A 56,412-nucleotide genomic window follows, 5' to 3' on the forward strand; every position below is an offset into this window, starting at 1 on the left:
CCTAATCTTAATGTTGACATAATTTATCATTTTTAGTTCATCTAAAATTAATTAAAAAATGTATTTAGAAAACATTCAAAAGGTAAAAAAAAGTTAAAATTCTACTTTGTCGATATAATTAGTATTTTACTTCTAAATAAAGCTCAAAACAAAATACCAGAAAGCAAGTGTAATGAAGGAAATTGGAATTCCGAAACCAATCATCATACTGCTTAATTTTGGTTTTAATCCGTAAGTTGAGGCTAGGATTGCGCCTGTAATCATAGGAGCCATAGCGGTTTCCATTATGGTAATTTTTATTGCTTCAGAATGCTGATTAAAAATAAAAACATAAAGCACGAAAATTATAAAAGGAATTAAAAGCAATTTAAAAAAAAGTCCTAGTCGCAAAAATTTCCAATGTTGGCTTTTTCTATCAAAAGTCAATTGCAAACCAACAGAGAGTAAAGCTAAAGGTGTAACCAGACTTCCAATTTTCAATAAAACAAATTGAAAATTCTCATTTAAATTGTAATCAAAAACATTCATTAAACAAGCCAAAACGAACATTAGAAATGGCGGAAACAAAATGATCTTTTTGAAAATCCCTAAAGCATTTGGGTTTCCTTTAGAATAAAAAGCTGCAGTAAAAACCCCTAAAGTAGAAACCACAACAAAAGTTCCTGGCTGATCAACTAAAACGGCAGTTTCTAAACCTTTCTTTCCAAACAAAGCTTCAATAATTGGATAACCCAAAAAAGAACTATTACTTAATCCTGCTGTCAAAATCAGACATCCAATCAATTTGTTCGACCAACCATTTCTTCTTCCTAAAAAATGAAAAAAGATAAAAGCCAGAATATAAGTAATCCACCCCGCTCCTATTGGAAACAATAATTCACTGCTCCATTTTATCTTCGGAATGTGATACAAAGTAATCGCAGGAAGGCAAAAATAAATGACAATTTTATTGAGCGTCTTATAAATATGAGTAGGAAATTGTTTTACTCGCTGTAAAATTAATCCGAGTGAAAGAAAGAGAAATATTAGAAGGAAGTTGTTCATTAATTGGCTTTTAGTCCTTAGTAATTAGTCCTTAGTGATTAGTAACTAGTTCTTAGTAATTAATCTTTAATTTTTAGTGATATGATTTAGGATCTAAAATTAATGCTTAAAATGCTTTTGTTGTACATTTCAAACTACAAGTAATACTTTTTTTTACTAATTATTATATAAAAGTAACAATTACGACATATTAAAACCTAAAGACTAATCACTAAGAACTTTTCACTAATTACTAATCACTTAAAAAATAGTTAAATTAGTATTTTGTGTTACAAAAAGACGTAAATTTGTAACATATTTTATTACAGTATGATTTCAGGTAAATTTGCCATAACAATTCACATTCTTACTCTGCTGCATAAATTCCCAAATGATTATTTGTCATCGGAGTTTATTGCGGGAAGTATTAATTTAAATCCTGTTTTGGTTCGAAAAGAAATTGCCAACTTAAAAGCTCATCATATCGTAGAAAGCAAAGAAGGAAAAAATGGCGGTACAAAATTGGCAGTAAACGCTGCTGAACTGACTTTAAAACAAATATTCGAAATGACCTTTGAAACCATTGGTTTAGGTTTTGCTAAAAATCAACCGAATCCTGATTGCCCTGTTGGGAAAAACATCAATCAGCATTTGGAAAATTTATACAGCGAAATGAATCAGAAAGTCAGCTTACAGCTGGAAGGTATTTCATTGGAAGATTTTTCGAATCAATTTTAAAACTATTTTTTTAACCAAAACTGTAACATTTTTTATTACTAAATAAATTTATATATATTATGAAAATTGCACTTATTGGAGCTACAGGATTTGTTGGCTCAGCACTTTTAAATGAATTAGCAGACAGAAAACACGAAATCACTGCTATTGCAAGAACTCCAAAAGACACAGCAAACGCAACTTGGGTTGCTGCAGATATTTTTAATGTTGACGCACTGGCAGAAATCTTAAAAGGTCACGATGCTGTTGTGAATGCTTATAATCCAGGATGGACAAACCCAAACATTTATGATGACTTTTTAGCTGGTTCAAAAGCGATTCAGGAAGCGGTTAAAAAATCAGGTGTTAAACGTTTTATTACTATTGGTGGGGCAGGAAGTTTATATGTTGCGCCAGATTTACAAGCAGTTGACACTCCAGATTTTCCAAAAGAAATTTTCCCTGGCGCAAACGCCGCAAGACATTATTTAAACATCATTAAAGAAGAAAAAGATTTAGACTGGGCATTTTTTAGTCCTGCCTTCGAAATGCACGCTGGAACTAAAACTGGCAGAACTGGAAAATATCGTTTAGGATTAGAAAATCCAGTTTTCAATGACGAACAAAGAAGTATTTTATCTGTAGAAGATCTAGCGGTTGTAATTGCTGATGAAGTAGAAACTCCAAAACATCATCAAGTTAGATTTACTGCGGGCTACTAATTTTTTTTGCCACGAATTCACGAATTTTCTTTTTAAAATCTTTACCTAATATTATTCGAATTAATTCGAATAAATAATCTCAAAGATTTTAAAAAGAAAATTCGTGAATTCGTGGCAAACTTTTTTTTACTCCTTTTGATAATAACAAATTCGTGTAAATTAGTGATGAACTAACTTTTTGAAACTGTTTTTGTTTTCAGTACTTTTACATTTCTAAAAAGTGCGTTTTGTCAAATTCTAATAAACAAACTGGCAGTATATCTGAAAAAGCTGGAATTTCACCTCCCGAAATCACCAATATTTCGGCTATAAATCAAATTAAAAACAAACGCAGACAACAGCCAACTTCTCAGGAATTAATTAATGGTATTTTAGAAGGAAATAGAACTTCTTTAAGTCGTGCTATTACTTTAATAGAAAGTACAAATCCTGATCATTTTGAAAAAGCTGGCGAAGTTGTTCAAGGTTGTTTAACTCATGCCAATAAATCGATTCGAATTGGTATTACAGGAGTTCCTGGTGTTGGAAAAAGTACTTTTATCGAAGCTTTTGGAAAACATCTTACACAATTAGGAAAAAAAGTAGCTGTTTTAGCAGTTGATCCTAGCAGTTCGCTTTCACACGGAAGTATTCTAGGTGATAAAACCCGAATGGAAGAATTGGTTAAAGATGAAAATGCTTTTATTCGTCCAAGCGCTTCTGGAGAAACTTTGGGCGGTGTGGCTCGAAAAACCCGAGAAACAATTATTCTTTGTGAAGCTGCAGGTTTTGATACTATTATTATCGAAACAGTTGGTGTTGGCCAAAGCGAAACTGCGGTTCATAGCATGGTCGATTTCTTTTTACTTTTAAAAATTTCTGGCGCAGGCGACGAACTTCAAGGCATCAAACGTGGCATTATGGAAATGGCAGATGCTATTGTCATTAATAAATCGGATGGCGATAATATAAAAAAAGCCAATCAGGCAAAATTGGAATTTAATCGCGCTTTGCATTTATTTCCTCCAAAAAAATCAAACTGGCAACCCAAAGTGACTACTTGCAGTTCGCTAACAAAAGACGGCATTCCTGATGTTTGGAATACGATTTCTGAATATTTCGAATTAACCAAAGAAACAGGGTTTTTCGACGAAAAAAGAAACGAACAAAACCATTTCTGGATGATGGAAACCATCAATGAACAATTGAAACAAAATTTCTATAATCAGCCTGAAATTATCTCGCTTCTTGAAGAAAGCAAAAAAGCAGTGCAAAACAATGAAATTTCATCGTTTGCAGCTGCTTCTAGTTTATTAAAATTGTATTTTAATAAAGGTGCAAAGGCTCAAAGTGACAAAGGTTCAAAGTAGAAAAAAGTAGCTTTGCTCCTTTTAACTTCTCAACAATCTCGATACACAATCTTGTCATTTCGACGAAGGAGAAATCTTCGCGAGTAGCTCCACAAAGCATATCAATCTTTGTAGATATAGCAACGGAGATTTCTCCTTCGTCGAAATGACAAATCTGTGATTTTTTTGTTCTGTTTGTCAGTTCACGCAGAGTCGAGAACCAACAAAGCATTTCAATTCCATTAAAAAAAGAAAAGGTTCAAAGTAAAAAACCTTTGAACCTTTGTAACTGTTGCCTTTGAACCTATTTTTTAGGCCTAAGCTTATACTTACTTTCTTTATACAAATTCCCTGCTGTAATTACATGCGCCAAAGCATCTTTTGCTAATTCTTCATTTAATTTAACTGGAACTAAAGTTGTATCGTTTTTGATTTCAAATTGCAATGGTTTCAAATTTGGCTGCATGATTACAACTTGATTTTCAACTCTAAACGCATTGATATCATTAAACTGCATGATCGATCTTCCTTCTACTTTCTTATCTAGTTTATTTAAATTTCGACCTACCATTGGAGTTTCAAATGGAAGTCCTAAATAACTTAATAATGTTGGCGGAATATCAATCTGACTTGCCAGTCTGTCATAAACTGCTCCTTTTGGAACTCCAGGTCCCATAATAAATGCTGGAATGTGGAATTTATTAATCGGAACTAAATTTTTACCGTATGTTCTCGTATTATGGTCAGCAATTACAATAAAAATTGTGTTTTTGAAATAAGCTTCTTTTTTCGCCATTTCAAAGAATTTTCCAATAGAGAAATCAGCATATTTCATGGCATTATTTACCGTTGCAAGTTTTTTATCGTAAGGTTTTATTCTTCCCGCTGGATATTCAAAAGGCTCATGATTTGAAGTTGAGAACATTAAAGAGAAAAATGGTTTATCTCCTTTTGATTTGAAATACTGATTGGCTTTGGTAACCAAATCTTCATCAGAATAGCCCCAAGTTCCTTTGAAAGCATATTTATTTCCATCAGAATCAAAATCTTCTTGATCGACAATATCACTGAAGCCATTTCCGTTGAAAAACGAAGCCATATTATCAAAATTTGCCATTCCGCCATAAATGAAACTAGTCTCGTAACCTTTTTGCTTTAACGCCTCCGCTAAAGTAAAAAAGCCTTGCTGCGAATTTCCAAGTTTTACAACACTTTCTGATGGCGAAGGCAAAAATCCAGTTACAACTGCTTCAATTCCGCGAACACTTCTTGTTCCTGTGCAATATAAATTGGTGAATAATGTTCCCTCTTTCGATAATTTATCGAATTCTGGAGTTAATGGCTTTCCTCCTAAAATTCCAACATATTCAGCCCCTAAACTTTCCTGTAGAAAAATAACCAAATTGTATGGCTTTTGCCTAACAGAATCGGGCTGTTGTACGTGTAAGAACGGAATTTCAGCATCGGTAAAATCATTTGGACCTGCCGCCATGTATTTCTTTACACGAGCAATCGCTTCTGCTTCGTCCATTTTACCATACATTTTGGTGTTTCCTTCATTTTTAATTGAATATGCAGCAAAAGCAACCGTATAAAATGAATTTAATCCCAATGTATTTGTTAACTGATCTGTAGAAAAAACAGCATTACTGGCATTTATCGGGCGTTTTGAAGTCAGACTTGAACGCGCTCCAAAAAACAATAAAAAAGCAACTAATGGAAATACCATAAGTTTGAATTTATAATCTGTACTTGCAGTATGGAATAATTGTTTTCCTTTTTTGAAAGCAAAATAAATCACAACTCCTAGAATAAGGAACGTTACAATTATAGAAGTCAGATAACTTTTTAAAAGCATTCCAACCACTTCTTTTGGATAAATAAGATAATCTAAGAAAATCTTGTTTGGACGAGTATCGTATTGTTTTACAAAATCTGGCGAAGCTAATTCTACAAAAAGAATTAAAAACAGAAACAGAAAACTATAGATTACCAGAAACTTATTGGTAAACTTTATCGCTTTATTTGGCAAAAAAGTAATCAGCAACGCTGGAAGAAATGACAAATAACAAAGCAATATTAAATCCATTCGAAGACCGATTGGAAAAATATACCAGAAATCTGGTGTCTGCTCTACTCTTTCTTTAAAAAGAAAAAACAAAAAGATTCGGCTTAAAGTGGTAATCAATAATCCGATTAATATAAAACTGAAAATAGGTTTTAAAAAACGTAAATTTTTCATTAAAAATAGTATAAGAACGTAAGATTAGAAAAACAAATTACTCTTCGTAACGATTGATTTCTCTGTCATAAAATTCATTTGCTTTCTCAATTAAACTTTCCATTTCGGCGTTTAATTCTGCTTCGTCAAGATCTTCTGGTTCTTCTAAAAACTCAACTTCATCATCTTTTAAATTGATAATAAATCTCGGGTAATCAAGGTGAATGATAAAAATATCGTCTGGAAAATCAGTATTGTCTCCAAGTAAAAATTTAGGTAATTCCATATCTATTTATTTTTTTTAATGGTTATTTTTTTTAGCCACCGATTATACAGATTAAAAGGATTTCTCCTGACTTTAAGTTTTATAATCTTCAGCTTATTTTTTATTCAAATTTAGTTATTTGAAACTGAATTGGTAATCAATCTCTTTGTTAGGTAATGAAAACGAATATACAAACAAATTGCCGCTGCGGTTAAACCTGCCAAAAGTCCGATCCAAACTCCTTGTGCTTTCAATTCGGTGTGTTCTCCTAAGTAATAGGAAATAGGAAAACCAATAACCCAATACGCTACAAAGGTAATGTACATTGGCACTTTTACATCCTGCAATCCGCGTAAAGCGCCTAAAACTACCACCTGAATTCCGTCAGAAATCTGGAAAACTGCTGCAATTAAAAGCAATTTTGATGCAATACCAATTACTTCTTCATTATCTAAAATCTGTCCTGTATTTTCCATGTTCAAGAAAATATGAGGCAAATAATTATGGAAAATGATAAAGAAAATTGCAAAAATCGTTTCTAAAATTATAGCAAGTAAGAAAATAGAACGTGCAACAACAATCAGTTTTTTATAATCCATCAAACCTCTTTGGTTACTTACACGCACCATCGATGTTACGCTTAATCCCATTGCAAACATAAAAGTCATCGATGCCAAACTCAAAGCAATTTGGTTTGCCGCCTGACTTGTTTTTCCAATGTTTCCGCAAAGCCAGATTGAAGCTGTAAACAAAACCACTTCAAAAAGCATTTGCATTGCAGAAGGAAATCCGATGCTGATTATCTTTTTTATGGTTGCCTTTTTTATTTCATTAAAACTGAACCCTTTAAAAAAGCGTTTTAAATCATCTCTTCGCGAAAGCATAATATGCATGAACATTACCAAAAATATTCTCGATATTACGGTTCCTAAAGCTGCGCCGATAATTCCCATTTTTGGAAAAAACCAAATTCCGTAAATTAAAACATAGTTTATTCCAACGTGAAGAACGTTTGCCATTACCATCGCATACATTGAATATTTGGTTAATGACATTCCATCTGCAAATTGTTTATATCCTTGATACATCACTAACGGAATCAATGAAAAAGCAACCCAGCCTAAATAAGGTTTTGCAAGCACAATAACATCTTCTGGCTGTTTTAACAATTCCATAATTGGTTTCGCAAACATAATTACGGTAAAAAGCATCAATCCTAAAATTGTACAAAGAAATAATCCGTGATGAAAAGCCGAACGAATTTTAGTGTCATTTTTTTCAGCATCTCCTTCGGCAACAATTGGCGTAATGGCTGTAGAAAATCCAATTCCTAAAGACATTGCAATAAAAATCATACTGTTACCAAGTGAAACTGCCGCCAATTCTGTACTTCCAATTTTACCAACCATTATATTATCGACAATACCAATTAAAGTATGTCCGACCATACCCAAAATTACGGGATATGCCAGTCTTAAATTATACGAAAACTCTTTGGTGTACTGCTTTAAATTCACTTGTATTCAATTTTAGTCGGCAAAGATAGTCAGAAGCTTCGAATTCTATCCAATTAATAAAAATATATACCAATTTTAAGGCAAAAATAAGACGAACTCAATATTATATAACGATTTTTAAAAATTGTATAACAAACTCAAAATGCCTTCCATATAATTTTACGTTATAGAAATTTCAAAAATATAAGCCATGAAAAAATTACAGATGTTATGCCTAGCTGCTTTCACATTTTTATTTGCCAACACCACATTTGCTCAAGAAACAGAAGCAACAAATTACGATCAAGGTTTTAGATTAGGTTTTGGCTTAAATGGGGGATTGCCAACCGACAATGATTACGACTGGTCTCTTGGGGGAGATGTTCGTTTACAGTATGATCTTTCCAAAAAAACATCTTTGACCTTAACAACAGGATTTACAAATTTATTTATGGGAAAAGACGATCTTGGAAATGACATAAAAGATCTTGGATTCATTCCAGCAAAAGCGGGTTTTAAGGCTTTTGTTTTAAAAGATCAATTTTATGTTTTAGGAGAACTTGGTGCTGGTTTTGCAGTAACAAATGGTTACGACAAAACAACTTTTTTATGGGCTCCAGGTATTGGATATGCCAACAAGTACATCGACTTAAGTGTTCGTTATGAAGATTATCATGATTTTAGAACCAATCAAGTAGCGCTGCGTGTTGCTTATGGTTTTAAACTATAAAAAATAGGTTTAATTTATTATTTTGTTTTTGGTAAAAACCCGACAGTCTCAGGAATCTGTCGGGTTTTTTATTTTATATCGAGTTTAAAACTGAACGCAAAAGATTTTAAATCTTGTCATATATTTTTTTCATTTTTTGTCTTATTAAATATACTAATTTTACGAATCCCGATAAATTATCAGGAACGTTATTCATTGCAATATTCTACAAGAAAAAACTTCATGGAAAAATTCACATTAGAAATATTATTTCAAATTATCGGAATCGGTTCTGCATCAGGATTATTTTTCAATAATAATTCGCTTTACGTAATTGGTGACAATAGCGGATTTCTTTACGAATATAATATTGAAAACAAACAATTAAACCAACATGCTTTAATTGACAATCCGACGCAAAATATTCCGAAAAATCTAAAACCTGATTTTGAATCTCTAACGCATCATAATGACACACTTTATGTCTTTGGTTCCGGCTCAACCGAAAATCGAAATAAAATGATTGAATTCGATATTAAATCGAAAACGGTTTTACAAAAGAATAATTTAGTCGATTTATATGCTGTAATGCAGAATTTCGGAGAAATAAAACCAGAAGATTTTAATCTGGAAGGCGCTATTTTCGATGGAGAAAACTGGTATTTATTTAATAGAGGAAATGGTATTTCTAACAAAAACACCATTTTTACCATTCACGCTAAAAATCTCGGAGAAGAATTTGCTCTTATTTCTGTCAATTACAAATTACCAAAAATAAAAGGCGTTCGTTCCAGTTTTACCGATGCCGTTTTGGTCGATGATAAAATCTACTTTCTTTCAACCGCAGAAGACACAAAATCAACTTACGATGATGGAGAAATTCTAGGAAGTTTCATCGGCAGAATCGATGTAAAAACCATGAAAATTGATTTCACTCAAAAAATTACTTCAACCAACAAATTTGAAGGTTTGACTCTTTATAAAAAAGAAAACAATAAAATCGAGTTTTTGCTTTGCGAAGACAATGACACAGAAGTTTTAGAAACTAAGATTTATAAATTGACTTTGCCGGTTAAATAAAACTATTCGATTACAATATTATCGTAGAGGCGCACCGCAGTGCGTCTACACAAAGATTGTCGATACAGATTTATTTACGTGACGTTAGACGCACTGCAGTGCGTCTCTACAATAAAAACTTTAAAGCTTTGTAACTTTGTAACTTTGAACCTAAAAAAATATTTTAATATTTTTTTTACCCCTCTCCCAACCTTTTTATCTTTTTATCTCTCTATACAAGAAAGACAACAATTGTGATAAACGAAACTCAAATAGCAAACTGTAAAAAAATGCACCGTGACGCCCAGCGTCAAGTGTACGAATACATGGCGCCAAAGTTGTACCGCCTTTGCAAAAGATATTTAAAAAAGGAGGAGGAAATTGAAGAAGCTTTGGCTGATTCTTTCTTTACTATTTTCACCAAACTCGATCAGTTAAAAGAAGCGTATGCTTTTGAAGCTTGGGCTAGAAGAATAACTGTAAATCATTGTTTGGCGACAATTAGAAAAGCAACCAACTTTAATATGTATCTAGACGATGTAAAGCTGATTTCTCAGCCTTCTGTCGACGAACTAAATACATTGGAAGAAGAAGATTTACTTAATTTATTAAACCACATTCCAGACGGCTGTAAAACTGTTTTTAACCTTTTTGTTATTGAAGGTTTCTCTCATAAAGAAATAGCCGAAATGCTGAAGATTTCTGAAGGCACCTCAAAATCACAATTGAATGCCGCTAAAACCAAACTGAAAGAACTGGTTAATAAACTGTATTATCAAAAAGCAAAATAGTCATGGACAATCAAGATAAATTATTCGATAAAATAAAAGAAGCTTCGCAAAAAGCCGAGTTTCAAGACTTTCCTGCAATGGAAAAAGTCTGGTCGCGCGTTGAAGAAAAACTGGACAAAAAAGAAGATAAAAAAACAATCGTTTTATGGAAAAAAATTGCGGTTGCTGCTTCTCTTCTATTACTAATTTCACTAGGATATCAATTTTTACATTCAGATAAAGAAATTGCAACAGAAACAACAAAAGTAGTTTTTGACGAAAAAGTAAAAGAAAAACCTCAAAAACCAACTTCAAATGAAATTATAACTCCGCCTTCTGATTCTGAAATTGTTTCCAACGAAGAGGCTGTTAAAATTTTAGAAAATCAAACTAAAAATAAAGAACGAGTTGCTATTCAAGAACCAGCTGTTTCAAACACAGAACCTCTTTTGGACCTGCCAGCTGCAAATATTGCTTCTGAAGCTATAGTTTCTGCAAATGAACCTTTAAAAGCTGAAGAGCAAAATGAAGAAGCTGACAATTATATTGCTTCTAAAAAAGATGCTCTAGCAGAAAAAAGTTATTCTGATACAAAAGAAAGACAATCTGCAAAAGTTGCTTACGCTGCTGCACCTGCTCAAAAAGCTAAGAAAAGCACTCCTTTGATCGTTCTTAACGGAAATGCCATGGCGCATAGCGATGATGCAAAAAGAGATAAAATGATACAGGCTGAAATACCAAATTTAGATCCTGAGAATGTTGATTCGCTAATGATTTTAGATGAACCTTTATATATCATTGATGGCATTTATTATTCTGAAAATGATTTATTTGGCAAAAATCCAACAAGTCCATACGCGCCTTTAGATCGTCAAGAAATAAAAACGATAACTATTTTACAAGACCTTGAAGCCACCGAAAAATATGGCGAAAGAGGAAAAAAAGGAGTTGTAATTATAACTACAAAAAACGGAAAACCTACTCCGAAAAAATAATCTCAAGCTTTGTCAAAGTCTGCAGCTTTGACAAAGCAAAATCAAAACATTAATTCTAAAACTTATTATCATGAAAAGTCTAAAACTTATTTCATCAGCTATTGCTATGCTTATATGTTTCGTAACCATGGCACAAGAAAGAACAATTACTGGAACAGTTACTGATGAATCTCAAACACCTCTTCCAGGCGTTCAAATCATTATTAAAGGCACTAAAAAGTATTCCCAAACTGATTTTGATGGAAAATATTCTATTCAAGCTCAAAAAGGAGATGCTCTTGTTTTTAGCTACGTCGGTTTGGATACTCAAACCTTTTATATACAATCGTCAAATATTATCAATGTTGTACTAAAAAGTAGTCATGCTGAATTACAAGAAGTTGTAGTTGTGGGGTACGGAACAAGCGACGTTGAATATGAAGATCGAAGTTATGCTCGAGCTGAAAGAAGAAAAGAAAAAAAAGAAGCTAAACAGGCGCTGCAAGGAAAAGTTGCAGGAGTTCAAGTTCAAAATAATATTGGATATGCTGCAAGTCCAAGCCCTACGATTGCAATTCGCGGTACTGCATCAATTTCTCCTAAAAACGAACCAATGTATATTGTTGATGGAGTTAAGATGAAAGCCAATCAAATGTCAAAAATTAATCCGAATGATATTGATAATGTTTCGGTTTTAAAAGATCAAGCTGCGACTTCAATTTATGGCAATAAAGCATCTAATGGCGTTGTAGTAATTTCAACCAAAAATGAAATCTATAAAAACCTTTCAGAAAAAGAATTGGATAAAAAATTAAATATTATGCCAATTCCGACTGAACCAACTCAGGAAGATTACGATTCTTTTGTCGAAAATGCTTTTGAAAGTCCAAAAACAGCACCGCTTTCTACTTTTTCCATAGATGTCGATAATGCTTCTTATACCAATATCAGACGATTTTTAAACAACGGACAGCAAGTTCCAAAAGACGCCGTTCGTGTTGAAGAAATGGTTAATTTCTTTAAATATACTTATCCGCAGCCAAAAAACGAGCATCCGTTTTCAATCAATACTGAAGTAAGCGATTCTCCTTGGAATTCAAAAAACAAAATCTTGAAAATTGGTTTACAAGGAAAAAATATTCCAACTGAAGATTTACCTGCTTCAAACCTTGTTTTCTTAATTGATGTTTCTGGATCTATGGATGACATGAACAAATTGCCTTTACTAAAACAATCGCTGAAAATTTTGGTTGACGAATTAAGATCAAAAGATAAAGTGGCAATTGTGGTTTACGCTGGCGCAGCAGGATTGGTTTTACCTCCAACTTCTGGCAATGAGAAAAAAACAATTATTAATGCATTAGACAATTTGCAAGCCGGAGGAAGTACAGCTGGCGGAGCAGGAATTGAACTGGCCTATAAAATTGCTGCTGAAAATTTCATTAAAAGCGGAAACAATAGAGTAATCTTGGCTACTGACGGAGATTTCAACGTTGGAAGTTCTTCTAATTCTGATATGGAAAAACTAATTGAAGAAAAAAGAAAAACAGGCGTTTTCTTGACTTGTTTAGGTTATGGAATGGGAAATTACAAAGACAGCAAAATGGAAATCTTGGCCGATAAAGGAAACGGAAATTATGCGTATATCGATAATATTCAAGAAGCAAATCGATTTTTAGGAAAAGAATTCAAAGGTTCGATGTTTGCTATCGCGAAAGATGTAAAAATCCAAATCGAATTTAATCCGAAGCAAGTTCAGTCTTATCGATTAATTGGTTATGAAAACAGAAAATTGCGTCCAGAAGATTTTAAAAATGATGCCATTGATGCTGGAGAATTAGGAAGTAATCATACCGTTACGGCTTTATACGAAATTATTCCAACTGGCATAAAAAGCGATTATTTAGCCGAACAACCAGATGATTTAAAATACACTAAAACAGAAACTAGCTCAAATAATTATAGCAACGAATTGGCAACAATTAAATTCCGTTACAAAAAACCTGATGGCGATAAAAGTATCGAAATGGTTCAGATAATCGAAAATAAATCGGTTGGTTTAGAAAAAGCGAGTGATGATATGAAATTTAGTTCTGCCGTAGCTTGGTTCGGATTGAAATTAAGAGATTCAAAATTAATCGCTGACAAATCTTCTAAAGAAATTATAAAATTAGCGAAGCAAGGAAATTCAAACGATGCTGAAGGTTACAAAGCTGAGTTTATCCGTTTGGTTGAAACTTCTAAACACTATAATTAATAAATATTGTATTACATTTGCGGCTTTATTTTTAAAACTTATTTTACACACGTATGAATCCTATTTTAAGCCAAAATCTATTTTTAGTAAAAGAACACGTTGGAATGTTCAAAGCCGCAAACAATTACGACATCTACGATCCAGAAACCAACCAAATCATAATGAACTGCCGAGAAAACAATCTTGGTTTTTTCACAAAAGTTTTCCGTTTTACAGATTACAAAAGAGCAACTCCGTTTAATGTTGAAATTACAACTGCTTCAGGCGAAAAGTTAATTACTGTAAGAAGAGGTGTTGCCATCTTTAGATCGACTGTTGAAGTTTTGGACGAAAAAGATCGTTTGGTTGGGACTTTCAAACAAAAATTCTTTTCGATTGGAGGAAAGTTTGACATCTTGGACAAAAATGAAAAACCAGTTGCAACACTTCAAGGAAAATGGACAGGCTGGGATTTTAAATTCTCTCACGAAAACAAACAATTGGCTCAAGTAAGCAAAAAATGGGCAGGTTTAGGAAAAGAGTTTTTTACAAGTGCAGACAATTATGTACTTCAAATTGAAGATACTGTTGCAGCTGATAGTCCGTTGAGACAGTTAATCTTAGGAGCCGTAATGTGTATTGACATGGTTCTGAAAGAATAATCGAAAGCTGTTAAACTTAGATTAAGAATACTTTTTAAAGCATCATTTTAGTTTTCAAAAGCTTATTTTTGTAAGACTTAAAATGATGCTTTCTACATTTCTAAAAACACAATCATGACCGACTTAAAAAATAAAAATGCCTTTATTACAGGCGCAGGAAAAGGAATTGGAAAAGCTGTGGCAATTGCCTTGGCTAAAGAAGGTGTAAACCTGATTTTGGTTTCAAGAACTCAAAAAGACGTAGAACAATTAGCTGACGAAGCTTCCAATTTAGGTGTGAAAGCTTTGGCTTTAACAGCAGATGTTTCTGACATAAATTCTATTAATAAAGCTGTAGAAAAAGCTTTGGCTGAATTTAAACACATCGATATTTTAATCAATAGCGCCGGAATTGCTTCTTTTGGAAAATTCTTAGAATTAGAACCAGAAGCTTGGGAAAGAATTATTCAAGTGAATTTAATGGGAACGTATTTCACAACTCGTGCGATTATCCCAAATATGATCGAAAGACAAACTGGAGATATTATTAATATTTCGTCAACTGCTGGATTAAACGGAAATGCTTTGACAAGTGCTTACAGCGCATCTAAATTTGCTGTTTTAGGTTTAACCGATTCTTTGATGCAGGAAATGAGAAAACACAATATTCGTGTTACAGCTTTAACGCCAAGTACAGTTGCAACTGATATGGCAAAAGACTTAAACCTGACTGACGGAAACCCAGAAAAAGTAATGCAGTCTGAAGATATGGCAGACTTAATTATCGCACAGTTAAAATTAAACCGAAGAGTATTTATTAAAAATAGCAGTATTTGGTCTACTAACCCATAAAACTAAATCCCAAATTTTTAAAATTCCAAATTCCAAATATCGTATGAATTGGAATTTGGAATTTTCATATTGAAATTTTAAAAAAATATATGATGGAACAATATTTAAGACAATTAGTCGAAATAGAATTTCAGGATAAAAAAGAAATCTTCAGCGGATTTTTAATTGATTATTCTGATGAATGGATTTTACTTCGAAATAATCCTGTAGATTTTGTTTTGGATGGTTTTGTTATTCTTAGAAATAAAAATATTGAAGCTGTAAATCGAGATCATGATTTGGCTTTTACAGAAAAAGTAATTCGTTTAAAAGGCTTAAAAATTAATTCTGATGATATTATCCCGATTAAAGATTTAGCTTCAATTATAAGTTATGTTTCTAAGAAGTACGGAATTTTCCAGATCTCCAAAAAATCATCTAAATCTGCTTATCTAGGAAAATTAATAAAATTGAATAACGAAGAATTGACAATTGATTTTCTAGACACGCGCGGTCAATTTGGAGGAGAATTAGCTTTTAATCCAGAAAAAATTAGAGTTATAGAATTTGATACGGATTATATTAATTCTTTGAAATTGATTGTTCAGGATAATGAATAATTCTAAAAAACAGAAAAAGCCCTTTTTTGCTCAAAAAGGGCTTTTTTATTCGTTATGTATAAACTTTGTCAAAGTTTGAAACTTTGACAAAGTTCTTAAATCATTAATTAAACTTCCGCCAATTTATTCAAAAACTCCAAACGAACACTTCCGTCTTCATCGATTTTTGTTAGGTTAATTTCTTGCAAAGTATTTACCAATTCAGGATTCCAAGGTGTTTTTACTTTTACGTAGTTTTCAGTAAATCCGTGAATGTAACCTTCTTTATTTTCTCCTTCAAAAAGAACTGTTCTGTTTGTTCCTAATTGACTTTCATAAAAAGCACGGCGTTTTTTAACCGATAAACCACGAAGCATTTTACTTCTTTTTGCTCTTACATTCGAAGGAACAACGCCTTCCATATCAACCGCTTCTGTATTGTCTCTTTCTGAATACGTAAAAACGTGTAAATAAGAAATGTCTAGATCATTTAAAAAATGATATGTTTCTAAGAAATGTTCATCTGTTTCTCCAGGGAACCCAACAATTACGTCAACACCAATACAAGCATGAGGCATTACTTCGCGAATTTTATTGACACGATCAATATAAACTTCACGCAAATAACGACGCTTCATTAATTTCAAAATATCGTTGCTTCCAGATTGTAGCGGAATATGAAAATGCGGTACAAAAGTGCGGCTTTTAGAAACGAATTCTATAGTTTCATTTTTCAATAAATTTGGTTCAATCGAAGAAATTCTTAAACGTTCAATTCCTTCCACTTTGTCTAAAGCCTGAACTAAATCTAAAAAAGTATGTTCGTGTTTTTTGTTTCCAAACTCCCCTTTTCCATAATCTCCGATATTTACACCAGTTAAAACAATCTCACGAATATTTTGAGCTGAAATTTCTTTGGCATTTTTCAATACATTTTCTAAAGCATCACTTCTAGAAATTCCTCTTGCTAAAGGAATTGTGCAATAGGTACATTTATAATCGCATCCGTCTTGAACTTTCAAAAATGCTCTTGTACGATCTCCAATAGAATAACTTCCAACATAAAAATCGGCTTCAGCAATTTCACATGAGTGAACTTCGCCCATATCGTTTTTGCTCAAATCATGAATATAGTCCGTGATTTTGAATTTTTCTGTAGCTCCCAAAACCAAATCAACTCCATCAACCGCAGCTAATTCTTCTGGTTTCAATTGTGCATAACAGCCAACAGCAGCAACAAAAGCTTTTTCGTTCAGCTTCATTGCTTTTCTTACTACTTGCTTAAACTGCTTATCTGCATTTTCTGTTACAGAGCAAGTATTAATGACATAAATATCTGCTATTTCTTCAAAATCGACACGGTCAAAACCTTCGTCATTAAAATTTCTGGCAATTGTAGAAGTCTCTGAAAAATTCAGTTTACAACCCAGCGTATAAAAGGCAACTTTTTTTCTATTTTCCATAATCTGTCTTAAATTAATGAAATCGTTGTCAAAAAATTTAAGGCTGCAAATTTACAAACAATATTTCTCAAAAGAAAGCAATTAAGACACTTCGAATCAATAATTTGCGCCAATGTTAATTTAGGAACATTTTATTTAAAATTTTTTCATTTTATTTTTTGAAAAAATCGAGACCATTAAAACAGATTTTTTTAACATTTCGATAAGAATAAAATGACAAAATAATCGATTAAGCGCAAATTTTACCGATTAAGTGCACTTTTTTCGGTTTTAAATTCAAAATTTCTTACATTTACTTTTGTTATGAAACAGGTCAAAAATAAATTCATATTTGAGAATTTTAATACGTTTTAATTAATTTAATAATAATTCGAGCATAACAATTTTGAATTCTACTCGTTATGTTGTTGTTTTGTGTTACAAAATGAAATGGGAAAGCCGAAAACCAAAGAGAGTAGGCAAAATTAAAATACAAATACCACGCTTTATGAAAGCATTTTTACCCACAATCTGCTTGATGTTCTTAACCCTATTTAGTTCGCAAGCGCAAACTAATGCCCCTGCTGCAGCAAATCCATTTCCTACTATTAGTACATTAACGACTTGGGCAAGCTTCAACTCTCAGCAGCAATTTGATGTTGCTATTCGTGCAGTTGGGTTTAAGTTTGAAGTTAAAGAGCCAGGAGAAGGTTCTACAGCTTATACTTACATTCGTAAAGTAACTGTTAACGAAGTAAACTATACGGATAGAATCGTTTACAGAATTACTAATAATAATTCCGCAAGTATTATTTCTTTAGTGACTGCTTCTACTGACTTGGTTAGTTTATACACACCACAATTGGCAAGCTTTAAAAACAACAACTGTAAAACAGAAATGTCTAAAGACAAAAACACAACTTGCAGCTGTTACGAAAGTGCAAACTTCGCTATCGATCTTTGTGATGAGCGTGTAAAATTAACAATGGGTGACGGAAATAAATATTTCGTTTCTGTAGCTAAAAAATAATAGCATAACTCTGATTTGTTTCCAAATCTTTACTGACTTTTAAGTATGTAAAGATTTGGAATACATTTCTTAGTTTGAGTTTGGATTTTTAAGTTCGTACCAAACTTCTAATTCTTCTTGATGATTGAAGGAATTTATAAAACGAAAACCTAATTTCTCTAGAATTTTTCTTGAATTTTCGTTTCCTGCATCAGCATAAGCATACAATTTTTCAACTTTCATTTTATTAAAGGCATAATCTATAAAAGCTTTTCCTGCTTCTGTAGCATAACCTTTTCCCCAATGCTTTTCGATAAAACGGTATCCTAACTCATAAAAGTTTTTATGATCGTTAATTTCGTCTGTTATATACTTTATTCCAGACCATCCAATAAACTCATTGGTTTCTTTTAAAACAACAGCCCATCTTCCTGTTCCGAAATCTTTATATTGTTTTTGAACAAACTTGATATATTCAATACTTTCTTCAATATGTTTTACGGGTCTGTTGCCAACAAACAAATGCACATTCGGATTTGAATCCAATTCAAACATTCCTTCTGCATCAGAAAGTTCTAATTCTCTTAAAAGCAAACGCTCTGTTTCAATTGGATTTTTCATATTTTTTAGTTTAAAATATAACGTGTCACTACCTCAGCAACTCCATCGTCATTATTTGAAGCTACAATTAAATCGGCTTTATCACGCAATTCAGGTGTCACGTTATCAACCCAAACGCCCAAACCTGCATATTCTATCATTGTCAAGTCATTTCCTGCGTTTCCAACAGCGATAATCTCACTTTGATGAATTCCTAACTTATCTGCCAAAAACTTCAAACTAGCAGCTTTATCTATTCCTTGCTGCGCAGCTTCTAAGAAAAATGGTTTAGACATAGAAACACTTAAATGTGGCATCGCTTCTTTTAAATCTTCTTCTAAAGGCTTCAAATACGACGGATCTTGCAATAAAATACATTTAACGGCTGGTCTGTCTACATAATCTTTAAAGCTTGCAACTTTATGATGCGCCATCCCAGTAATTTCTTTTTCTACTTCGATATACTCAGAATCTGTTTCACTGATTATTTCATCATCCAAATACGTAATAATATGCGTATTCATTTTAATGCTATAATCATATAAAGCATGAATCTGCTGAACGGTTAATTTCTGTTCAAACAAAATCAAATCATCTTTTACTTGACTGATTATCGCTCCATTAAACGAAATCATATACGAATCGTTTTTATCTAATTCCAATTCTTTAGCATAAGCAGTCATTGCCGAAGTTGGTCTTCCTGAAGCCAGAACTACATAAACGCCTTTTGCCTGAGCTTCTAATATTACTTTTTTATTTAAATCTGAAATTCGGTGATCGTCTGTCAACAAGGTATCATCCATGTCGAGCACTAACATTTTGTATTGCATATTTTTTTTTAGTTTCCAGTCTCAGTCTCAGTTTTCAGTATCTAACTGTAAACTGAGACTGCAAACTGCGACTTATTAAAGGCTCATTCTAAATTCTTCTATAACTGGATTTGCTTTTGCAAAATCTGTTTCTTGTATAAATACTTCAACCGCCAAATCTGTTTGGCCAAAGCCTCCTAAACGTGCTGATTGAATATTATCTTTTTTAACTGTTTCAACTCCCGCTTCTTCCAATCTTTCTTGCAAAGCAATCGCTAATACTTCACTTCCTGAAAACACCTTCATTAACCCCATGATATTTTATTTTTTATTAGTTTTCAGTCGCAGTCACAGTTTTCAGATTGCAAACTGCGACAGAAAACTTTGACTTATAAAATCTCGTTTTTCAGTTACTGAGACTGAAAACTAAGACTGCGACTTATAATATTTTTTTTAATTGTTCTTGAAAATCTTCATTTTCGTTTACTCCAATATGTTCTTGATTTTTCAGCGGATAAAAATAGGCATTTGATTTCAATAACTTCTTCAATCGAATTGAATTATCAATTGGAATTAACTGATCTTTAGTTCCATGAAAAATATAAATTGGACTTTTAATTTTTGGAAGATAGAGATTTGTTTCTAAACTAAACTTCTTCATAAAGTCAGGAAAAAATGGCACTCTAGAACTGGACAATTCTAGAAAATTGTAATACGGAGCCTGAAGAATCAAAGCTTTCGGATTATTTTCTAAAGCTAATTTAGTCGCAAAACCAGAACCTATTGAATATCCTGCAATAATAATTTTATTCTGAGAATATTTCTCAGCTACTTTCTTATATGCAATAGAAATATCTTTACTTAATTGTTCTTCATTCTCAATTTCACCTTCACTTTTTCCAAAACTCCTATAGTCTAAAATGAAAATATCGTAACCTAATGAAGTATATATTTTTGCAATTTTCCCCCAAGTTTCAAGCGTTCCAGCATTTCCATGAAGATAAAAAACAAGACCTTTTGAGTTTTCAGCCTTAAACAATAATCCGTTCAAAACAGTTCCATCAAAAGAAGGAATATTTACTTCTTCAAACTTTTGCTTATAATCAAACTTAAAATCTTTTGGCAGTTTTGAACCATGAAAAACCAGTCCAATTTGATTAAAGTACACATAAGAAACAATCAAAACATATAGGATAAGAAAAAAGCACAAAAGCACTATTCCTAAAAATTTAACTGTTTTTAAAATCTCCATATTTTTAATTTAGTTTTCAGTCTCGGTTGCAGTTTTTCAGAAATACAACTGTAAACTGCGACCAAAAACTGGGACTCTTTCACGAAAAAATCCCGCTTTTCAGTAACTGCGACTGAAAACCGGGACTATAAACTTATATAAAACTATTCTTCTTCTTCAATATCATCTTCATCCTCATCAAGCTCTTCTCCTTCTTCATCCATATCAAACAAATACGGCTCAAGCATGATTTTATCTGCCAAAATTTCAATACGCTCTGTCAGAGTTTCAGAAAAAATAATTCGTTGCACTTTGGCAATACTATTAGAAATACGTGTAATTTTTGGATCATGACGTAATTTCAAAATCGGATCTGCATCATCCAAAATAAACATTTTAAGACGATTTACATTGTAACCAGCCGTACTAAACATATCATTTAATTTTGTTGGTGTTCCAATTAAAATGTCAATTCCGGTAGAAACGTAGTTTTTATCATAATCCATATCGCCTTTATCGTGCACGCCATAAACTTCAAGATTAGTATATTTCCCTAATTTCTCAAAAAGCTCGACCATTGCAACCATTTTCTCTTTGTCTTCAACAATAATCAAAGCTCGTGGCGATTCTTCCGTTTTTCCTTCCAATTGCTGAATCACATTCATAACAATTGTCGTTGTTTTTCCACTTCCTTTTGGCGAAATAATTACACAGTCAGCACCACTTTTTATGGTCGAAAAAGTCTCCAGTTGCAAAGCATTTGCTTCTGTAAAACCGTTTTCAATTAGGGCGTCTTGTAATTTCTCGTTTATTTTTTTTAGTTTCATTTTTTTAAGCTTTAAGCTTTAAGCTTTACGCTATAAGCAAAAATTATTTTATTTTTCCAGCTTTAAGCTTTAGGCAATACGCCATAGGCAAAAAACTTCGTTATCATAGCTTAAAGCTTACTGCTTATAGCCTACCGCGCGAAGCACCTATTTGCTTGCGAACATTTTTACATCACTTTCAGAGATTTCGCTTCCTCCCAAAATAATCAATCTTTCGACTACATTTCGAAGTTCACGAATATTTCCTGTCCAATCGTATTCTTGTAATAATTTTATGGCTTGCGCCGAAAATGACTTAGCTGCATTTCCTTGTTCTGAAGCTATTTTTTCTGTAAAATGCAAAATCAAAGCAGGAATATCATCACGTCTTTCATTCAATGGCGGAACTTTAATCAAAATAACAGCCAAACGATGGTATAAATCTTCACGGAAACGGCCTTCAGCGATTTCTGTTTTTAAATCTTTATTCGTCGCCGCAACTACACGAACATCAACTTTAATATCTTTATCAGCACCGACTCTCGTAATCATACTTTCTTGAAGCGCTCTTAGAACTTTGGCTTGCGCCGAAAGACTCATATCTCCAATTTCATCCAAGAAAATAGTTCCTTTGTCTGCAGCTTCAAACTTTCCAGCGCGATCTTTCACTGCCGATGTAAAAGCACCTTTTACGTGTCCGAACAATTCGCTTTCAATCAATTCGCTTGGAATAGCCGCACAGTTTACTTCGATTAACGGAAAACTAGAACGCTCGCTTTTTTCATGTAATTGATGCGCCACTAGTTCTTTTCCTGTTCCGTTTGGCCCTGTAATCAAAACTCTTGCTTCTGTTGGAGCAACTTTATCAATCATCACTTTGATATGATTAATCGACTCACTGTCACCAATCATTTCATAGTTTTTACTGACTTTTTTCTTCAGGATTTTATTTTCAACTACTAATTGTTTTTTGTCCAAAGCATTACGAACCGTATTCAATAAACGGTTCAAATCTGGTGGTTTTGAAATATAATCAAAAGCTCCTAAACGCATGGTTTGAATTGCTGTTTCCATGTCTCCATGTCCAGAAATCATTACCATCGGAATTTCTGGTTTTATCTTTTTTACTTCTTCTAAAACCTCAACACCGTCCATTTTTGGCATTTTGATATCGCACAAAACCAAATCATAGTCGTTGTTTTTTATTTTTTCAAGTCCAGCAACACCATCTTCAGCTTCATCAACCTGATACGAATCATTTTCTTCTGATAATATTTTCACCAAAACTCTTCTGATCGCTGCTTCGTCTTCGACAATTAGTATTTTACTCATTCTTTTTAAAGATACTAAGATACTAAGATGCTAAGATTCTGAGTTTTTTTAGCTAAAATCTTAGCATCTCAGAAACTTAGAATCTTAGAATCTCAAGTTAATATTTTAGCCACTTATACAATTCTTTCCAAGTCGGTTTTTTGCCGTACATTAAAATACCTACGCGGTAAATTTTGGCAGCGAACCATACAACAAGGAAAAATGTAGCAAACAATAATGATACCGAAATTGCGATTTGCCACCACGGCACGCCAAACGGAATACGCATTAACATTACAATTGGCGAAGTTAACGGAATCATTGAAAAAATAACCGCAACACTTCCGTGCGGATCGTTTACAACTGTAAAAAATCCGATATAAACACTCAAAATCAGAGGCATTAAAATTGGAAGCAGAAATTGCTGAGAATCGGTTTGATTGTCAACTGCGGCTCCAATTGCTGCATAAAATGAGCTATATAAAAAATATCCTCCGATAAAATAAATCACAAATCCGATTATGATGCTTGCAATTGGCAAATTCCATAATTCGGCAATATACATTTGCGCCGATCCAGAAAGTTCATGTTGAGCAGTTTGCATTAATTCTGGTGAAATTCTGGCTGTTGGTCCAACGTTCACGCCAAAAAATGCCGAAGCAGCAAACATTAATCCCAAACCAATTATTGCCCAAATCATAAATTGTAAAATTCCTGCTAATGAAGTTCCGACAATTTTACCAATCATTAACTGAAAAGGTTTTACAGATGAAATAATGATTTCGATAATTCTATTTGTTTTTTCTTCGATTACACTTCGCATTACCATATTTCCGTAAATGATAATAAACATCATAATCAAGTAACCAAACGCACCGCCAATCGCAATTTTAATTTCGTTTAAACCTTTCAGACTTTCTTCTCCAGAAGCTTTAACCAAATGAATGTTCACATCTGATTGTGCTTTCTGAATCGCCAAAGTGTCCAGTTTTGCTTCTTCCAGATTTAGTTTTGTAATTTTATTTCCAATGACATCCTGAGTACTTTCAATAAAAGAAATACTCGGACTATTATTAGAAATAAATTCAATTTTACTTTCTAAGTCTTTTATATTTTTTGTTTTCGGAATAACGATTAATCCGTTGAAATTTTCTTTTGTAATGCTATCTTTTAAAGCCTTTACATCAATTTCAGATAAATTTAAATATTTGAATTCGGCTCCTTTTTTATTTTCTTTTAAAAAATCAGAAGCAAAAAGTCCAGTTTCGTCATGAATCGCAATTCTTTTTGTTTCTGCTTTCATCGAACTTAAATATCCAATAAAAACAGCAATCGCCACAAATAAAAGCGGACTCAAAAAAGTCATGACAACAAAAGATTTATTGCGGACTTTGGCAATAAATTCTCTTTTTATAATCAACGAGATGATGCTCATTTATAATTTTAGATTTTAGATTGTTGATTTTAGATTCCCGATTTCGATTTTAGTTTTCACTCTAAAATCTAAAATCTGAAATCTAAACTTTATTTTCCGTTACCGTTTGGATAAAAATATCGTTTATACTCGGTATTTTTTCAACGAAGTGTGTTACTTGTCCACGTTGTGTTAAAACATGTAATAATTCATTTGGCGCTGCATTTCCAATCTGAATATTTAATTTTAAATCATCATTTAGCGATTTAAAATTAGCAGGCGAAACCGTGAACTTTTGAGTGATATCATACATCAAACCTTCAACATTATTGGTCAAAATTCCAACTTCAAAACTATTTGTTCTAAACTGACGTTTCACATCTGCAACTTTTCCTTCGATCAATTTATTTGATTTGTGAATTAAAGCAATGTTTTCGCAAAGCTCTTCTACACTTTCCATTCGATGCGTCGAAAAAATAATAGTAGAACCTTGTTCTTTTAATGCCAGAATTTCATCTTTAATAACATTAGCATTTACAGGGTCAAATCCTGAAAAAGGTTCATCTAAAATTAGCAATTTTGGTTTATGCAAAACACAAACCACAAACTGAATTTTCTGTGCCATTCCTTTAGAAAGTTCCTGAATTTTCTTGTTCCACCAGCCTTGAATTCCCAATCGGTCAAACCAATAGTCTAGTTGTTTTTTGGCTTCAGCTTTAGAAAGTCCTTTCATTTGAGCCAGATACAAACATTGCTCTCCTACTTTCATCGAACTGTACAAACCTCTTTCTTCAGGAAGGTATCCAATAGTTTGCACATGCTTTGGTTGCAATCTTTCTCCATCCAAAATTACTTCGCCACTATCTGGCAATGTAATTTGGTTTATGATTCTGATAAGGGAAGTTTTTCCGGCTCCATTCGGACCTAAAAGTCCATATATACTGCCTTTTGGCACATTTAATGAAACTTCGTTAAGTGCTACATAATCGCCGTATTTTTTTACGACTTTATGTACTTCAAGTAAGTTACTCATGCTATTTTTAAGGATTTACTGCGTCACTTTGCCTATTACGGTTCAGCGACTGTAAAAGTAAATAATTCGAAGCGAAATTGTGTCATAATACGCAAAAAACCCATTCTAATTTATACTAGAATGGGTTTTTATTATTTTATAACCTTTTAAAAAAGTTCAAATTATGAAAACATATCTTTTACTTTTTCAAAGAATGATTTCTCTGATTTCTCTGGACTTGGAACAAAATGTTCATCGTTTAAAGCATTTTCAAAGAATTGTTTTTGTTCTTTATTTAATGTTTTTGGAGTCCAAACGTTTACATGAACCAGTAAATCTCCGTTTCCGTAACCATTTAAACTTGGAATTCCTTTTCCTTTTAATCTTAAGATTTTTCCCGACTGAATTCCTTCTTCTAATTTAATACGAACTTTTCCGTTGATTGCTTCAATATCTTTTGAAACTCCCAAAACTGCTTCAGGGAAACTGATATATAAATCGAAATGAATATTTTCACCTTCACGCTTCAAGAATTCATGCTCAACTTCTTCAATCGCTACAATTAAATCTCCTGGAATACTATTTCCTGGAGCGTCGTTACCTTTGTTAGCAACTTTTAACTGCATTCCGTCAACAACTCCTGCAGGAATTTTGATTGATACTGTTTCGTCTTCTTGAACCATTCCCTGAGCATCTGCCTCAGAAGGTCTTTTATCTAAAATCTGACCAGAACCACCACAAGTAGGACAAGTTGACGCAGATTGCATTCTTCCTAAAATGGTATTGGTTACACGCATTACTTGTCCTTGACCATTACAAGTCGTACAAGTTTTATACGTTACGCCTTTTGCCTGAACTTTACGTTTTACTTTTACTTTCTTCTCAACTCCATTTGCAATTTCTTCTAAAGTCAATTTAACTTTAATTCGAAGATTGCTTCCTTTAGCACGACGAGGACCTCCGCCTCCGCCTCCGAAACCGCCAAATCCGCCACCAAAAATATCACCAAACTGGCTAAAAATGTCATCCATGTTCATACCGCCATGACCACCGCCAAATCCGCCAGAACCATCAAATGCTTGATGACCGTATTGATCGTATTTCGCTTTTTTCTGCGGATCACTTAAAACTTCGTAAGCTTCTGCCGCCAATTTGAAGTTTTCTTCTGCCTCTTTGTCGCCTGGGTTTTTATCAGGGTGGTATTTAAGCGCACTTTTTCTGTAAGCTTTTTTTATTTCGGCAGCATCAGCATTTTTTGAAATGCCTAGTATTTCGTAAAAATCTTTTTTCATAATTAGGTTTAAATTCCAAAATCTAAAATTCTAAAATCCAAAATTGGAGCCAGAATTTTTATTTGCTTTTTAGTTTCCAACTACAACTTTAGGGAAACGAATGATTTTGTCTCCTAATTTGTATCCTTTTTCAATAACATCAACAATTTTCCCTTTTAATTTGTCAGACGGAGCTGGAATTTGGGTAATTGCTTCAGCAACATCAGCATTGAAAGCATCTCCTGCTTGAATTTCAACTTGCTCTAAACCTTTAGAAACTAAAGTGCTTTTCAATTTTTCATGAATCAACTCAACACCTTTTTTCAAATTTTCATCATCAGACTTGTTGATTTCTACTGTCGCTCTGTCAAAATCATCTAAAACTGGAAGCATCGCCAATAAAACTTCTTGGTTTGCCGTTTTAAATAATTCAAGACGCTCTTTTGAAGTTCTTTTTTTGTAATTTTCAAATTCAGCAAATAATCTCAAAAACTTATCTTTTTCGTGAGCCAAGTCTTTAGCTAATTGCTCCTCAACACTTAATTCTTCAACAATTAACTGCTCTCCGTTGGCATTGTTCTCTAACGTTACATCGTCTAATTCCTGATCGAATTCTGTATTTTCCGTAGTCATATTACTTTTATTTTTAAAAATATTCTTAAACTTCATTTTTATTTCTTTCTGTTAGATTGCAAAAGTACTGCCAAATCTTTTAAAATGTCAAATTGTCACTTTATTAATTATGAGACTTTTAAAAAACGAAATAGGCTCATTAAAATTTAATACAATTTTAAGACTATTACGTTATAGTTTATTTTATCTTTGATAGCGTAAAAACATAAATTATTACACCAAAAATTGAATTTAAGGGTTGGCTTCGGCCTCAAAATAATTATTAATTCAAATTTACCTTATATTAAAAAAAGCTTCGCCTATAGAGACGAAGCTTTTTTTTATGCTTTCTTCATCTTTGGATTAATGACAAAACCTTAATATAAGGAAAAAAAATTAACGCAAAGAACGCAAAGTTTTTTTCATTCTTAAGCTTTTATAGAAAAGACAAAGTTCGCAAAGCATTTATAAAATATAGCTTTGCGAACTTTGCGCTTTGTGATAAAAAATATTTTATTGCACGGGCGGAGGGATTCGAACCCCCATCAACGGTTTTGGAGACCGCTATTCTACCCTTGAACTACGCCCGTAACTTAAGGTCGGCAAATTAAGAGTTTTTTTTCTTCTCCAGCAACTATTTCGGGCAGAGATTTTAAAAGAAAATCCTTTAAATCTGCGGAATCTAAAGCAAAAACTTTTATCCCAGATAGTTAGCTTGGCAAAGTATTTTTAATATTTCACGCAGATTTATAAAGATTAAAGCAGATTTACTTTTTTTAATCAAGTTAGATCTGCTCCAATCTGCAGAATCTGCGTGAAATAAAAATTTAATTATGCCTGTAAAGCCTTCTTCAACCCTTCGAAATCAACAGAAACTTGTTCTCCTGTCACTAAATTTTTAAGCGCATAAGAATTTGACGTGATTTCTTGATCTCCAACCAATACTGCAAACGGAATTAAACGTTTGTCTGCATATTGAAATTGTTTTCCAACTTTCACATTGTCAGGATACAATTCTACTTTTATATTTTCTTTTCTTAATTTCTGAATTGCCTGAGAAGCATACAAAGCTTCTTTATCTCCAAAATTCAAAAACAATGCTTTAGAAGTCGCCGCAACTGTTTCTGGAAATAATTGTAATTCTTCTAAAACTAGATAAATTCTATCCAATCCAAAAGATATTCCGACACCACTCATATTTTTTAAACCAAAAATCCCCGTCAAATCGTCGTATCTTCCGCCACCTCCGATTGAACCCATAGCAACTGTTTTTGGAGCTGCAACTTCAAAAATTGCTCCTGTATAATAATTTAAACCGCGAGCTAAAGTCACATCTAAATCTAAAATCGCAGTAGAAAGTCCTAATTCAGCAACATTATCACATATAAATTTAAGCTCTTCAACACCTTTCATTCCTTCCTCAGAAGATGACAATAATTCTGAAAGCTGTGCAATTTTGTCTGCAAAAGTTCCTGAAAAACTGAAAAGTGGCTGTACTTTTACTAAAGCATCTTCAGCAATTCCTTTTTCGATCATTTCATTTTTAACGCCGTCTTCTCCAATTTTATCCAATTTATCAAGAGCAACCGTAAAATCAATTAATTTATCTGAAGCGCCAATTACTTCTGCAATTCCAGATAAAATTTTTCTGTTATTAATTTTAATCGTTACGCCTTCCAAACCTAAAGCTGTAAAAACAGTATCGTATAATTGAACTAATTCTACTTCTTGCCATAAAGATTTTGAACCAACAACGTCGGCATCGCATTGAAAAAATTCTCTAAAACGCCCTTTTTGCGGATTATCAGCTCTCCAAACTGGTTGGATTTGATATCTTTTAAAAGGAAATTCAATTTCGCTTTGGTGCTGTACCACATATCTTGCAAACGGAACTGTCAAATCGTAACGCAAAGCTTTTTCAGAAATTTTTCCTGTGAATTTATTTAATTCAATTCTTTGCTCTAAAGTAATTTTCTCAGCAGAATTTAATTGTAATTCTTCAATTGATTCTGGCAATTCAATTTTACTTTTATTGTAGAAAAAGTTTCCAGAATTTAAAATTTTAAAAATCAGACGATCTCCTTCTTCTCCATATTTCCCCATTAAGGTGTCTGAATTTTCAAACGAAGGCGTTTCGATTGGCTGAAAACCAAATTTCTCGAAATTAGCTTTTATAGTCTGAATAATATATTGACGTTTTGACACCTCTGCTGGTGAAAAATCTCTTGTCCCTTTTGGTATACTTGGTTTTGAAGCCATCTTTTTTATTTTAGATTGTTGATTTTAGATTTTAGATTGTTTCAATCTTTATCTAAAAACCTTATGATGTTAATTTATTTCTAGATTTTTTAGATTGTCAGTTCTTTAGACTTTCGACTTTAAAACTTTCCAACCTTCGCCTTATTAAGTCTGCAAATATCTTACTTTTTAAAATAAATAATAACACTTCGAAAACAAACTTGTAACAAAAAACGTATTTTCGTGACAAATTGGTCATGATGCTAAAATTATTTAAAGAAAATATCCGAATTGCATTTGGTTCTATCAAAACACAATTGCTGCGTACTATTCTTACCGTTTTAATTATTGCCATCGGTATTACCGCTTTGGTTGGAATTTTGACTGTTGTTACAGCACTTGAAAATACCGTTTCAACCAATTTTGCTTCGATGGGAGCTAATACTTTCAATATTAATCAATACGAAAATAACCTTAAAAATCGTGGCGGAAACGAACGCGAAATCATAAACCCAATTATTTCTTATCCAGAAGCGGTTGCTTTTAAAAATAAATATAAATATCCTTTTACGGAGACTTCACTTTCTTTTACAGCAACCTCAAAAGCCGAAGTAAAATATTTAGACACCAAAACTGATCCAGAAATTACAGTACTTGGAGTTGACGAACATTTTATTTCGAATTCTGGTTTAGAAACTACTTTAGGTCGTTCATTCAATCAATTCGATATTGAAAACAATACTTATTCTTGTATCGTAGGTTCTGATTTCGAAAAGGGCCTATTAAAAGACCTAAACCCTATTGATAAAATAATTTCAATTCGAGGCGCTCGATTTAAAGTTATTGGTGTCTTAAAAGAAAAAGGATCAACTTTTGGAAACAGCCAGGATTTGCGCGTTTTAATTCCAATTCAAGTAGCGCGTTCCTTATTTACGGCACCAAACATTAATTATACGATAAGCGTAATGGTTTCCAAGAAAGAAGTTTTAGACGAAGCCATAGACAATGCGACAAGCACAATGCGAAGAGTTCGTAAATTAAGTCCTGTCCGCGATAATAATTTTGGAATTGGCCGAAGCGATGATTTGATTAACCGAATTCTAAGCATAACTCAATATCTAGGAATAGCAGCATGGACTATATCTGTCATCACAATTTTAGGATCTTCAATCGCCTTAATGAATATTATGGTTGTTTCGGTTACAGAACGTACTCGCGAAATTGGTGTTCGTAAAGCTTTGGGAGCAAAAAGATCAACTGTTGCTTTTCAGTTTTTTATAGAAACTTTATTGATCGGACAAATTGGAGGTTTGGTTGGAATCCTTTTAGGAATCCTCCTTGGTTTTGCCATTGCAACGGCCATGAGTTTTGTTTTTGTGATTCCGTGGATGGCTATTTTTGCCGCTTTTGGAACAAGTTTTTGTGTTGCGCTAGTTTCTGGTTTATATCCCGCAATTAAAGCCTCAAAATTAGATCCTATTGAAGCTTTGCGTTATGAATAATTTTTAGTCGCAGTTTTCAGTTAATATATCTGAAAACTGAGACCGAGACTAAAAACTTAAATATTCCCTTTTATCATACGATCGTTATCGTAAATATCTTTTCGAAGTTCAACATTTTTGAAATTCATATTTTCTAATAAATCGATCATTTCCTTTCCAAGATATTGATTGATTTCAAAATATAATTTCCCACTTTTCTGAAGTCCGTTTTTCGATAGAGAAGCAATTTTTCTATAAAAAATCAATGGATCAGTATCTTCTACAAAAAGCGCTAAATGCGGTTCGTAATCCAAAACATTCTTTTTGATTTCTACTTTTTCTAAATTTCGAACGTACGGCGGATTTGAAACTATAATATCAAACTGACACGTAAATTCTTCTGTTTCCAAAATATTCAGAAACATAAAAGTAACGTCGACATTATTTTTTAAAGCGTTTCTTTTTGCGGTTTCAATTGCTTTTTTAGAAACATCAATTCCAAAAACTTCTGCGTTCGGAAGATTCTTTGCCAGAGAAATAGCAATACAGCCAGTTCCCGTACCAATATCTAGAATTCTTATTTTTTTGTTTTTAGCAGGACTTGTATTTTCGTTAATAATCCATTCGACCAATTCTTCTGTTTCAGGCCTCGGAATCAAAACATTTTCATTTACTTCAAAATCCAAACCATAAAAATTAGTTTTCCCAAGTAAATATTGAATCGGAACTTCTTTTTTAAGCTGTTTTAACAACTCATCCCATATCACAAAATCATTCTCATCAAAAACCAATTCATGATTTAACGCTAAATCAATCTGGCGAAGTTTATGTTTATCCTCAAGAATCAAATAAAAAAAGCTCTCTGCTTCGTACGCATCGTAAAAAGGAGATAATTCTTTAATAAACTGAGTACGATATTGTTTAATTTTCATTTTTATTTTTTGAGCATTTATATCAGCCAAAAACTGACATTCATCTTTCAATAAGTCTTGCTGTTTTAAATTTGTTACATTAAAATTACAAAACTTTCAGCATCCATATAGGGCAAGAACAATGCCCTGTATTTCCCATTGGCGCGTCCAAATATTCAAAACCAGATTTTTTGTACAACTTTTGTGCGGCATGCATAAAAGGCATTGTTTCGATATAACATTTTTCAAAACCAAAAAATCTTGCTTGTTCTAAACATTTGTCCATCATTTTTGATCCAATTCCTAAACCTCTTGTTTTTGGCAGAAAATACATTTTCTGCAATTCACATATTTTAGGATCTCCATTTTCTAAAGGCGCAATTCCAGCACAGCCCACAATTTCTCCGTCACTTTCAACAACAAAATATGCCGATTGGGGTTTGGCATATTCTTCAAACATCAAATCCAAGTAAGGATCTTCATATGCTGTTCCTACTTTTGGAATTTCCATTTCATCAAAAACCGATCTTATCAAACTTGCAACTGCTTGATTATCTTCTTTTTTAATTGCTCTTATAAGCCAATTTACCATTTTTTTTATTCTAAATCATTATAAATACAAAAGTAAATATACTTTTTTGATAGTATTATAACTATCTGGATTGTTTCACAACTTAATGTTTTCGAGTTAGTGATAATCTTAAAATTAACTACTTTTGCACTGTGAATATACATGAAAAATACATAAAACGCTGTATCGAATTGGCACAAAATGGGCTAGGAACAACATATCCGAACCCAATGGTCGGAAGCGTAATTGTTTACGATGGTCAAATTATTGGCGAAGGTTGGCATAAAAAAGCTGGCGAGCCGCATGCAGAAGTAAATGCTGTTCGTTCTGTAAAAGATAAATCGCTGTTGAAAAAAGCAACTATCTATGTGAGTTTAGAACCTTGCAGCCATTTTGGCAAAACACCTCCTTGTTGCGATTTGATTATTGCAAATGAAATTCCGAATGTTGTTGTCGGAACGGTTGATCCGAATGAAAAAGTAGCTGGAAAAGGAATTTTAAAATTAATTGAAGCTGGCGCAAATGTTACAGTTGGAGTCTTAGAAGAGGAGTGCAATGAACTAAATAAGCGTTTTTTTACTTTTCATCAGAAAAAAAGACCTTATATCATTTTAAAATGGGCCGAAAGTCAAGACGGATTTTTAGCTCCTGAAAAAGCAATTGATCAAGATAGAAAACCAATTTGGATTACGAATCAATATTCAAGACAATTGGTTCACAAATGGCGAACTGAAGAACAGGCTATTTTAGTTGGAACACAGACTGTTGTTGATGATAATCCAAAATTAAATGCTCGAGATTGGAACGGTAACAATCCCGTACGAGTTGTTATCGATCAAAATAATAGAATCGATGAAAACAGTTTTATTTTTGATGATTCTGTGAAAACTTTTATTTTTTCTAAAGATTCAAAACCATCAAACGAAAACACTCAATTTGAAGTAATTGATTTTAGCAAAAATATCATTTCTCAGATATTGGATGTTTTATATCAAAATCAAATTCAATCTATAATAATTGAAGGCGGAAGACAAACGCTCCAATCTTTTATTGATGAAAATCTTTGGGATGAAGCTAGAATTTTTGTTGGAAAAACGAATTTTCTAAATGGAACAAAAGCTCCAATTATTACAAGAAAAAACAGCACAAAAACTAACATATTAAGCGACGAACTGATACAAATTAGAAATCATGATTAATGCGATAATTTTTGACTTTGGAGATATTTTTATCAATTTAGATAAACCTGCCACAATTTCTGGTTTGCAAAAACTTGGAATGAAAGAATGGAACGCTGAATTTGACCAACTAAATCTTTCTTTTGAAGTTGGAGCTATTTCACCAGAAGATTTTATAGGAGGTTTTCAAAAACAATTACCAAATGCTTCTAAAGAAGATATTTTGAGAGCTTGGAATGCAGTTTTAGCAGATTTCCCTTTTTATCGTTTAGAGTTTCTTCTGGAATTATCAAAAAAATATCGCTTGTTTTTATTGAGCAACACCGATTCTATCCATATCAATACATTTGAAGAAAAAAGCGGTGTTTCTTTCTACAAAGATTTTTATGACTGTTTTGAAAAAGTTTATTTTTCATTTGATATCGGAATGAGAAAGCCTGATCCGAAAATCTATCAATTTGTTTTAGATCAAAATAATCTAGTTGCTGAAAACACTTTATTTGTTGATGATAAAACAGAGAACACAGACAGCGCTTCAGCTTTAGGAATTAAAGTTTGGAATCTTCAAGTTGGAAAAGAAGATGTTGTAGATTTATTCGACAAAGGATTATTATAAAGCATTTTAATTCTTTTAAAAAATATTCAGCCACAGATTAAAGGATTTTCACAGATTTATTATGTGAGCAAAAGAAAAATCCTTTTTAATTCTTTTAATCTGTGGCTAAAAAAATATAAACCTTTACAATTGGAAATTAACGATACTTATCAAACTATTGCATCTGCATCTGAAGAAATACTGTTCAAAGAAAAAGGCAGTAAATTCTTTGGTTATGCATTTCCGATAGATCATGAAGATGAAGTAAAACCTATTATCGAGGACCTTAAAAAGCAACATCCTCACGCGGTACATTATTGTTATGCTTACCAAATTGGTGTTGGAAATAAAATCTCGTATCGCGCCAACGATGACGGTGAGCCAAGCAACACGGCTGGAGCGCCAATTTATGGACAAATACAATCTTTTGGGCTAACTAACGTTTTAGTTGTAGTCGTTCGTATTTTTGGCGGAGTAAAATTAGGCGTTGGCGGATTAATTTCTGCATATCGAACAACTGCACAACAGACTTTGGAAGTTTGTGAAATCGTTGAAAAGACAATTGATGTCGAATTTTTAATTTCTTTTGATTACAAAAACATGAATAAAGTAATGCGAGTTATCAAAGAAAAGAAATTAGAAATCGTTTCTCAAGAAATGGAAATGGATGAAATTTCAGGATTGCCAATTGGTAAAATTGTGACAAAAACGAGAAAAAAAAATGCCGAAACAGTGTTCAGCATTTTTGATTTAATGTTCGAAATTGATATTAAATTAGTATAAATTAACATCAAAATCTCGCTCATTTTAACAATTATTCAAGCGATTTAAATATTTCCAAAATATAGTCTGGAGGAGCTGTTGGACGACCCGTTTTTAACGCAACAAATACTAAAATAAACGTCGCAGTTGTTAATAACTCATTCGCCTCATTGTAGATTGCGCAGTCAAATTCGATCTTAACTGAAGAGTGACTTTTAAAAGTCGTATGAATTGTTAAAAGTTCATCATATCTCGCCGATTTTTTGTAATTTATGTTCATGTTGACAATCGGGAGGCCAATACCGCTTTCTTCCATGCTTTTATACGAAACCCCTTTATTTCTAAGCCATTCCACGCGTCCAATTTCAAAATAAGGTACATAATTTCCGTGATAAACGACTCCCATTTGGTCGGTTTCTGAGTAACGAACTCGTACTTGAGTCTGATGATTTTTCATTTATAAAATATTAAAAAAATTCGAATTTAAAAAGTCGCATTACAACTTTTTTTTATAAAATTAGATACCAAAATATTTTTTTTTACAGAAATTTGTTCACATATTTGTTATCCCGAAATACGGAATAAAATTGCTCCTCTTTTATTAGGAGAATCTTTACAACAATAATAAAAATTTATCTGAATCTATGACTAAAACTGCTCAATCGGTATGGGAAAACTGTTTGTCCTTTATAAAGGATAATATTCAAGACCAAGCATATAAAACTTGGTTTGAACCAATCAAATCAGTTGAGCTAACCGATAACGCATTATACATTCAGGTTCCAAGTAAATTTTTCTACGAGTGGCTCGAAGAGCACTACGTAAAATTGTTGAAAGTTGCGCTTACCAAAGAACTGGGAAAAAACGCAAAGTTACTCTATAAAATTAAAATGGAGAACACTTATGGAAATAAACAGCCGTTTACCGAGCAGCTGCCAAGTTCCAACAGAGTGCCAATGAAACCGCAAGAGGTTGACGCTCCGTTTAAAAACTTAAATCCTGAACTAAAAAATCCATTTGTAATTCCTGGAATTAGAAATTTAAAAATTGAGTCTCAGTTAAATCCGAACTACAGTTTTGATAATTTCCTTGAAGGAGATTCAAACCGTTTGGCTCGTTCTGCAGGTATGGCTGTTGCCAACAAGCCTGGAGGAACTTCATTTAATCCTTTATTGATTTTTGGAGGAGTTGGTTTAGGAAAAACACACTTAGCACATGCTATAGGCGTAGAAGTAAAAGATAAGTATCCGGAAAAGACCGTTTTATATATTTCTGCTGAGATTTTTACACAACAATATATTGACTCTGTAAAAAAGAATAATCGTAATGATTTTATTCACTTTTACCAATTAATTGATGTTTTAATTATTGACGACGTTCAGTTCTTATCTGGAAAATCAGGAACACAGGATGTATTCTTCCATATTTTTAACTATTTACACCAAAACGGAAAACAAGTAATCTTAACTTCAGATAAAGCTCCTGTTGACATGCAGGATATCGAACAAAGATTATTGTCTCGTTTTAAATGGGGATTATCTGCAGAATTACATCAGCCTGATTACGAAACTCGTATTTCGATCTTAAAAAACATTTTATATCGTGATGGTGTTGAGATGCCAGAAGATATTTTAGAATATGTTGCTCGAAACATTAAATCAAATGTTAGAGAATTGGAAGGCGCTATTATTTCCTTAATCGCTCAATCTTCTTTCAACAAAAAAGAAGTTACGATTGAATTAGCGAAAAGCGTTGTAGAGAAATTTGTTAAAAACGTAAAGAGAGAAATCTCAATCGATTATATTCAAAAAATCGTTTCAGATTATTTCCAATTGGATATTGAAACACTTCAATCTAAGACTAGAAAGAGGCACGTTGTACAAGCAAGACAGCTCGCTATGTTCTTTGCAAAAAAATTCACCAAAGCTTCTCTCGCTAATATTGGTTCACAAATTGGAGATCGCGATCACGCAACTGTTCTTCACGCTTGTAAAACAGTCGATAATTTAGTTTCTACAGACAAACAATTTAAAAAGTTTGTTGAAGATATCAATAAAAAACTAACGCTATAACGCGAATCATGCCAGTAAAAGTTTTAATGGTTTGTTTAGGGAACATCTGTAGATCTCCCTTAGCAGAAGGAATTTTAGCTTCTAAATTACCTCAAGATAAATTCTTTGTCGATTCGGCTGGCACAGGTTCTTGGCATATCGGGCATTGCCCAGACAAACGTTCAATTGAAGTAGCTAAAAAAAACGGAATTAACATCAGTGCTCAAAAAGGGAGACAAATTCAAGTTTCTGATTTTGATGAATTTGATTATATCTATGTAATGGATAATTCAAATTTTCGTGATGTTGTTCATTTAGCAAAAACTCCCGAGCATAAAAACAAAGTTCGTTTGATTTTAAACGAATTATTTCCAGATGAAAATGTTGATGTTCCAGATCCATATTACGGTTCAACAAATGGTTTTGACAACGTTTACAAAATGCTGGACGAAGTAACAGATCTTATTGCAGATCAATTACTTAAAAAACACTCCTAATTCGATTCAATTATTTCTAAAAAAGAGATAATTGAATTTTTTAATTTTAAAGAAAAACAAACACATGAAACTTCTCGGAAAATTATATTTAATTCCAACTACAATGGGCGAAAGCGATCCGATGGATGTTTTACCACAAACCGTTAGAAGAACGATAGAAGTTATCGACCATTATATTGTTGAAAACGACAAAACAGCGAGAAAATCTATAAAAGCAGTTTATCCTGAAAAGAAACAATCTGAACTTGTTCTTTTTACTTTAAATAAAAGAACAGAAACTAGCGAACATAATGATTTCATAAAACCTTTATTAGAAGGAAAAAATATGGGATTAATGAGTGAAGCTGGCTGTCCTGGAGTTGCAGATCCAGGTGCCGCAATTGTAAAGTTGGCTCATGAAAAAGGAATTCAAGTTGTACCTTTAGTTGGACCTTCTTCTATCCTATTGGCAATGATGGCTTCTGGAATGAATGGTCAGAGTTTTACTTTTAATGGATATTTACCAATTGATAAAGACGAGAAAAAATCGGCAATTCGTCATTTCGAGAAATTGTCTTATGATAAAAACCAATCGCAACTATTCATTGAAACTCCATACAGAAACAACAAACTGATTGAAGATCTTTTGCAGATTTTAAGTCCTGCAACTCATCTTTGTATTGCGGCAGATATTACTTTGCCAACAGAATTTATCAAAACAATGAAAATTTCGGATTGGAAAAAGTTAAAAGTTGACTTAGATAAACGTCCTGCGATTTTTATTATTCATAAAATGTAAATTAATAAATCTTCATTTATGAAAAGAATCTCAGCTCTGCTATTTCTTTGTTTAACACACTGTATTTCTTCACCAGACAACAAAGCATTAAAAGACAAAAAGACAGAAGAGAATATTATTAAAGATAGCAATTATGTATCTGAGACAAATACACCTACCAAAGTCAATAAAATTAAAACAAAAGAAGATAACAAAATATATAATATTGACTCAATAGATGTAAAACCTGACTTTGAAAAAGGAATTGAAAAACTTCAAAAATTCATTAGATACAATTATAAATATCCCGAAGAAGAACTTCAGGTAAAAGGCATCGTTGATGTAAACTTTATAGTTGAAAAGGACGGCGATTTAAGTGACATAAAAATCACTAAAGATGCAGACTTTGGAACTGGAAACGAAGCAATTCGAGTTCTTAAAAAATGTCCAAAATGGATTCCTGGAATGCATAATAATAGACTTGTAAGAGTTCGTTACTATTTAACGATACCAATAGACGCATATCATGAGTAAACTCCCAAACGTAACCACAAGCATTTTCACAGTAATGTCTAAAATGGCTGCTGAATACAATGCTATAAATCTTTCTCAAGGATTTCCAAATTTTCCAGTTGATGAAAGATTAACAGATATTGTTTCGAGATTAGCGAAAGAAAACGTTCACCAATATACACCAATGGCAGGTTATCCGCCGTTGATGAACAAAATTGCAACGTTAACCCAGAATTCTTATAACAGAACAATAAATTCTGACACAGAACTTTTGGTTACGGCTGGAGCAACTCAGGGAATTTTTACCACAATTTTAGCTTTAGTAAAAGATAATGACGAAGTAATTATTCTCGATCCGAGTTATGATTCTTACGAGTCTCCAGTTTTACTCTGTAAAGCAAAACCTGTTCGAGTGGCACTGAATGACGATTATACTCCAAATTGGGAAAGAATTGAAAAAGCTTGTTCTGCAAAAACCAGAATGATGATTATCAATAATCCACATAATCCAACAGGGAAAATTTTAACTCAAAATGATTTTGTTCAATTAAAAAATCTTCTTGAAAAATATCCAGATATTATCATTTTATCTGACGAAGTTTACGAATACATTACTTTCGAAGAAAAACATATTTCAGCACACACTAAAGATTTTCTTTTAGATCGTTGCGTTATGGTTTCTTCTTTTGGAAAATCATTTCATATAACAGGATGGAAAATTGGTTATACCATTGCGCCAGAACATTTAATGAAAGAAATTAAAAAAGTGCATCAGTTTTTGGTTTTTAGTGTAAACAGCATTTCCCAATTTGCCATAAGCGAATATCTTGATGTTGTCGATGTAAATTTACTTGGGAAATTCTATCAGGAAAAACGAGATTATTTTCAGAAACTGCTTCAAAATAGCCGTTTCGAATTGAAACCTTGTGAAGGAACTTATTTTCAGGTTGCTTCTTATGCAAACATTTCAGACAAAGACGATGTGACTTTTTGTAAAAACCTTATTATCGATCACGGAGTTGCGGCAATACCAATTTCAACTTTTTATTCAGATCATAAAGATCAAAAGTTAATTCGTTTTTGTTTCGCAAAGGATAACTTCACATTAGAATCTGCAGCAAAAAAATTATCTGAAATATAATTTTTTTCAAAATTTTATAACATTATTATGCATGCATCCTATTTTATTTAACTAATATTGCAAAAAAAGAAAAAAGTATGAGCTACACAGATAAGATGTTACGTGATGATGCTTTACAAGGCAAAGTCATTGTCGTTACAGGCGGCGGAAGCGGTTTAGGTAAAGCTATGACCAAATATTTTCTCGAATTAGGAGCTCAAGTAGCGATAACTTCTAGAGATCTAGAAAAGTTAAAAACTACAGCTGCCGAACTGGAAAGCCAAACTGGAGGTAAATGTCTTCCTCTTCAATGTGATGTTCGTCATTACGAAGAAGTAGAAAACATGCTTCAGGAAACTTTAAAAGTTTTCGGAAAAGTAGATGTTCTTTTAAATAATGCTGCAGGAAATTTTATTTCGCCAACCGAAAGATTATCAGCAAATGCATTTGATACTGTGATAGATATCGTGCTTAAAGGTTCTAAAAACTGTACGTTGGCTTTTGGAAAACACTGGATCGATACAAAACAAACTTCTGCTACGATTTTAAATATTGTTACAACTTACGCTTGGACTGGATCTGCCTATGTTGTTCCTAGTGCTACAGCAAAAGCAGGAGTTTTGGCAATGACTAGAAGTCTTGCTGTAGAATGGGCAAAATACGGAATTCGCTCTAACGCAATTGCTCCAGGACCATTTCCAACAAAAGGAGCTTGGGACAGATTATTGCCTGGAGATTTAGCCGAAAAATTTGATATGGCGAAAAAAGTGCCATTGAAAAGAGTTGGAGATCACCAAGAATTAGCCAATTTGGCAGCGTATTTAGTTTCTGATTTTTCATCTTATATCAACGGAGATGTAATCACGATTGATGGTGGTGAATGGCTAAAAGGCGCTGGACAGTTCAATTTATTAGAAGCAATTCCAGAAGAACTTTGGGATCAGCTTGAAATGATGATAAAAGCAAAAAAGAATAAATAATTACAAGTGCTTACTAAATTCAGAATATTTTTTTTAAACTATACTGATTGCACGAAATCCCGAAGGTTTACTTTCGGGATTTTTTTTATGTTTTTCACCATATAAGCAATATAATTTCAGTTAAGTAACATTTTGTTTAAACATTTTCTAGCTTAATTTTACTTACGTTACTTATATGTTTAAAATCATAATATTTTAATACAATTCAGTTAAATTATTATTTTTGCCAAACAAATATCAAACAAAAATTTTATGCTCATTATAGGAATTGCAGGAGGAACAGGAAGTGGAAAAACAACAGTAGTACACCAAATCATGAACGAATTGCCACATACAGAAGTTGGGGTAATTTCTCAAGATTCTTATTATAAAGAAACTACCAATTTGTCTTTTGACGAAAGAGCATTAATCAATTTTGATCACCCGAGAGCGATTGATTTTGAATTATTGGTAAAGCATTTAAAAGCACTAAAAGCAGGTGAAACAATTGACCAACCTGTTTATTCTTTTATTCAGCATAACAGAACAGACGACACTGTTTCGACACATCCTAGAAAAGTAATGATTGTGGAAGGAATTTTAATCTTGACCAATCCAGAATTGAGAGATATGTTTGATATTAAAGTTTTTGTTCATGCAGATTCTGACGAAAGATTAATTCGTCGTTTAAAAAGAGATATTTCAGAACGAGGACGTGATATTGATGAAGTTTTAAACCGTTACCAAACGACTTTAAAGCCTATGCATGAGCAATTTATAGAGCCTTCTAAAGCTTTTGCAGACATTATCATCCCGAATGACAAATACAATACGGTAGCAATTGATGTAGTTCGCGCTGTAATTAATCAGAGAATTTCATAATTTTTATCGTAAATTTAAACCATAATAATTAGGAGCTGATTCCCGCTATTCGTTGCAAACGGAGTTCACTGAACTCCAATGAAAATAAAAATTAAGTGAAGTAATCTTTCTGCCTCCCGATAGTTATCGGGACCGGCACAAAAGGATTTTCACTACTATCGGGGCTAGAGACAACATTCAAATTCAAAAGAAATATTCGTTTAAGATGAAATTTAAAAATCCATACAAAGACAAAAAATGGTTCAAATACCTAGGAAACAAATACGTTTGGGTTTTGCTGTTTTTTATAGTTTGGATGTTATTTCTAGACAATTACTCCTATTTTGATCATCGTTTTTTAGATGAGCAAATTCATGAACTTCAGGATAATAAAAAGTATTATCAGGAAGAAATCAGAAAAGATCAAGAGCAGATCAAACAGCTCAAAAATCCGGAACAAATTGAGAAATATGCACGCGAGAAATATTTCATGAAGAAAGACAGCGAAGATATTTATATCATACAATTTGAAGGAGACACCATTCAAGAAAAAGAATAATCAAACAAAACACAATGGCCACTAACCTATTCGACGATTTTAATCCGATTTCATCCAAACAATGGAAACAAAAAATTCAGTTTGAATTAGATGGAGCCGATTACAATCAGACTGTTATTTGGAATTCTCCGGAGGATATTCAGGTAAAACCTTTTTATCATAGCGATGAATTTACAAAAGCAGCAAATGTAAATACTCAAGCCTCAGATTTTAAAATCTGCCAAAATATCTTTGTTTTCGATGTAGAAAAATCTATCGAACGTGCTTTGAATACTTTAGAAAGAGGTGCAGAAAGTCTTCGTTTTACAATTGAAAATGATAAAGTTGACGTTCAAAAACTATTGGAAAATCTTCCTTTAGAAAACAAAAACGTTTACTTTAATTTCAATTTTATCTCAATCGATTTCGTTAAAAAATTAGACACGATTTCGATTCAGAAAAAAGCCATTTTCTATTGTAATTTTGATCCAATTGGTCAATTGGCAAAAGATGGAAATTGGTTTGCAACTTCAGAGAAAAATAACTTTGAAACTTTAGATATACTTTTTAAAAACACAACAAATTTAAATCTGCTAAGTGTAGATCTGGGGTTATATCAAAATTCTGGAGCAAATATTACACAGCAGATTGCTTATAGTTTAGCACATGCAAACGAATATTTGAATCGTTTTTCTATCGAAAGAAAATCAATTGTTTTTCAGATTTCAGTTGGGACCAATTATTTCTTCGAAATTGCTAAACTTAGAGCGCTCCGAATGCTTTTTGATTTAATAGCTAAAGAATATAATTCAGAAATAAAATGCCATTTTTTGGTAACTCCTACAAAACGAAACAAAACTATTTACGATTACAACGTGAATATGCTTCGTACAACAACCGAATGCATGTCGGCAATTTTAGGAGGTGCAGATGCGATTGCTAATTTACCTTACGACGCTTTATATCACAAAGACAATGAATTTGGCGATCGTATTGCGAGAAATCAGCTTTTGATTTTAAAACATGAAAGCTATTTTGACAAAGTAAATAATCCAGCCGACGGAAGTTATTATATCGAAAGTTTGACCATGCAATTGGCTGAAAAAAGCTTGACTTTGTTTAAAGACATCGAAGCCAATGGAGGTTTCTTGAAACTTTTAAACGACGGAACAATCAAAAAGAAAATTCAAGAAAGTGCGAACAAAGAGCAGGAATTATTCGATTCTAAAAAAGAAATTCTTTTAGGAACTAATAAATATCCCAACAAAGAAGACCGAATGAAACATGATTTAGAACTGTTTCCTTTTGTAAAAATCAAACCAAGAAAAACATTAATTACGCCAATTATTGAAAAAAGATTGGCTGAGAAAATGGAGCAAGAAAGATTGGAGCTTGAATAATAATCTCAACCGTAATTAATTACAAATTCAAAAAACAAGTGTCTCAATGATTAGAAAAGACCTTAAACATATAAAGCTAGAAGTTAAAAGTCAGGAACCAAAAGTTAATTCTAGTTCTGACAACTTTACGACTGCCGAAGGAATCGAAATCAAAAAAAACTATTCGGAGAAAGATATCGAAGATTTAGAATTTCTTGATTTTGGAGCTGGTTTTGCACCCAATTTACGTGGCCCGTATGCAACGATGTATGTACGCCGTCCGTGGACTATTCGTCAATATGCAGGATTTTCGACAGCGGAAGAAAGTAATGCCTTTTACAGAAAAAATTTAGCTGCAGGACAAAAGGGACTTTCCATTGCTTTTGACTTACCAACGCATCGCGGTTACGATTCAGATCACGAAAGAGTCGTTGGTGATGTTGGAAAAGCAGGTGTTGCAATTGATTCTGTTGAAGACATGAAAGTGCTTTTCGATCAGATTCCGTTGGACGAAATGTCGGTTTCTATGACCATGAATGGAGCAGTATTACCCATTATGGCTTTTTACATTGTTGCTGCAGAAGAACAAGGCGTTAGTCCAGAAAAACTGGCAGGAACAATTCAAAACGATATTTTGAAAGAGTTTATGGTTAGAAATACTTATATCTATCCTCCCACTCCTTCGATGAAAATTATCGCCGATATTTTTGAATTTACGAGCAAGAAAATGCCAAAATTCAATTCGATATCCATATCTGGCTACCACATGCAAGAAGCTGGTGCGACAGCTGATATTGAATTAGCTTACACTTTAGCCGATGGTTTAGAATATATCAGAACCGGATTATCAACAGGAATGACGATTGACGATTTTGCTCCAAGATTATCTTTCTTTTGGGCAATCGGTATGAATCATTTTATGGAAATTGCCAAAATGAGAGCTGGACGAATGATTTGGGCGAAATTATTACAGCAATTCAATCCGAAAAGTGATAAATCTTTGGCTTTAAGAACACATTGCCAAACAAGCGGATGGAGTTTAACCGAGCAAGATCCGTTTAACAATGTGGCGAGAACTTGTATAGAAGCTGCTGCAGCGGTTTTTGGTGGAACTCAATCTTTACACACCAATGCTTTAGATGAAGCAATTGCACTTCCAACAGATTTCTCGGCTAGAATTGCTCGAAATACTCAAATATTTCTTCAAGAAGAAACCAAAATTACCAAAACCGTAGATCCATGGGCTGGAAGTTATTATGTTGAAAGTCTGACAAACGATATTGTTGAAAAAACCTGGAAACTAATTGAAGAAGTAGAAGAACTTGGCGGAATGACAAAAGCAATTGAAGCTGGAATTCCGAAACTTCGAATTGAAGAAGCGGCCGCGAGAAAACAAGCAAGAATTGACAGTGGACAAGATATTATTGTTGGCGTTAATCAATTTCGTTTAGAAAAAGAAGATCCATTAGATATCCTAGATGTAGACAATCAATTGGTTCGTAAACAGCAGATTGAACGTCTAGAAGAAATAAAACGAACAAGAGATTCTGAAAAAGTAAATAAGTCACTAGAAAAATTAATCCATTGTGCACAAACGGGACAAGGCAACTTACTAGAAATTGCAATTGAAGCTGCGAGAAATAGAGCAACGTTAGGTGAAATCAGTAATGCGTTGGAAACTGTCTTTGGTCGTTTTAAAGCACAAATCAAATCTTTTAGCGGAGTGTACAGTGCAGCAATAAAAAATGACGAAAATTTTGAACGAGCAAAACAACTAGCTGATGTTTTTGCTAAACAAGAAGGAAGACGTCCTAGAATTATGATTGCAAAAATGGGACAAGACGGTCACGATCGAGGTGCAAAAGTAGTTGCAACAGGTTATGCCGATGTAGGTTTTGATGTTGATATTGGTCCATTATTTCAAACTCCTGCAGAAGCAGCAAAACAAGCTGTAGAAAATGACGTTCATATTTTGGGAGTTTCATCTCTTGCTGCTGGTCATAAAACATTAGTTCCTCAAGTTATAGAAGAACTAAAAAAACATGGACGCGAAGATATAATGGTAATTGTAGGCGGTGTTATTCCGTCTCAGGACTATCAATTCTTATTTGATGCGGGCGCATCAGCAGTTTTCGGTCCAGGAACTAAAATAAGCGAAGCGGCTATAAAAATTTTAGAAGCTTTAATAGATTAAAGTTAGCAGTCGCAGTCGCAGTTTTCAGTTATTAGAGATACGGAAAATAAATAAAGTTCTTGAGATAGCATTTTAGCTCATAAAGAACATACACAATAGAAAAAGAGGTTGTTTCACAATTGTGAAACAACCTCTTTTAATTTAGTCGTTTACTGTTGCGTTACTATCTGCTTCTATAAAAGAAAGATCGTAACCTGCAAAATCTCTCATGTAGCTTTTTAAAGAAGTCCCGAAAGCATCTCTAAAATGTCTGCTTCCTTTGTTTTTGAAAAAATTCTTTACAGAACCTGCGCCACCTAAATGCGCTGCAGCTAAAATTCCAGATTCGGTAATTTCAATACCACTGATGATTTTACCTTGATACTTTTCGATTTCGTAACGTAAAATCCATTTGTTTTTGGCTAACAAAGCTATAAAAGCTTTTTCTTGTAGAGCGGGATCTTTTAAAAAGGCTTTATTATCATTAATTCCGATTGCTCTTAAAGCTTTAGAACCAAATTGATATTTACCCATATAACCAAGGGAATTTACTAATCTGTATTGCCCTTGCGATTCTTTAAAAGCTACTGCTTCTTTAAATCCTATAAGATGATTTCCTGTGAATGGGACGTTGGTGTTCGGATAATCATTCTTTTCTTTTGATGGAAAAATGTATTCTGATCCATCTGTTTTTTCAATTAAAAACCAAGGTTTGGTTTCGTGATTTGAGGGAATAAATCCCAAACTTAAAAATGTAATAATAACGACTAAACTCGCATAAAAATACCATTTCTTTATCATAAATTGTTTTTCTTCAAGACACTGTCACTCTCTTGAAATTTCTACGGTGCAAAGATAAGACAATTTCGAAATATGCTTAAAACCAGCATTTTAACATTTTTAAAGAAATATTAGGATTCGCTTTCATCCCAGATATAGTAATGGATTCCGAAAGATTTTGGTAATGATTTTTTAACCTTAAAAACCGAAAATTGAGGTCTAAAAAAAATCAATTTTATATAAATTTTAAGCAAATTCATTAAAAATGAAAGAAATGGATTACATTTAATTTGTCTTTTTTGTGTCAATTTTAAAAATGAGTTTTCGAATTTTATAAAATTTACTGTCGAAAATTGTTTAAATTTTCATTAGTCCCAACTTAAAAATTGATCAAAATATTAATTTAATAATTTTCAAAGCAAAATTAATTTTGAATAAAATTAGAAATAAAAAAACCGAAGCAAAATTTACTTCGGTTTATAATATTTTTTTTAGAAACTAAATTATCTTGTCACACCTTGACTTGCAATCCAGTCTGAATATTTTTTTGCATTTACATTATGCTCCGCCAATGTTGCAGCAAATTCGTGATATCCGAAACGATCAACACTTGCACAGAAATAGATATAATCATTCTTTTCTGGGTTTAAAACAGCTTCTAAAGCCGTAATATCAGGCATTGCAATTGGTCCAGGAGGAAGTCCTTTATTTACGTAAGTATTATATGGAGATCTCATTACCAAATCATTATAAAAAACTCTTTTAATAACTTGATCAAAATCGTTATCTCTCAATTTTAAAGCATAAATAACTGTTGGATCTGCTTGTAAAGGCATTTCTAAACGTAAACGATTTAAATAAACACCCGCAATACGAGGTCTTTCATCTTTTTTAACTGATTCTTTATGAACAATTGACGCTAAAATTGTAGCTTGAACAGGAGTTAAACCTTGTGCTTTTGCTTTTTCAATTCTTTCAGCTGTCCAGAAATTGTGATATTCTTTAATCATTTTATCACGGAACTTCTCAGCCGATGTATTCCAGTAAATTTCGTAAGTATTTGGAATAAACATCGCAAAAACGTTTTCTTCATTAAATCCGTTTGCTGCTAAGAAAGTCGAATCTTTAATGGCTTTCAATAAAGATAAACTGTCAGCTTCAATTTCTTTACCAATTCTTCCTGCAAAATTTTCTAAACGCTCTTGATTGTTAAAAACTAACTTAACTGGAATATTAGAACGCATCGCTCGAACTAAATCAATATTATTCATGTCTTTCTTTAAAAGAAAACGACCCGATTTTACATTTTGCGGATAATCTCTTTTTTCTGCAACCATTTCAAAGTTGTCAAAGTTCTTTATATAAGGTGCCAAAATTTTCTTTACATCGGCATAACTGGCGTCTGTAGGCACGTAAACATATACTTCTTTCTCTTCAAATTTAGTATTAGAACTAAAAATTTTATTTACTAGAATAAAACCATATATCAATAAAACTGAAATTATGGCTACGGCACTTATTGTGATTATTTTTTTTAGACTCAAAGCTTAAATTTTAAATTTGTTTATTAATTAACTGAAAAATTGCTTCATCTTGATAGTGGTTATGATACAAAATCCAGTCTTTTTTTATTCCGATTTTCTTAAAACCAAATTTAGTAAAAAGTGCGACACTGGCTACATTTTGTACGCCAATATTTGCATACAATTGATGGAGATTTAAATTGTAAAAAGAATATTTTATTAAAAGCTCTAAAGCCTCAGAACCAATGTTTTTCCCTTGATTTTCTTCTTTCTGAATTACAATACCAATCCCTGCTCTATTATTTCTAGGATCAAAATCGAACAAATCAATCAATCCAATAGCAGGAAAATCATCATCTTGACAGATTGCCAAACGAAGCTGTTTTGCTTCATAAATATCTTGATGAGCATTTTCTAAATATTGTTTAATCAAAAAACGGCTATAAGGAGTTTGCGTATTGCTAACTTCCCAGATATTCTCATCATTCTCGATAGAATAAATGAACTCTAAATCTTGAGGTTCAAGCGCACGCAAATAAATAGAATCGCCTTTTAATGTTATCATTTTACAATTTTAGATTTTTGATTGTAGATTTTAGATTTAAATCTCAATTGTGCCTTTGAATACAAATTTTGCAGGTCCTGTCAAGAAAACATTTGTATAACCATCATTATCTTTATCAAAAGAAACGACCAGTTTTCCTCCTTCAACATTTAAATTAATTGAAGTTTTATCTGTTTCTCCAATAGCATTCATAGCAATTGCAACGGCTGTAGCTCCAGTTCCGCAAGCAAGAGTTTCGTCTTCAACACCTCTTTCGTAGGTTCTCAAAGAAAAAGTATCATTATCTACTTTTTTAACAAAATTGATATTGCTTCCTTTTTCTCCATATAATTCTCCGTAACGAATTGCAGCTCCGTTTTCTTTTACATTATAATGTTCCAAATCGTCTACAATTTGAACATGGTGAGGCGAACCTGTATTTAGGAAAGTATAAGAATCTTTTTTCTGAATTTCATTCACATCAATCATTTGTAAAGAAACAATTGAATCAGCATTAACAGAAGCGTGATGTAATCCGTCAGTAGCTATAAAAGTCGTTTTATCATCAATTACTCCCAATTGATTAGCGAAAGCAACAAGACAACGACCGCCATTTCCGCACATTGAACTTTGGTTTCCGTCAGAGTTGTAATAAACCATTCTAAAATCGGTTTCGGTATCATTCTCTAAAAGAATCAATCCATCAGCTCCAATTCCGAAACGTCTGTCACACAGACGTTCAATAAGTTTAACATCGTCTTTTGGAAAGAAATTGGAACGGTTATCAATCATTACAAAATCATTTCCTGTGCCTTGATATTTATAAAATTCTATTTGCATTTTTTAGTTGTTAGAAATACAAAAGTACAAACTATTAATTAATGAAATGTTAATCATTGTTAAAGAGAGTTAAACCACTTTTACAAATAATTTTTTGAAGTAATTTTACGTTAAATAAAAACATGAACTTAAATTCTAATAACTTAATTACAAATTTTAATATGAAAAAATTTTCAGCCTTATTTCTAGTGTCATTATTAAGTGGTGCTATTACTCTTGGTGCTTACAAGTTATTATTTGAAAGCAACAATTCTTTTTTTGGAAAAGGAAATTCTGTTGTAACTCTTGCCCCTAACTCTTATGGAAAAAATGTTGGTTTAGGTGCTGAAACATTAGATTTTACCGAAGCCGCAGACAAAACAATTCATACCGTTGTTCACGTAAAAAATGTTTCGAGAAGAACTGTAAGCAACCCAATGCTAGAATTTTTCTACGGATATGGCGGACAACAACAGCAAGAACAAGTAGGAACTGGTTCTGGTGTAATTATTTCTGAAGACGGATACATTGTGACTAACAATCACGTAATTAAAGATGCTACGGAAATTGAAATTACTTTAAACAATAAAAAATCATACAAAGCGAAGTTAATTGGTACAGATTCAAAAATGGATATTGCCCTATTGAAAATTAGTGCCGATGAAAAACTTCCTTACACTGCTTTTGCAAACTCTGACAATGTAAAAGTTGGAGAATGGGTATTAGCTGTTGGAAATCCATATAATTTAACTTCAACTGTAACTGCAGGAATTGTTTCGGCGAAAGCCAGAAATTTAGACCAAAGCGGAATACAATCTTTCATTCAAACTGATGCTGCAGTAAATCCAGGCAATAGCGGTGGAGCGTTAGTAAATGCGAGAGGCGAATTAATTGGAATTAATACTATGATTTCTTCAATGACTGGCTCTTACGTTGGATATTCTTTTGCTGTTCCTTCTAATATTGCCCGCAAAATTATTGAGGATATTATGGAATACGGAAATGTTCAAAGAGGTATTCTTGGAGTTGAAGGAGGCGAATTGAATGCAACTGCTTCTAAAGAATTAGGAGTAACAGAAACACAAGGATTCTATATTAATAGAGTTTCTAAAAATTCTGGTGCAGAAAAAGCTGGTTTAACAAAAGGAGATATTATCGTAAAACTTGATGAGCAAAATATTTCAACTTATGCTGATTTATCTGGCTATATCAATACGAAACGTCCAAACGATATTGTGAAAGTGACTTATATTAAAGATGGAAAAACCAAAACTGTTCCTGTAACTTTAAGTAAAAATGAGTTTTACAGCGCTGAAATTAAAGGAATCGAATTAGAAAACATTGACGCTGCTGATAAGAAAAAATTCAGAATTGATTATGGTGTTAAAATCAAAAACATCACAAACGAGAATTTAATGCAATATCAAAACGAATTACTAGGAAACATCATTTTGAGCATTGATAATGTAAAAGCAACAAATGTTGAAACTGTTTCAAAACTGTTGAGCAAAAAAGACGAAGGACAAAGCGTTCGAATTGAAATGATCAACAGAAACGGAGAGATTTTCAGAATTATAATTTAAGTCGCAGTATTCAGTCTCAGTTTGCAGTATTAAAAAACTGAAAACTGAGACTGCGACTGAAAACTAAAAAAAGCTATCTTAAGAAATTTAAGGTGGCTTTTTTATTTTTAAAAATAAATGCTAAAATAGTTTACGAAATCGATTGAAATAGATACTTTTGCGCAAAATTTTAAAATAGTGAGCATTTTATTTTTTCAATTATGAATAACAAATCATTATACCAAAAAGAGGTATCATTACAAGTCGACCGAAGAAAAGCCGGTGTCGAATTAATTAAAATCATAAGCGATTTATGGTATGACAAATCGATAGAAATGGTTTTATTTAAAAATCAGCTATTAGATAAAAACGTCAGCGATATTATCAATCTTCACCAATATGCGGGTGAATTTGTTGGAAAACCAATTACGATATTCGATTCTGTCGAAATCGCCAGAGTTGTTTTATCACTGGATCTTCCTCCAGCAAAAATTGATCTTGGGAAACTAACTTTTGAATATCGTTTAGAAGACGAAAAATATCCTGACGCAAGGTATTTTGTTATTGAGAAATTGAAAAAAGCGAAATCATCTGTAGAAATTCAGCCTAAAGATGTTGTGCTTTACGGTTTCGGTAGAATCGGACGCATATTAGCACGAGAGCTAATGTCTAAAACTGGAAAGGGAAATCAACTGCGTTTGAGAGCAATTGTAACCCGTGATAAACATGATGTAACAAGTTTAGAGAAACGAGCTTCTCTATTGCGTTATGATTCTATTCATGGAGATTTTCATGGATCTGTTGTTGTCGATTCAAAAAATAACGCATTGATTATTAATGGGACAACCGTTCACATAATTACTGCCAATTCACCAGAAGAAATTGATTATACAGAATATGAAATACACGATGCATTAGTTATTGATAACACTGGCGCATTTATTACAGAAGAAGCTTTGAAACGACATTTAAAATCAAATGGTGTTAGCAAAGTACTATTAACAGCTCCAGGAAAAGGTGTTCCAAATATTGTTCACGGTGTAAATCATAATGATTTTGATCCAGATCAAATTGATATTTTTTCTGCGGCCTCTTGTACAACCAATGCTATAACTCCAGTTTTAAAAGTTATAGAAGAGACATTTGGTATTGTAAAAGGACATTTAGAAACTATTCATGCCTATACAAACGATCAGAATCTCGTGGATAATATGCATAAAAAATATCGCCGTGGCAGAGCCGCTGCTTTAAATATGGTAATTACAGAAACTGGCGCAGGAAATGCAGTTTCAAAAGCATTGCCATCATTAGAAGGAAAATTAACTTCTAATGCGATTAGAGTTCCTGTCCCAAATGGATCACTAGTAGTTTTGAGTTTAGAAGTAAAAAAAGCAACATCAATTGCAGGAATTAATAAGGTAATGAAGAAGTATGCTCTTGAAGGAGAGCTGGTAGAGCAAATAAAATATTCATTAAACAACGAACTAGTTTCTTCTGATATTGTTGGAACTTCAGCACCATCAATTTATGATAGCAATGCTACAATTGTTTCAAAAGATGGAAAAAATATCGTGCTGTACATTTGGTATGATAATGAATTCGGATATAGTCATCAAGTAATTCGCTTAGCAAAATATATTGCCAAAGTGAGACGTTATACTTATTATTAATTCAACCAAACTAACTTTCTTTTTAAAACCATCAAGTTCATCTTGGTGGTTTTTTCATTTATTAAATAGGTAAAACCGTCGTACTTTTTACTTCTGAAATTACAAAAACTGTATTGATTAGTGAAACTTCGGGCAAAACGGATAATTTTTTTTGATGGAAATGATGATAGCTTTCCATGTCTGGAATTATAATCTTAAGCATATAATCAAAATTTCCTGAAACATAATTACACTCTACAACTTCAGGCAAATTTAAAATCGACTGATTAAATCCTTCAGAAGTATCATAAGTCTGTTTTGTTAAGGTTACCTGACAATAAACCGTAAGATTATTTCCGAGTTTTTTCTTGTCTAAAATAGTAACATACTTTTCTATAATACCATCTTTTTCAAGACGTTTCACTCGATCATGAACGGGAGTTAAAGACAAATTTATTTTGTTTGCAATGTCTTTTAAAGTGTAATGCGCATCTTCTTGTAAAAGACGTAGGATTTTTTTGTCAATTTCATCTAAAGCCATAACGAAAACGTTTTATTAAAATCTATAGAATTCAGTCTTTTTTTCTTTTTGAAGAATAAAATTCATTTCAAAACAGAATATTTTTCTGTAAAATTAAAAAATAAAATAATATTTTCTTATTTATTAACCCTCAAACCATAATTTATTCTCTATCTGTAGATTTGTAAAACAATTTCAATAAAAACAAAAAAATATAACAAATGATAATAGGTGTTCCAAAAGAAATAAAAAATAATGAGAACAGAGTTGCTTTAACTCCTGCAGGTGTTTCAGAAATGAAAAAACACGGACATACAGTTTATGTTCAATCTACTGCTGGTTTAGGAAGCGGTTTTGCTGATGAAGAATATGCACAAGCTGGTGCGATTATTTTACCAACTATTGAAGAAGTTTACGCTATCGCTGAGATGATCATCAAAGTAAAAGAACCAATTGCTTCTGAATATCCATTGATCAAAAAAGATCAATTATTATTTACTTATTTCCACTTTGCTTCTTCTGAAGAATTAACGCATGCAATGTTAGAAAAAGGAGCTGTTTGTTTAGCTTACGAAACTGTAGAAAAAACAGACAGAAGTTTACCATTATTAGTTCCAATGTCTGAAGTTGCAGGTCGTATGGCAATCCAACAAGGAGCAAAATACCTTGAAAAACCATTAAAAGGAAGAGGAATTCTTTTAGGAGGTGTTCCTGGTGTTCCACCAGCAAAAGTATTGGTTTTAGGTGGAGGAATTGTAGGAACTCAAGCTGCAAAAATGGCTGCAGGTTTAGGAGCTCAGGTTACTATTATGGACTTAAGCTTACCACGTTTACGTCAATTAGACGACATTATGCCAGCTAACGTAAATACAGAAATGTCTAATCATTACAACATCACAAGAGCAATTAAAGATGCTGACTTAATTGTTGGAGCGGTTTTAATTCCAGGAGCAAAAGCGCCTCACTTAATTACTCGTGATATGCTTAAATTAATGCGTCCAGGAACTGTTGTTGTTGACGTAGCTGTAGACCAAGGTGGATGTATCGAAACTTGTACTCCTACAACTCACGAAAACCCAACTTTCATTATTGACGATATTGTTCACTATTGTGTAGCTAATATGCCAGGTGCTGTTCCTTACACTTCTACTTTAGCTTTAACAAATGCAACTTTACCATACGCTGTACAATTAGCAAATAAAGGATGGGAAAAAGCTTGTACAGAAAATGAAGAATTAAATAAAGGATTAAACGTAGCAAATGGAAAAATCCTTTATAAAGGAGTTGCTGAAGCTTGGAATCTTCCTTTTAACGAAGAAATAGTATTAGCAAACGCATAGTGCTAATACTTAATAAGTGCTTACTAAGTCACTACTATAAAGGCTTTTCTTAATTGAAAAGCCTTTTTTATTGCATAAAAAAACCTGCCTTTTAGAGACAGGTTTTTAAAATTTATTTTTTATCGTTTAGAACTTCAGTCATTACTTTAGCTTCAGTTCCATTTGGAAAAGTAACTTTAATCTTTTGAGCAATTGTTGGAGCAATCTCTGTAATTGCTTTTTTATCATAAGATTCACCCTTTTTAATATGCCATCCATAAAAAATTGCAGGAACATGAGTATCGTAAGCATAAATAGTTCCATGAGATGTACCAGTTGGTGTATATTCAATAACACCTGGTTTATCTACAATAACTAAATCTCCATTTTGTGTAACATCATAACCTTTTGCAACAAAATTTAAAGAATAATCATTTCCAGCATTCGCTAAAACTTCTTCCTCAGTATAGACTTTTTTAACTTGTGGCTGAGCAATTAAAAACTCTTTAAAATCTCTTTTCACCTTAGCAAGTTCTAATCCTTTATCTTTAATAATTTGTCTATTGAAGAAAACATTAAAATTTGAATAGTTTTGAATCAGATCTACACCAAAAGTCTTAGTTGAGAAATCTTGCAGACTTTTTCTAACCTCTTTAGACGGGTAATTATCTACATTATATTTACGATCTTTTAAATAAATTACATTTTCTGCTCCAGCATGATCAGCAGTTAAGAAAAGTAAATAGTTTCCTTTACCAACTGTTTTATCAAGATAAGCTAAGAAATCAGCAATTGTCTGATCTAATCTTAAATAAGTATCCTGAAGTTCCATAGATCTTGGCCCAAGTAAATGGCCTACATAATCTGTAGAAGAAAAACTTACTGTTAGGAAGTCTGTGATATTATCTTTACCTAATTCTTCTTTTTCAATCGCTCTTTTTGCAAATTCAGCTAATAAATCGTTACCGTATGGCGTTGCACGGATAACTCCTGCATCGTTCTTCTCATACATAGATTTTAAATCATATGGAAAAACTGGAGCAGCACTTCCATATAATTTACCTTCATAAGGATTGTTGTCAGGAAGACTCTCATTATAAACCGAAGCAGGCTTATACAAATCCCAACCTTTATTAATATATTTTAAGTAATTTTTCTCGTTATTGAATTCTGTTACCCACTCAGGCAATTTTTCTCCGTAGAAAGTGCTCGAAATAAAAGAACCTGTTTTACTGTACCAAAATGCCCAATTTGCAAAATGTCCCGCAGGAAGAATAGCGCCACGGTCTTTTAAACTCATTCCGATTACTTTTCCGTTAAAATTAGTAGCCATTCTTACTTCATCAGTAATAGTAGTACTTTGAAGGTTTTTTGGAGACATTGCACCTTCTTCTGCCGTTCCATCACCAACAGTTTTCACACCTGCATCATCTGTACAATACATTTCTTTCCCAAGTGTTCTACTAAACCATTCGTTACCTACAATTCCGTGAGTAGCTGGAGTTGTACCTGTGTAGATTGAAGCATGCCCAGGAGCAGTATAAGTTGGCATATAGTTGTAATGCATATTCTGGAAAGTAAATCCATCATTCATTAATCTTTTAAAGCCGTTTGGAGAAAAATCATCTGAAAAGCGATATAAATATTCCATTTTCATTTGATCGACAACTATACCCACAACTAACTTTGGACGTTGTTGCGCACTTAGGCCTGTTACAGCAAGAAGTGCTAACAATAAAATATTTTTCTTCATATTTAAAAAGTAATTTAAACACAAAAATACTTATTCATATCCAAAAAGTCTAAAGTATCAATGTTTAACCACAAACAATTGACTATAATTTAACAGTTTTAAAACTATCAGCCTTACACATCTGTAATTTCCCTATGGACCAAGCCGCCAACTGAATCTTTTCCGGTATTGTTTTAATACAGCTTAAAACCAAAAAATCCCCATCAAATACATGATGAGGATTCTTAAAAGAAAGGCGACGACATACTCTC

55 protein-coding genes and 1 tRNA gene (1 of these 56 only partly in view) are annotated in these 56,412 nt (G+C 32.7%); 29 read left to right on the plus strand and 27 right to left on the minus strand.

What is annotated here, in order from left to right; genetic code table 11:
- Together DM444_RS18015 and DM444_RS18020 are read right to left on the minus strand one after the other, a co-directional pair.
- A protein-coding gene (locus tag DM444_RS18015) for a peroxiredoxin (RefSeq protein WP_008468040.1) crosses the window boundary here: on the minus strand, nt 1-20 show its 5' end (the start). The gene continues 619 nt to the left of window position 1, outside the view; only the first 20 of its 639 coding nucleotides appear in the window; its start codon is at nt 18-20; the stop codon falls past the left edge of the window.
- Nucleotides 21-132: 112 nt separating this feature from the next.
- Nucleotides 133-1,044 (minus strand): AEC family transporter, encoded by a 912-nt coding sequence (locus tag DM444_RS18020; protein WP_111289161.1) that lies wholly within the window; start codon nt 1,042-1,044, stop codon nt 133-135.
- A 309-nt stretch (nt 1,045-1,353) separates the two neighbouring features.
- Here DM444_RS18020 and DM444_RS18025 point away from each other — a divergent pair, with 309 nt between their 5' ends.
- The 3 genes from DM444_RS18025 (at nt 1,354) to meaB (ending at nt 3,811) form a co-directional block, all read left to right on the plus strand.
- Nucleotides 1,354-1,761: an RrF2 family transcriptional regulator gene (locus tag DM444_RS18025; RefSeq protein ID WP_111289163.1), complete on the plus strand. Its 408-nt coding sequence runs from the start codon at nt 1,354-1,356 to the stop codon at nt 1,759-1,761.
- Nucleotides 1,762-1,820: 59 nt separating this feature from the next.
- A complete protein-coding gene (locus tag DM444_RS18030) occupies nt 1,821-2,462 on the plus strand; it encodes an NAD(P)-dependent oxidoreductase (protein ID WP_111289165.1) in 642 nt (213 codons plus the stop codon).
- Between the two features lie 227 nt (nt 2,463-2,689).
- Nucleotides 2,690-3,811 (plus strand): methylmalonyl Co-A mutase-associated GTPase MeaB, encoded by a 1,122-nt coding sequence (gene meaB, locus DM444_RS18035; RefSeq protein WP_111289167.1) that lies wholly within the window; start codon nt 2,690-2,692, stop codon nt 3,809-3,811.
- A gap of 283 nt (nt 3,812-4,094) precedes the next feature.
- Here the strand turns inward: meaB and DM444_RS18040 are convergent, their stop codons facing one another.
- The 3 genes from DM444_RS18040 to DM444_RS18050 all read right to left on the minus strand — a co-directional run bounded on the left by DM444_RS18040 (nt 4,095) and on the right by DM444_RS18050 (nt 7,793).
- Nucleotides 4,095-6,032 carry an LTA synthase family protein gene (locus DM444_RS18040; RefSeq protein ID WP_111289169.1) on the minus strand — a complete coding sequence of 646 codons (1,938 nt, stop codon included), beginning with the start codon at nt 6,030-6,032 and terminating at the stop codon, nt 4,095-4,097.
- A gap of 37 nt (nt 6,033-6,069) precedes the next feature.
- Nucleotides 6,070-6,297 carry a hypothetical protein gene (locus tag DM444_RS18045; RefSeq protein WP_008468034.1) on the minus strand — a complete coding sequence of 76 codons (228 nt, stop codon included), beginning with the start codon at nt 6,295-6,297 and terminating at the stop codon, nt 6,070-6,072.
- Nucleotides 6,298-6,407: 110 nt separating this feature from the next.
- Nucleotides 6,408-7,793: an MATE family efflux transporter gene (locus DM444_RS18050; RefSeq protein ID WP_111289171.1), complete on the minus strand. Its 1,386-nt coding sequence runs from the start codon at nt 7,791-7,793 to the stop codon at nt 6,408-6,410.
- A gap of 190 nt (nt 7,794-7,983) precedes the next feature.
- On the opposite strand from DM444_RS18050, the gene DM444_RS18055 reads away from it, so the two are divergent.
- The 8 genes from DM444_RS18055 (at nt 7,984) to DM444_RS18090 (ending at nt 15,612) form a co-directional block, all read left to right on the plus strand.
- Nucleotides 7,984-8,502, plus strand: a complete 519-nt coding sequence (locus DM444_RS18055; protein ID WP_111289173.1) for a hypothetical protein — start codon at nt 7,984-7,986, stop codon at nt 8,500-8,502.
- A 222-nt stretch (nt 8,503-8,724) separates the two neighbouring features.
- The gene (locus DM444_RS18060; RefSeq protein ID WP_111289175.1) at nt 8,725-9,561 is read left to right on the plus strand and encodes a DUF6929 family protein; all 837 of its coding nucleotides are present in this window, start codon (nt 8,725-8,727) and stop codon (nt 9,559-9,561) included.
- Nucleotides 9,562-9,830: 269 nt separating this feature from the next.
- Entirely contained in the window at nt 9,831-10,331 is a 501-nt protein-coding gene (locus DM444_RS18065) for an RNA polymerase sigma factor (protein WP_111289274.1), read from the plus strand.
- Nucleotides 10,332-10,333: 2 nt separating this feature from the next.
- Complete coding sequence (locus tag DM444_RS18070; protein WP_111289177.1) at nt 10,334-11,305, plus strand: hypothetical protein; 972 nt, start codon at nt 10,334-10,336, stop codon at nt 11,303-11,305.
- 70 nt (nt 11,306-11,375) lie between these two features.
- Nucleotides 11,376-13,541 (plus strand): vWA domain-containing protein, encoded by a 2,166-nt coding sequence (locus tag DM444_RS18075; RefSeq protein ID WP_111289179.1) that lies wholly within the window; start codon nt 11,376-11,378, stop codon nt 13,539-13,541.
- A gap of 53 nt (nt 13,542-13,594) precedes the next feature.
- The gene (locus tag DM444_RS18080; protein ID WP_111289181.1) at nt 13,595-14,182 is read left to right on the plus strand and encodes an LURP-one-related/scramblase family protein; all 588 of its coding nucleotides are present in this window, start codon (nt 13,595-13,597) and stop codon (nt 14,180-14,182) included.
- 114 nt (nt 14,183-14,296) lie between these two features.
- Nucleotides 14,297-15,013, plus strand: coding sequence for a 3-ketoacyl-ACP reductase (locus tag DM444_RS18085; RefSeq protein WP_111289183.1), 717 nt, complete (start codon nt 14,297-14,299; stop codon nt 15,011-15,013).
- A gap of 92 nt (nt 15,014-15,105) precedes the next feature.
- On the plus strand, nt 15,106-15,612 hold the full coding sequence (locus DM444_RS18090; protein ID WP_111289185.1) for a hypothetical protein: 507 nt from the start codon (nt 15,106-15,108) through the stop codon (nt 15,610-15,612).
- A gap of 107 nt (nt 15,613-15,719) precedes the next feature.
- Here the strand turns inward: DM444_RS18090 and mtaB are convergent, their stop codons facing one another.
- Nucleotides 15,720-17,054 carry a tRNA (N(6)-L-threonylcarbamoyladenosine(37)-C(2))-methylthiotransferase MtaB gene (gene mtaB / locus DM444_RS18095; RefSeq protein WP_111289187.1) on the minus strand — a complete coding sequence of 445 codons (1,335 nt, stop codon included), beginning with the start codon at nt 17,052-17,054 and terminating at the stop codon, nt 15,720-15,722.
- A 487-nt stretch (nt 17,055-17,541) separates the two neighbouring features.
- Here mtaB and DM444_RS18100 point away from each other — a divergent pair, with 487 nt between their 5' ends.
- Nucleotides 17,542-18,063 (plus strand): hypothetical protein, encoded by a 522-nt coding sequence (locus DM444_RS18100; protein ID WP_111289276.1) that lies wholly within the window; start codon nt 17,542-17,544, stop codon nt 18,061-18,063.
- 69 nt (nt 18,064-18,132) lie between these two features.
- Here DM444_RS18100 and DM444_RS18105 read toward each other — a convergent pair whose 3' ends face one another.
- From DM444_RS18105 to hisS, 12 genes are all read right to left on the minus strand, one after another.
- Entirely contained in the window at nt 18,133-18,663 is a 531-nt protein-coding gene (locus DM444_RS18105; RefSeq protein WP_111289189.1) for a GNAT family N-acetyltransferase, read from the minus strand.
- 5 nt (nt 18,664-18,668) lie between these two features.
- A complete protein-coding gene (locus tag DM444_RS18110; protein WP_111289191.1) occupies nt 18,669-19,472 on the minus strand; it encodes a Cof-type HAD-IIB family hydrolase in 804 nt (267 codons plus the stop codon).
- 75 nt (nt 19,473-19,547) lie between these two features.
- The gene (locus tag DM444_RS18115) at nt 19,548-19,766 is read right to left on the minus strand and encodes a putative signal transducing protein (protein WP_091133675.1); all 219 of its coding nucleotides are present in this window, start codon (nt 19,764-19,766) and stop codon (nt 19,548-19,550) included.
- Nucleotides 19,767-19,890: 124 nt separating this feature from the next.
- Nucleotides 19,891-20,703: an alpha/beta hydrolase gene (locus DM444_RS18120; protein ID WP_111289193.1), complete on the minus strand. Its 813-nt coding sequence runs from the start codon at nt 20,701-20,703 to the stop codon at nt 19,891-19,893.
- Nucleotides 20,704-20,846: 143 nt separating this feature from the next.
- Nucleotides 20,847-21,509, minus strand: coding sequence for a DEAD/DEAH box helicase (locus DM444_RS18125; RefSeq protein WP_111289195.1), 663 nt, complete (start codon nt 21,507-21,509; stop codon nt 20,847-20,849).
- Between the two features lie 147 nt (nt 21,510-21,656).
- Nucleotides 21,657-22,820: a sigma-54-dependent transcriptional regulator gene (locus DM444_RS18130; protein WP_111289197.1), complete on the minus strand. Its 1,164-nt coding sequence runs from the start codon at nt 22,818-22,820 to the stop codon at nt 21,657-21,659.
- Between the two features lie 97 nt (nt 22,821-22,917).
- The gene (locus DM444_RS18135; RefSeq protein WP_111289199.1) at nt 22,918-24,234 is read right to left on the minus strand and encodes an ABC transporter permease; all 1,317 of its coding nucleotides are present in this window, start codon (nt 24,232-24,234) and stop codon (nt 22,918-22,920) included.
- Between the two features lie 82 nt (nt 24,235-24,316).
- A complete protein-coding gene (locus DM444_RS18140) occupies nt 24,317-25,246 on the minus strand; it encodes an ABC transporter ATP-binding protein (RefSeq protein WP_111289201.1) in 930 nt (309 codons plus the stop codon).
- Nucleotides 25,247-25,407: 161 nt separating this feature from the next.
- Nucleotides 25,408-26,517 carry a molecular chaperone DnaJ gene (dnaJ, locus tag DM444_RS18145; protein WP_111289203.1) on the minus strand — a complete coding sequence of 370 codons (1,110 nt, stop codon included), beginning with the start codon at nt 26,515-26,517 and terminating at the stop codon, nt 25,408-25,410.
- A gap of 69 nt (nt 26,518-26,586) precedes the next feature.
- Complete coding sequence (locus DM444_RS18150) at nt 26,587-27,165, minus strand: nucleotide exchange factor GrpE (RefSeq protein ID WP_111289205.1); 579 nt, start codon at nt 27,163-27,165, stop codon at nt 26,587-26,589.
- A 462-nt stretch (nt 27,166-27,627) separates the two neighbouring features.
- A tRNA-Trp gene (locus DM444_RS18155) sits at nt 27,628-27,698 on the minus strand.
- Between the two features lie 241 nt (nt 27,699-27,939).
- Complete coding sequence (gene hisS, locus DM444_RS18160) at nt 27,940-29,367, minus strand: histidine--tRNA ligase (protein ID WP_111289206.1); 1,428 nt, start codon at nt 29,365-29,367, stop codon at nt 27,940-27,942.
- Nucleotides 29,368-29,603: 236 nt separating this feature from the next.
- Between hisS and DM444_RS18165 the strand changes: the two genes are divergently transcribed.
- The gene (locus DM444_RS18165) at nt 29,604-30,848 is read left to right on the plus strand and encodes an ABC transporter permease (RefSeq protein WP_162614996.1); all 1,245 of its coding nucleotides are present in this window, start codon (nt 29,604-29,606) and stop codon (nt 30,846-30,848) included.
- A gap of 56 nt (nt 30,849-30,904) precedes the next feature.
- Here DM444_RS18165 and prmC read toward each other — a convergent pair whose 3' ends face one another.
- Both prmC and DM444_RS18175 read right to left on the minus strand, forming a co-directional pair.
- Nucleotides 30,905-31,759 (minus strand): peptide chain release factor N(5)-glutamine methyltransferase, encoded by an 855-nt coding sequence (prmC, locus tag DM444_RS18170; protein ID WP_111289278.1) that lies wholly within the window; start codon nt 31,757-31,759, stop codon nt 30,905-30,907.
- Nucleotides 31,760-31,844: 85 nt separating this feature from the next.
- Nucleotides 31,845-32,330, minus strand: coding sequence for a GNAT family N-acetyltransferase (locus DM444_RS18175; protein WP_111289210.1), 486 nt, complete (start codon nt 32,328-32,330; stop codon nt 31,845-31,847).
- A 131-nt stretch (nt 32,331-32,461) separates the two neighbouring features.
- Here DM444_RS18175 and ribD point away from each other — a divergent pair, with 131 nt between their 5' ends.
- The 3 genes from ribD to DM444_RS18190 all read left to right on the plus strand — a co-directional run bounded on the left by ribD (nt 32,462) and on the right by DM444_RS18190 (nt 34,865).
- Complete coding sequence (gene ribD, locus DM444_RS18180; protein WP_111289212.1) at nt 32,462-33,508, plus strand: bifunctional diaminohydroxyphosphoribosylaminopyrimidine deaminase/5-amino-6-(5-phosphoribosylamino)uracil reductase RibD; 1,047 nt, start codon at nt 32,462-32,464, stop codon at nt 33,506-33,508.
- Complete coding sequence (locus tag DM444_RS18185; RefSeq protein WP_111289214.1) at nt 33,501-34,103, plus strand: HAD family hydrolase; 603 nt, start codon at nt 33,501-33,503, stop codon at nt 34,101-34,103. Before ribD ends, DM444_RS18185 begins: the two co-directional genes overlap by 8 nt.
- Nucleotides 34,104-34,232: 129 nt before the next feature.
- On the plus strand, nt 34,233-34,865 hold the full coding sequence (locus tag DM444_RS18190; RefSeq protein ID WP_111289280.1) for an IMPACT family protein: 633 nt from the start codon (nt 34,233-34,235) through the stop codon (nt 34,863-34,865).
- A gap of 31 nt (nt 34,866-34,896) precedes the next feature.
- On the opposite strand, the gene DM444_RS18195 is transcribed toward DM444_RS18190, so the two are convergent.
- Nucleotides 34,897-35,301: an acyl-CoA thioesterase gene (locus DM444_RS18195; RefSeq protein WP_111289216.1), complete on the minus strand. Its 405-nt coding sequence runs from the start codon at nt 35,299-35,301 to the stop codon at nt 34,897-34,899.
- 187 nt (nt 35,302-35,488) lie between these two features.
- Between DM444_RS18195 and dnaA the strand changes: the two genes are divergently transcribed.
- The 10 genes from dnaA to scpA all read left to right on the plus strand — a co-directional run bounded on the left by dnaA (nt 35,489) and on the right by scpA (nt 45,713).
- Nucleotides 35,489-36,916 carry a chromosomal replication initiator protein DnaA gene (gene dnaA, locus DM444_RS18200; protein WP_091492283.1) on the plus strand — a complete coding sequence of 476 codons (1,428 nt, stop codon included), beginning with the start codon at nt 35,489-35,491 and terminating at the stop codon, nt 36,914-36,916.
- A gap of 8 nt (nt 36,917-36,924) precedes the next feature.
- On the plus strand, nt 36,925-37,392 hold the full coding sequence (locus DM444_RS18205; protein ID WP_111289218.1) for a low molecular weight protein-tyrosine-phosphatase: 468 nt from the start codon (nt 36,925-36,927) through the stop codon (nt 37,390-37,392).
- 64 nt (nt 37,393-37,456) lie between these two features.
- Nucleotides 37,457-38,170, plus strand: coding sequence for an SAM-dependent methyltransferase (locus DM444_RS18210; RefSeq protein ID WP_111289220.1), 714 nt, complete (start codon nt 37,457-37,459; stop codon nt 38,168-38,170).
- Nucleotides 38,171-38,188: 18 nt separating this feature from the next.
- The gene (locus tag DM444_RS18215; RefSeq protein ID WP_111289222.1) at nt 38,189-38,683 is read left to right on the plus strand and encodes an energy transducer TonB; all 495 of its coding nucleotides are present in this window, start codon (nt 38,189-38,191) and stop codon (nt 38,681-38,683) included.
- Nucleotides 38,676-39,803 (plus strand): methionine aminotransferase, encoded by a 1,128-nt coding sequence (locus DM444_RS18220; RefSeq protein ID WP_111289224.1) that lies wholly within the window; start codon nt 38,676-38,678, stop codon nt 39,801-39,803. The genes DM444_RS18215 and DM444_RS18220 overlap by 8 nt, the downstream gene beginning before the upstream one ends.
- Before the next feature lie 77 nt (nt 39,804-39,880).
- Entirely contained in the window at nt 39,881-40,762 is an 882-nt protein-coding gene (locus DM444_RS18225; protein WP_162614997.1) for an SDR family oxidoreductase, read from the plus strand.
- Between the two features lie 252 nt (nt 40,763-41,014).
- The gene (udk, locus tag DM444_RS18230) at nt 41,015-41,623 is read left to right on the plus strand and encodes a uridine kinase (RefSeq protein ID WP_111289226.1); all 609 of its coding nucleotides are present in this window, start codon (nt 41,015-41,017) and stop codon (nt 41,621-41,623) included.
- Nucleotides 41,624-41,828: 205 nt separating this feature from the next.
- Entirely contained in the window at nt 41,829-42,161 is a 333-nt protein-coding gene (locus DM444_RS18235; protein WP_111289228.1) for an FtsB family cell division protein, read from the plus strand.
- 14 nt (nt 42,162-42,175) lie between these two features.
- On the plus strand, nt 42,176-43,540 hold the full coding sequence (locus DM444_RS18240; RefSeq protein ID WP_111289230.1) for a methylmalonyl-CoA mutase subunit beta: 1,365 nt from the start codon (nt 42,176-42,178) through the stop codon (nt 43,538-43,540).
- Between the two features lie 46 nt (nt 43,541-43,586).
- Nucleotides 43,587-45,713, plus strand: coding sequence for a methylmalonyl-CoA mutase (gene scpA, locus DM444_RS18245; protein WP_162614998.1), 2,127 nt, complete (start codon nt 43,587-43,589; stop codon nt 45,711-45,713).
- A gap of 141 nt (nt 45,714-45,854) precedes the next feature.
- Here the strand turns inward: scpA and DM444_RS18250 are convergent, their stop codons facing one another.
- From DM444_RS18250 to dapF, 4 genes are all read right to left on the minus strand, one after another.
- Nucleotides 45,855-46,493 (minus strand): peptidoglycan-binding protein LysM, encoded by a 639-nt coding sequence (locus DM444_RS18250; RefSeq protein WP_111289232.1) that lies wholly within the window; start codon nt 46,491-46,493, stop codon nt 45,855-45,857.
- Nucleotides 46,494-46,975: 482 nt separating this feature from the next.
- The gene (mltG, locus tag DM444_RS18255; protein ID WP_111289234.1) at nt 46,976-48,016 is read right to left on the minus strand and encodes an endolytic transglycosylase MltG; all 1,041 of its coding nucleotides are present in this window, start codon (nt 48,014-48,016) and stop codon (nt 46,976-46,978) included.
- Between the two features lie 10 nt (nt 48,017-48,026).
- Nucleotides 48,027-48,560: a GNAT family N-acetyltransferase gene (locus DM444_RS18260; protein ID WP_111289236.1), complete on the minus strand. Its 534-nt coding sequence runs from the start codon at nt 48,558-48,560 to the stop codon at nt 48,027-48,029.
- A gap of 36 nt (nt 48,561-48,596) precedes the next feature.
- Complete coding sequence (gene dapF / locus DM444_RS18265; RefSeq protein ID WP_111289238.1) at nt 48,597-49,379, minus strand: diaminopimelate epimerase; 783 nt, start codon at nt 49,377-49,379, stop codon at nt 48,597-48,599.
- A 161-nt stretch (nt 49,380-49,540) separates the two neighbouring features.
- Here dapF and DM444_RS18270 point away from each other — a divergent pair, with 161 nt between their 5' ends.
- Together DM444_RS18270 and DM444_RS18275 are read left to right on the plus strand one after the other, a co-directional pair.
- A complete protein-coding gene (locus DM444_RS18270; RefSeq protein ID WP_111289284.1) occupies nt 49,541-50,941 on the plus strand; it encodes a trypsin-like peptidase domain-containing protein in 1,401 nt (466 codons plus the stop codon).
- 200 nt (nt 50,942-51,141) lie between these two features.
- Nucleotides 51,142-52,590, plus strand: a complete 1,449-nt coding sequence (locus tag DM444_RS18275) for a glyceraldehyde-3-phosphate dehydrogenase (protein WP_111289240.1) — start codon at nt 51,142-51,144, stop codon at nt 52,588-52,590.
- 61 nt (nt 52,591-52,651) lie between these two features.
- Here DM444_RS18275 and DM444_RS18280 read toward each other — a convergent pair whose 3' ends face one another.
- Nucleotides 52,652-53,110, minus strand: a complete 459-nt coding sequence (locus DM444_RS18280) for an Lrp/AsnC family transcriptional regulator (protein WP_053474073.1) — start codon at nt 53,108-53,110, stop codon at nt 52,652-52,654.
- A gap of 200 nt (nt 53,111-53,310) precedes the next feature.
- Between DM444_RS18280 and ald the strand changes: the two genes are divergently transcribed.
- On the plus strand, nt 53,311-54,429 hold the full coding sequence (gene ald, locus DM444_RS18285; protein WP_111289242.1) for an alanine dehydrogenase: 1,119 nt from the start codon (nt 53,311-53,313) through the stop codon (nt 54,427-54,429).
- 112 nt (nt 54,430-54,541) lie between these two features.
- Here the strand turns inward: ald and pafA are convergent, their stop codons facing one another.
- Complete coding sequence (gene pafA, locus DM444_RS18290) at nt 54,542-56,161, minus strand: alkaline phosphatase PafA (RefSeq protein ID WP_111289244.1); 1,620 nt, start codon at nt 56,159-56,161, stop codon at nt 54,542-54,544.
- Nucleotides 56,162-56,412 lie beyond the last annotated feature (251 nt).

Origin of the sequence: Flavobacterium ginsenosidimutans (assembly GCF_003254625.1) — a bacterium.
Lineage (GTDB): Bacteria > Bacteroidota > Bacteroidia > Flavobacteriales > Flavobacteriaceae > Flavobacterium > Flavobacterium ginsenosidimutans.

What these genes read in the sequence shown, in the direction of transcription:
- DM444_RS18130 (WP_111289197.1), bottom strand. Translation starts at nt 22,820, where the DNA reads ATGAGTAAAATACTAATTGTCGAAGACGAAGCAGCGATCAGAAGAGTT.
- DM444_RS18210 (WP_111289220.1), top strand. Translation starts at nt 37,457, where the DNA reads ATGAAACTTCTCGGAAAATTATATTTAATTCCAACTACAATGGGCGAA.
- udk (WP_111289226.1), top strand. Translation starts at nt 41,015, where the DNA reads ATGCTCATTATAGGAATTGCAGGAGGAACAGGAAGTGGAAAAACAACA.
- DM444_RS18225 (WP_162614997.1), top strand. Translation starts at nt 39,881, where the DNA reads ATGAGCTACACAGATAAGATGTTACGTGATGATGCTTTACAAGGCAAA.
- DM444_RS18125 (WP_111289195.1), bottom strand. Translation starts at nt 21,509, where the DNA reads ATGAAACTAAAAAAAATAAACGAGAAATTACAAGACGCCCTAATTGAA.
- DM444_RS18040 (WP_111289169.1), bottom strand. Translation starts at nt 6,032, where the DNA reads ATGAAAAATTTACGTTTTTTAAAACCTATTTTCAGTTTTATATTAATC.
- DM444_RS18140 (WP_111289201.1), bottom strand. Translation starts at nt 25,246, where the DNA reads ATGAGTAACTTACTTGAAGTACATAAAGTCGTAAAAAAATACGGCGAT.
- DM444_RS18075 (WP_111289179.1), top strand. Translation starts at nt 11,376, where the DNA reads ATGAAAAGTCTAAAACTTATTTCATCAGCTATTGCTATGCTTATATGT.
- DM444_RS18105 (WP_111289189.1), bottom strand. Translation starts at nt 18,663, where the DNA reads ATGAAAAATCCAATTGAAACAGAGCGTTTGCTTTTAAGAGAATTAGAA.
- dnaJ (WP_111289203.1), bottom strand. Translation starts at nt 26,517, where the DNA reads ATGAAAAAAGATTTTTACGAAATACTAGGCATTTCAAAAAATGCTGAT.
- DM444_RS18250 (WP_111289232.1), bottom strand. Translation starts at nt 46,493, where the DNA reads ATGATAAAGAAATGGTATTTTTATGCGAGTTTAGTCGTTATTATTACA.
- DM444_RS18205 (WP_111289218.1), top strand. Translation starts at nt 36,925, where the DNA reads ATGCCAGTAAAAGTTTTAATGGTTTGTTTAGGGAACATCTGTAGATCT.
- DM444_RS18165 (WP_162614996.1), top strand. Translation starts at nt 29,604, where the DNA reads ATGATGCTAAAATTATTTAAAGAAAATATCCGAATTGCATTTGGTTCT.
- DM444_RS18240 (WP_111289230.1), top strand. Translation starts at nt 42,176, where the DNA reads ATGGCCACTAACCTATTCGACGATTTTAATCCGATTTCATCCAAACAA.
- dnaA (WP_091492283.1), top strand. Translation starts at nt 35,489, where the DNA reads ATGACTAAAACTGCTCAATCGGTATGGGAAAACTGTTTGTCCTTTATA.
- DM444_RS18120 (WP_111289193.1), bottom strand. Translation starts at nt 20,703, where the DNA reads ATGGAGATTTTAAAAACAGTTAAATTTTTAGGAATAGTGCTTTTGTGC.
- DM444_RS18025 (WP_111289163.1), top strand. Translation starts at nt 1,354, where the DNA reads ATGATTTCAGGTAAATTTGCCATAACAATTCACATTCTTACTCTGCTG.
- dapF (WP_111289238.1), bottom strand. Translation starts at nt 49,379, where the DNA reads ATGCAAATAGAATTTTATAAATATCAAGGCACAGGAAATGATTTTGTA.
- DM444_RS18090 (WP_111289185.1), top strand. Translation starts at nt 15,106, where the DNA reads ATGGAACAATATTTAAGACAATTAGTCGAAATAGAATTTCAGGATAAA.
- DM444_RS18235 (WP_111289228.1), top strand. Translation starts at nt 41,829, where the DNA reads ATGAAATTTAAAAATCCATACAAAGACAAAAAATGGTTCAAATACCTA.
- DM444_RS18275 (WP_111289240.1), top strand. Translation starts at nt 51,142, where the DNA reads ATGAATAACAAATCATTATACCAAAAAGAGGTATCATTACAAGTCGAC.
- DM444_RS18280 (WP_053474073.1), bottom strand. Translation starts at nt 53,110, where the DNA reads ATGGCTTTAGATGAAATTGACAAAAAAATCCTACGTCTTTTACAAGAA.
- DM444_RS18270 (WP_111289284.1), top strand. Translation starts at nt 49,541, where the DNA reads ATGAAAAAATTTTCAGCCTTATTTCTAGTGTCATTATTAAGTGGTGCT.
- DM444_RS18070 (WP_111289177.1), top strand. Translation starts at nt 10,334, where the DNA reads ATGGACAATCAAGATAAATTATTCGATAAAATAAAAGAAGCTTCGCAA.
- DM444_RS18100 (WP_111289276.1), top strand. Translation starts at nt 17,542, where the DNA reads ATGAAAGCATTTTTACCCACAATCTGCTTGATGTTCTTAACCCTATTT.
- DM444_RS18110 (WP_111289191.1), bottom strand. Translation starts at nt 19,472, where the DNA reads ATGCAATACAAAATGTTAGTGCTCGACATGGATGATACCTTGTTGACA.
- DM444_RS18045 (WP_008468034.1), bottom strand. Translation starts at nt 6,297, where the DNA reads ATGGAATTACCTAAATTTTTACTTGGAGACAATACTGATTTTCCAGAC.
- DM444_RS18220 (WP_111289224.1), top strand. Translation starts at nt 38,676, where the DNA reads ATGAGTAAACTCCCAAACGTAACCACAAGCATTTTCACAGTAATGTCT.
- DM444_RS18175 (WP_111289210.1), bottom strand. Translation starts at nt 32,330, where the DNA reads ATGGTAAATTGGCTTATAAGAGCAATTAAAAAAGAAGATAATCAAGCA.
- DM444_RS18030 (WP_111289165.1), top strand. Translation starts at nt 1,821, where the DNA reads ATGAAAATTGCACTTATTGGAGCTACAGGATTTGTTGGCTCAGCACTT.
- scpA (WP_162614998.1), top strand. Translation starts at nt 43,587, where the DNA reads ATGATTAGAAAAGACCTTAAACATATAAAGCTAGAAGTTAAAAGTCAG.
- DM444_RS18020 (WP_111289161.1), bottom strand. Translation starts at nt 1,044, where the DNA reads ATGAACAACTTCCTTCTAATATTTCTCTTTCTTTCACTCGGATTAATT.
- DM444_RS18135 (WP_111289199.1), bottom strand. Translation starts at nt 24,234, where the DNA reads ATGAGCATCATCTCGTTGATTATAAAAAGAGAATTTATTGCCAAAGTC.
- DM444_RS18115 (WP_091133675.1), bottom strand. Translation starts at nt 19,766, where the DNA reads ATGGGGTTAATGAAGGTGTTTTCAGGAAGTGAAGTATTAGCGATTGCT.
- DM444_RS18080 (WP_111289181.1), top strand. Translation starts at nt 13,595, where the DNA reads ATGAATCCTATTTTAAGCCAAAATCTATTTTTAGTAAAAGAACACGTT.
- DM444_RS18185 (WP_111289214.1), top strand. Translation starts at nt 33,501, where the DNA reads ATGATTAATGCGATAATTTTTGACTTTGGAGATATTTTTATCAATTTA.
- DM444_RS18150 (WP_111289205.1), bottom strand. Translation starts at nt 27,165, where the DNA reads ATGAAGTTTAAGAATATTTTTAAAAATAAAAGTAATATGACTACGGAA.
- ald (WP_111289242.1), top strand. Translation starts at nt 53,311, where the DNA reads ATGATAATAGGTGTTCCAAAAGAAATAAAAAATAATGAGAACAGAGTT.
- DM444_RS18085 (WP_111289183.1), top strand. Translation starts at nt 14,297, where the DNA reads ATGACCGACTTAAAAAATAAAAATGCCTTTATTACAGGCGCAGGAAAA.
- DM444_RS18060 (WP_111289175.1), top strand. Translation starts at nt 8,725, where the DNA reads ATGGAAAAATTCACATTAGAAATATTATTTCAAATTATCGGAATCGGT.
- mtaB (WP_111289187.1), bottom strand. Translation starts at nt 17,054, where the DNA reads ATGGAAAATAGAAAAAAAGTTGCCTTTTATACGCTGGGTTGTAAACTG.
- DM444_RS18215 (WP_111289222.1), top strand. Translation starts at nt 38,189, where the DNA reads ATGAAAAGAATCTCAGCTCTGCTATTTCTTTGTTTAACACACTGTATT.
- pafA (WP_111289244.1), bottom strand. Translation starts at nt 56,161, where the DNA reads ATGAAGAAAAATATTTTATTGTTAGCACTTCTTGCTGTAACAGGCCTA.
- prmC (WP_111289278.1), bottom strand. Translation starts at nt 31,759, where the DNA reads ATGAAAATTAAACAATATCGTACTCAGTTTATTAAAGAATTATCTCCT.
- hisS (WP_111289206.1), bottom strand. Translation starts at nt 29,367, where the DNA reads ATGGCTTCAAAACCAAGTATACCAAAAGGGACAAGAGATTTTTCACCA.
- DM444_RS18055 (WP_111289173.1), top strand. Translation starts at nt 7,984, where the DNA reads ATGAAAAAATTACAGATGTTATGCCTAGCTGCTTTCACATTTTTATTT.
- DM444_RS18195 (WP_111289216.1), bottom strand. Translation starts at nt 35,301, where the DNA reads ATGAAAAATCATCAGACTCAAGTACGAGTTCGTTACTCAGAAACCGAC.
- DM444_RS18065 (WP_111289274.1), top strand. Translation starts at nt 9,831, where the DNA reads ATGCACCGTGACGCCCAGCGTCAAGTGTACGAATACATGGCGCCAAAG.
- DM444_RS18260 (WP_111289236.1), bottom strand. Translation starts at nt 48,560, where the DNA reads ATGATAACATTAAAAGGCGATTCTATTTATTTGCGTGCGCTTGAACCT.